Here is a 57,671-nt window from a genome sequence, read left to right as displayed (position 1 = left end):
ATCGTTAACATCTGTAGAGAAAAAGCACTTACCAACATGCGTACCTCAGGTAAGGACGATACTGTAAAAATGAAGACACCACGTACCTTCTCTTTGGAAGGCGCACTTGAATATTTGAATGATGATGAATATTGTGAAATCACACCTAAATCCATTCGCTTGCGCAAAAAGATTCTGAACAAAGGCGAACGCGAACGTGTAGAGAAGCAACGTAAAATGGCACAAGCAAACGCGTAAGATCAGCTTATTATAGTAAAGAGCCGTCGGAGGTTTAACTTTCGGCGGTTTTTTTATAACAAAAACTTCCCTTACTGATGATATAATGTAAACGTATCTTAAATTTGGGAGGAGTGCGGTATCTATGCAAGTCTGGTTTGCTGAGCATCCAATCGTCGCTTATATTGTTATTTTTATATTGCTTACATTTGTGTATAATCAGGTATTTCGTGTGAATCAAAAGTTATCGATTGGCAAAGAGATTATGCTGTACATAATGATGGCAATCGGCTCCGGCATGCTCCTCATTTTTCAACATGATAAGCTACCGATCATTCAGTGTCTGCTGGTCGCCGTCGGATTAATGCTGATGGTACGGATACGTTATATCGTAGAAGCTCGACAGAAGAGAAAGGCTGCAGCTGCAGCAAAAAGACAGTAATCGAAACTTTTACTGCTTATGCAACGTCTATTTAAGTGTAGCAATTTTAATTCCAAATGAAATGAAGAGGACTTTATTCTACTATGAGTACACGAAACAGCAGTTTACCTCCACGAGCAAGTGGTCAACAACCGAATAATAGAAAACAGCCTGTGAAGGGTGCTCCTAAGAAAAAAAAGAAGAAACCGCAAAAGAGAGGCTTTTTTGGCAGATTAGTTAGAATCCTGTTAACCTTACTCATTATTGCGATTCTTGGCGTATTGGGCTACGGGGGCTATCTGTATTGGAAGCTTGAAAATGGGGTCTTTAATGCAGGTAGTAAAGGAACGGTTGCACCAGGACATTCGGCTACAGAAAAACCACTGACGATGCTTATCCTGGGTACGGATAATAGACCAAAACATCAATCTAGATTGACAGATGTTATTATGGTTGCAGCGCTTAATCCTAAGACAAAATCAGCAACCATTGTCTCTCTTCCGCGCGATACCTTAGTTGAGCTCAATGGATACAAGCAAACGAAGATTAACGAATTCTATGCTCGCTTTAAGGGGAAAGAAGATTCTTCTGGTATTTTGGCAGAAGATGAGATGAAGACAATGATGGGGAAATATCTAGATATTGACGTAGATTATACAACGATTCTGGATTTTCAAGGCTTCCGCGATGTGGTGGACGAGCTTGGTGGATTCAAAGTCAACATTAGCGATAATATGTGTTATACAGACAGCGTCGACGGTACGAATATCAATTTGAAAAAAGGTCCGGCGGAGCTTGATGGAGATAAAGCGCTAGATTATGTGCGATACCGTAAATCTAATTGCAAGCCTAAGACTAAGGGTTCAGACGATTTTGATCGGAACAAACGTCAGAATGAGGTCCTTCATTCACTGGTGGATCAGATGCAATCGCTTGGTGGAGTATTAAAAATAGGCAAGGTACTTGACGCAGTGGATAGTAATATGAAGACTGATATCGAAAATTCGCAGATTAAAGATATGATTGCGACTTATTGGAAGATTTCCAAAGATGATATCGAATTCAAGCCCGTGACTGGAACGTGGCGAAGTCCGTATGTATATATTAATGATGAGGAGCTTGAGGCTGCCAAGAAAAGCTTGCAGGATCGATTAGCAGGAGTTTCTGCTAATTCCACTTCAGAATCCACTGAGGCGCCTTAAAATCCTTAATAACACTTCGCCCTAAAATTGAATGCAAGTTTCAGCCTGTGCTATAATATAATAAATTGAATGAATTTACGCCGCATAGGGGGCCAGTACTTATGTCCGAAGCCGTTGCTCAGCTGAACGAAACCTTGTTATCGATGCTGCAATCGGAAACTTTTGTTCTTCTCAACACAGTTGATGCGGAATCAGGAGGTCCAACGTCCACGGCCATTTCGTGGATTTATGCAGTTAGTCCTAGTACTGTGCGTCTGGCTGTAGATCATCGTTCCAGACTCGTGAACAACATGAAGGTCAACCCGTTAGTAACCGTCACTGTGTTCGGTGAGGGCACTGTCTATGCTATTAACGGCAATGCCGTTGTAAAGCAGGATCCACTTCAGGATGTACCTTTCAAGATGTGCTGCTTTGATGTTGAAATTATGGCGGTGCGTAACGCGCTTTTTTATGGAGCGCAGCTTGAATCCGCCCCAAGATATGCAAAGGTTTATGATGGACGTGCCGCTGAGAAGCTGGACGGACAAGTATTTGCTGCCATGAAAAAAGCCTAGTGAGAATATCACTGGGCTTTTTTTGTCCTCTACTGTGCATTTTTAATCGGCTTAGTATCCTCTGGCAGCTGCGGCATGATTCGACCGATGATATCAGCCAGTTCGGATGAGAATCCGGAAATTGGATGTCCTTGAGAGATGTGACGGCTCATGTCCGCTAAGCGGCTGGAGAGATCCATATCGGCAGTGACAAGTGCACGTACGCTTCTAGGGTCTTTGCGGATAGCTTCCGCTACAGAATATTTAATGCTTCCAACACGTGATCGGTCTAGAGAACCTTCTACGTCAAGACCTACAATGGCTACCTTGTTCATGACTACACAGTGTGCACCATTCACACCAGGAACTCTTTTGGCCAACTGTTCAAAATGGTCCTTAAGTGCAATTTCACTTTCGCCCTTAACACTGACGGTGTGACCAGCTTTTGAGGTGGCCTTAGGATTAGTTGCACCATCGTTGGCCAATTGCCGAACCTCATGGTTTCCCGTACCCTTTACAGCATTCGCAGATTGTTTATTCTGAGGAGAGGGTGATGTCTTTTTATTAGCGATACCGCAGCTTGTCAATAGCAGCAGTACCAGCAACAGACACATTGATTTTCTCATATGTGATTACTCCTTTCAGCCAAGATCGTTTCTGTACCTTATCTTTTCCCTTGGCGGAAAGAGTTATGTATGATCAATCAAACCAGGCGCTGTGGAGGGGATAATATGAACAAGATATTTGTGCTAGATACCAACGTGCTTTTGCACGACCCCAATTCGATTTTCTCTTTCAAGGAGCATGAGGTGGTTATTCCGGCGGTTGTGCTGGAAGAAATCGACTCCAAAAAGCGCAACGCTGACGAAATCGGTCGAAATGCCCGCACGGTTTCCCGATTGCTCGATGGACTTCGTGAGCTAGGTCATTTGCATAGTGGTGTGGAGCTGGAGCATGGAGGCAAGCTGAAGGTAGAACTTAACCATCGCAGTTTTGTGAAGGTACAGGAAATGTTTGGTGAGGTATCTAACGACAATCGGATTTTGGCTGTAGCTCTCAACTATTTAATCGAAGAGAAAGAGAAGCCTGATCCGCGTCCCGTAGTGCTTGTGAGTAAGGATGTGCTGGTTCGTATTAAAGCGGATGTGCTAGGAATTACGCCAGAGGATTACTTGTCAGATCGCACTGGAGATTTAAATGAACTTTACACTGGTTACCAATCTCTGCAGGTACATCCGGCATTGATTGATGAATATTACAGTCACCGCTCTTTAACGGTTAAACAGCTCGGGTTGTCATATCCCTTGTACCCACATGAATTTGTGATCCTCAAGGATGAGATAGGCACGGGCAAATCAGCTCTTCTCAAAGTGAATAGTGATGCGACCCGTCTGGAGCCGCTTTATCTGGGCAATGATTCAGTTTGGGGGATCAGCGCCCGAAATGCTCAGCAACGAATGGCATTGGAGCTGCTTCTCAATGATGAAATCCCGCTTGTAACCATTACGGGTAAGGCTGGTACAGGGAAGACATTATTGGCGCTTGCTGCCGGACTATTCAAAGTTGAGGATGAGCATAAATACAAAAAACTGCTTATTGCTCGTCCAGTAGTTCCTATGGGTAAAGACATTGGTTATTTACCCGGAGAGAAGGATGAGAAGCTCAGACCCTGGATGCAGCCTATTTATGATAATCTGGAGTTTCTGTTCGACACCAAAAAAGCTGGCGATATAGATAAAATCTTAATGGGCTTAGGCAGCATACAGGTAGAAGCCTTAACTTATATTCGTGGCCGTTCAATCCCTGCGCAGTTCATTATTATTGATGAAGCTCAGAACCTTTCCCGTCATGAGGTGAAGACAATCGTCTCCAGAGCGGGTGAAGGAAGCAAAGTGATTCTTATGGGGGATCCGGAGCAAATCGATCATCCATATTTGGATGCTGCGAGTAACGGACTTAGTTATATTGTTGAGAAGTTTAAGCAGCAAGGGATTAGCGGACATATTACTTTGGAAAAAGGCGAGCGTTCCCGTCTGGCCCAACTGGCAGCGGATCTTCTCTAACCTTCAATCCTCTTTTCAGCCGGGAGAAGCATAAACTCCCGGCTTTTTCCTGCCCGCCGAAAAACGGCGGAGGGAATTAACGGTTGTGGTGCTTTAGATTGAGCGCGGTCAGCGGAGGGGGAGGAATTGTTCTGTAGAAGCGTTAGCGCTCGCCTTTGTCTCCGGATTTATACCGTTTAGGAATATAATCCATAAATCTGGAGACAACAGCGATCGGAAGAATAATCCGCACACGGAGCGCCCTTCGCTCACCAAAGAATTATGCACGAATAAACTCTTCCGTCGTTTCCCCTATATAATAGAAAGAGAACGTTTTCACATTCTAAAGACAAGCAGCGGCTGGTTTGGTAAAATAGGGGTGACGAATCATGGGGAAGGTGGGGAATTGTGCTGAAACGCAAAAATTATTGGCTGCTTTTTGCAATTTTACTACTATCACTGACAAGCTTGTCACCCAGTATGGAATTGAGTACCAATAACGACCCACATCCTATGAAAAAACCACAAAGTCAGTCGACAAACCCCTCTTCAGGGGAAGAGGGAACTATAGATAGCCTGCGCATAACAGTATCGTTAAATAGTGAGGAATTCAATGAACTGGAGCTTTTAAGCAATCGTTATACTTTAGAAAGTGGAGTAAAGGTAATATTAAGAAATATTGATAGCGAGGATGCAGACGAAGTTTTGAAGCATGATCTAACCATCGGGGATAGCCCGGATATCGTTATGGCGGATGGACGAAGTATTCTCGACTGGGCTACACGTGGATATTTATTGCCGGTGGATGTGTATCAGAGCATTCCGGGAACTGCACCGTTAACTCAGTTAATCCCATGGATGCAATGGAACGGATATAATTGGGGAGTGCCGCTGGATATTGACCCTTATGTACTTGTTTATTCACCACAGCGTCTTGCGGAACTGGGATTCACTACCTTACCAAGAAGTCTGGAACAGTGGAACACGTTGCTTCAGAATGTGCTTAAAGAGCAAGGAAAATATTTGCTCGCAATGGATACACGTAATCCATATGGATTGTCCGCTGTTATGGAGAGTATGAACAGCAGCTTGCTATCGGATAACCAAGAAGTGATAAATTGGACTCAGAATGCTCGCAGTTATTTTTACCTTACCAGTCGATATAACAAAGATGTTTGGGATATGATTCAGAGCGGAAGCGTTGCTGTTGCTGCTCTACCGCTATCTGAGTGGAAAAAACATGGGAATTCGTCTTTAGTTGCTGAAGCACCACTGACCGCAAGTAACGGGAGAGGACTTGAATCTTATTACAGCCGTTCCTTTGCACTTCCAGCTCAGTCCCCAAATCCAAAGGAAGCCGTGAATTGGCTGACGTTTATCACTTCTGAGGATTCTCAAATGGATTGGCTGGAGAACACGGGAAGCTTGCCTGCGCTGGATGTCCTTTATCGTTCAGAGCATGATTTCAAATATAGGCTTCCTTTTGGAGTCGAATTATTACTGACAGAAGAAACCGCCCCGGAGGTCGAATTCCAAGGCGGCTGGAGTAAGATTGTTGAAGCAGTATCCTTACTGCTTACAGGAAAAATGGATGCGGCCGGGTACAAAGATTTCATCAAGGAAGGCTTAGAATGAGATAGAAAGTTTAACTTGGAGGACGCCTTCTTTACTATCTACTTCTGTGGCGCGGAGGAAAGAAACGATTTTTCCAGGGTAAAAGCCTAAATCAAATTCCTCCTCAAGTGTTCTTCTAGTGGTGTCAGGTAATTCGAGACCATTAAATACAACATGATCTACTTGGAATATAAGTCCGTTGATGGGTTCTTCCTGTATGATGTAGTGACCGGTTAATGAAAGGGCTAAAGCTCCACTTTTTCCTGTGGCAGTAATCGTTCCGTCATTAAAATGAAATGCGAAATCGTTAAATAGCTTATTCTGGGACTGAAGGAATTCGTTTAAATCCTCTTCCTTCAGATTCAGAACATAAGTCATCCCCTTACGTGTAAGAACTCCCTCTCGATTCTGGACAAACTGCGGTAATTTATTCATTGCGGAAGACAATGCTTTGAAGTAAGTCTTTACCTCGCGCAAACCAATATTCTCCCAATATAATGTGAATTCTTGAAGTAGAGCGCTCATATTATCAGGATCACTACTGTCTTTAATCCCACCTTCAATTTCTTTATTGAGCGCGGCTACCCTAATTTTCTGTTCCTCCAGAGCGGTTCGCAGCTGTGCAAGATCCTTCGAGCTGCGCTGTGCAGTCTGGAGGGTCTTCTTTAGATCCTTATATTGGTCCTCGTATTGTGTGAGAATGTTGCGGTCATTTCCGATAATAATTTCATAATAATCGAATAGTGCCAGGAATCTGCTAATGCTCTTCGCGGATAGAAATGCGGCCAAGAGACCGTCTCTATCCCCCATATAATAAGAACGAAGGACCGCGCCTGCACGCTCTTGTTGGTTTGCGATGGCAGATTTTTTCTGGATAGCTTGCTCTTCTAGGTAATCTACCTTTTCTTCAAGCGCTTTTTGTTCAGCTGTAATCTTGATGATCTCCCGTTCGATTTCTGCGGAAGATAAGGTCTGCTCCAGAAGTTTACGGGTTTCTTCATTATCTGGTATAGAGGAATTGAAAAAAGAACCGCTAGGATCGGCAGACAGGTACATCGTAGATTGTAACGGAAACAATGTACAGCAGAAGAGAATTAGTATGGTTGCCATCATGCGGCTTTGGGCATTGCGGGAGCGCACCACACCACCACCTTTTTTTGAAATTTAAGATAAGAATTTATCTGTTTCACTCCATAAATCATCCTTCTATTTCTCGTAGAAACGGAAACTGTCTGTAAAAGACGGCAAAACCGGTTCTTCCTGAATGGATATATGTATGTACTAATAATATGTTTAACCCTTCTAAAATAGCATACATACAAAAAATCCCCACAAAGTGAGGCTATCCTTCAATGCGTACACAGGTATTTGGGGGACCTCATATATAATATATTAACTGATAAACAAAAAAACGGAAGTGATCCTTATTAGATAAGGACCTCATCCGCTTCAAGAGAGTACTGCAATTTATAGTGGAAGACCCATTTGAAAGATCGTCCAATAGCTGAAACCGGTGAAAGTCAAAATCATGTATGCCCAGAAAAGTAGGACATAAGTTTTTTCAGTAAACTTCAAATAACCGAGAATTACGAAAAAAGCGGTTTGCAAAAAGAAAAGCAAGGCCATTTCTGTCAGACCTCCGGCGAAAGCCATCAATCCAATAGCCAATGTAAAAAAACCTAATACCCGAAACATGCGGTCCAAGAGAGAGTCCCCCTTCCAGTATGTATCTCACGAATATTCCTTCGACTTATTATACCCGTTCAGTAAAAATGTGTAAACGAATTCATTGAAAAAAATACACTAATCTTGAAAAAATGTGATTTTTATAATTGACTGAAGTGATTAGTGCTTGAAAAAAGAGAATTTATTACTTAAAGCGTATGATGTGGGCAGATAATGGAAATACAATTTAGTATCAAATAGATTCTATGAACTCTATGAGAAGCATAGAAATGGAGTAAGCAGCTTTTATCCCTATTCACTACCCGGCAGAGCTGTCGGTTATGGAGATGGTTATTTCAAGATGTTGTTAGGAGGTTTGGTTGGATGACAGCCGTTAGACAGGATGCTTGGAGTGCAGAAGATGATCTAATACTGGCAGAAGTAACCTTGCGCCACATTCGGGAGGGCAGTACACAACTTGCTGCTTTTGAAGAAGTGGGTGAGAAAATCGGCAGAACGTCGGCTGCTTGCGGATTCCGCTGGAACAGCTGTGTTCGAAAAAGCTATGAAGGTGCAATTGGAATCGCTAAAGGCCAACGTCAAAAGAGAAGTTACCTGAAAAAGCAACCGTCGGTAAGAGGAGCGCAGGTAGCGGGTCTGATTCTCGGGGATACCGATGAGGAATTCGGACGAGGCGAAGGATTAAGTGAAAACACATTATCCATTGATGCGGTTATACGTTTCCTGAGACAATGGAAAGGTACAATCCAGGAGGCAGGACGCCAGCTGAAAATGCTGGAGAGAGATTTGCGCGAGAAGGAAGATGAATTAACAGAATTAAGATCTGAGAATGAGCGGTTGTCAAAAGAGGTTAATCTTGCTCAAAGTGACTACCGGGTAGTCAATGATGATTACAAAGCTTTAATTCAGATTATGGATCGTGCGCGTAGGCTAGCTTTCTTAAACGAAGAAGAAGAAGAAATGAAGACTCGTTTTAAAATGGATGGGAATGGGAATTTAGAACGTATTGAATAAAAGATAGGCAAATTAAAACACCCGTAAGTGGTTCGCTTTATTAGCGCCATTTGCGGGCGTTTTGGTTTTGTATTGTCATTTATGGAGGACGACAACGGCGGTTCTTCTTGGTATATTAAGGCTATACTTAGAAAAATTGCGCTTGAGATCAACAGGAGGATCAGATGAAAATCGATATAATCGGTGCGGGTTCACTTGGGCTGCTTTTGGCAGGGAGGCTGGCCCAGTCCGGGAATGAAGTGAGATTGTGGTGTCGAGGGGTAGAGCAGTGCCGGAAATTAAAAGATGAGGGCTTAACTGTGAGCTATGAGGATGGGCGCGATCCGATTTCGATTTCGGGGGATCGATTTGTGACCGCACCAATAGAGGGATTTGCAGATGCCTATCTTCGTGAGCCCAGTGATTGGATCATAGTAACGGTTAAACAGGACATACTACATAATGTTTTACCTGAATTTCTATCCCCTCTTAGGGAACAACAGGTACACATCATTTGTGTTCAAAATGGCATTGGACATATGGAGATGCTCAGTAACTTGCTGCCGAAAGCTAATTTATATGCTGCCGTAACAACAGAAGCTGCGAAGCGAAAGTCTTTAACTGAGGTCATTCATGCAGGTGTGGGGGAGGTATGGATAGGGAAATGGAGCTTAAAGGATGGACAAGCCCATAGTATACATACTGATTTACAAGTGAATTATTTAATAGAAGTTCTCATTATGGCAGGATTCTCAGCCTTTTTGTCGAATGAAGTGGATACCATGATTTACCGGAAGCTCCTAATCAATGCCGTTATTAATCCGCTCACAGCGATTTGGCGTATTCCAAATGGTGAACTGCTTGCTTCAGAAGAGCGCCTGCAGTTAATGAAAGAACTTTTTAGAGAAGCTACTATGGTATATGATGCCTTCGGAATTACTTATGATCATGATGCGTGGGATAACATTCTTAAAGTGTGCAGGACAACGGCTGGCAATACTTCGTCCATGCTGGCAGATGTTCTAGCTTCAAGAAGCACAGAAATTCATTGGATCAATGGAAGTCTTGTAGAAATGGCAGAACGCACTGGAACATTGGTTCCTTTACATCGCTTGATCTGCCAATTAGTTGAGGGAATATAGGTATGATCTCGGAGGAGAGGTGAAGCTATGGGATTGCTGATGAATTCGGTCGGTACTTTAAGTTTGATTCCAATAATACCGTTTTTAATTGTTTATTTCATTGGAAGAGGGTTAAAAAAAGATAAAAAGAAAACTTTTATGCTCGCTATGGACGTGACTACATTTTTTTTATTATTATCGGTCTCCGCATTATTTAACAACTTGTTTAATAACGGTTTTGGGTTTTATCTTATACTACTTATTGTATTAATATCCACTGGATTGATTGGAGGCGCTCAGAATCGACTGAAAGGAAAAGTAGATGGGAAGCGGTTATTTCGGGCAGTTTGGAGACTTTCCTTCTTTTTTATGAGCGTCGGATATTTATTATTTATGTTTGTAGGGCTAATTAAGTACATATCACAAGCGATGTAATGTTCCACTGCTCCGGTGAAGCGGCAACGTCACAAAAGTTTAAAGTTTTAATAAAAAAAGAATTTTCTGAAAACATACCACTAGATTTTTTTGACCACTGGTTGTATAATCATAAACCATATACCACATTCTATTTAGGGGGAACTGCTAGATGAAGAAGAGTAAAAGTCTATTGCTAATGCTTGCATTAGTACTTGTTATCGGCACAGTGCTTGCTGGCTGCGGCGGAAACAACGCGAACAGCGGCAATAAAGGTAATGCTGGTAACACTGGTAACACGGGAACTGGTAATGCGGCTACAGAAGAGAAATTGGCTGCGGACCAAACACTGAGAATCAACCTAAGCTCTGAGCCTCCAACATTTGACCCAGGATTGGCTCAAGATAGCCAAGCTCACACTGTCCTGACAACAATGTACGAAGGTCTGACTCGCATGAATGCTGAATCTGGTCAAGCTGAACCAGGTGTTGCTGAAAGCTGGGATGTTTCCGCTGACGGTCTGGTATATACTTTCAAACTCCGTGATTCACAATGGAGTAATGGCGATCCTGTAACAACAGAAGACTTCGTTCGCGCTTGGAAACGCGTGCTCGATCCTGCTGCTGCATCCGCTGCACCTTACGCTTATCAATTGTACTACATCAAAAATGCTCAAAAGTTCTACAACAAGGAAATTACCGATTTCAGTCAAGTAGGTGTCAAAGCGGTTGATGAGAAAACTCTCGAAGTTACTCTTGAAGCCCCAACTCCTTACTTCCTTGGATTGCTTTCCTTCTACACTTATTACCCTGTACACAAATCCATTGAGAGTAATCCAAAATGGGCAACAAGCAAAGATACTATGATCGTTAACGGTGCTTTCACTCTTACTGAGTGGACTACAGGTCAAACACTTGTTGTAACTAAAAACGATAAATACTGGGATAAAGATTCCATTAAACTTAACAAAATCGACTTCTCCCTTGTAAACAGCGGTGCAACTGAACTGCTCAGCTACAAGAACGGTGAATACGATCGTGCCGGTGGACCAACTGGTGAAATTCCATCAGAACAAATTCCAATCGTGCAAAAAGAACTTCCTAAAGAATTCAGCCGTAAAGGTATTGCTTCCGTATACTACTACGAATTCAATATCACTGAAAAACCTTTCACAAACGCTAAAATCCGTAAAGCTCTTGCAATGTCGATTAACCGTCAAGCTTTGATTGACAATGTAGTACAAGGTGGACAATTCCCAGCATTCGGTTATGTACCTCCGGGTATCGCTGGTGCTGATGGTGAATACCGTACAGCAGTTAAAGATAGCTACTTCACTGAAGATCTAGAACAAGCTAAAACTTTGCTTGCTGAAGGTCTGAAAGAAGAAGGTATGGATAAACTGCCTACATTCTCTTTGACTTACAACACAAGTGAAGGTCACAAGAAAATCGCTTTGGCGATTGCTGATATGTGGAAAAACAATCTTGGTATCGACGTACAAACCGTTAACCAAGAGTGGGCTGTATTTATTGAAAACCGTCAAAACCTGAACTACCAAGTTGCACGTGCTGGTTGGACTGCGGATTACAATGATCCAATGACTTTCCTTGATATGTGGGTAACAGGTGGCGGTAACAATGATACTGGTTACGCTAACCCTGAGTATGATAAATTGATCAGCGAAGCTAAAGCAAGTACTGACTTGAAAGTACGTCAAGACAAGTTTGCAGCAGCTGAGAAATTGCTCATCGAGCAAGATCAAGTATTGATTCCTTTGTACTACTACACTAACAACTCCCTGACTAAAGAGTACCTCAAAGGTGTTACTCTTGACTTCAGTGGTGCAATTGACTTGACTCGTGGATACTTGCTTGAGCACTAAGATTTAGCTCATGTAATTTAAACAGAATAGTTAGTTGACTGAAGTAACACAATACTTCGGGATATATATGTGGAACTCCATATATATCCCTTTTTTTTGTATTTCCGTCTATTTGTTATTTATTGTTATTTATAACATATTTAGAAAATGGACAAAAATCCGTTTTTTTCATAAAATCAATATAATGCTCTCAAAAAATTTGTCGGAGGAGGTGTGATGGGGATGGTTCGTTATGTCGCAAATAAATTCTTCTATATGTTGGTTTCATTATTTGTACTGATTTCAGCAACTTTTTTCTTGATGAAAGCTATTCCAGGGGATCCGTTTACTTCTGAGAAAAAAGTACCGCCAGAAATTAAAGCGCGTTTGATGGAGCAATATGGTCTGGACAAGCCGCTCTCTCATCAGTATTTTAAGTATTTAGGTGATATTATCCAAGGTGATCTGGGTGTATCCATGAAACGCCTGAATCAAGATGTATCACATTTGATCGGTCAAACCTTTTCAGCGTCGCTGAAGCTGGGACTCGTCGCAATTGTTGTGGCGGTTATTGTTGGGGTTCTTCTCGGCATGTTAGCGGCACTCTATCACAGAAAGTTTCTTGACAGCGCCGCGATGGTGTTGGCAGTTCTGGGGATTGCGGTTCCGAGCTTTGTAGTCGCGTCATTATTACAGTATGTGTTCGCTTTCAAATTGGGTTGGGTACCGGTTTCAGGCTTTAAAGGACCAATCTATTATTTCCTTCCTGTAGCAGCGCTCTCGGCACAGCCAATAGCATTTATAGCGCGCTTGACACGTTCAAGTATGCTTGAAGTTTTGAATGCGGATTATATCAAAACGGCTAAGGCTAAGGGATTAAGCTGGATGGCTATTCTAAGCCGTCACGTACTTCGTAATGGTATCCTGCCGGTTGTTACTTACATGGGACCTATGACAGCTAACATCGTAACTGGTTCGGTTGTTATCGAGCAGATCTTTGGTGTTGGGGGTATTGGTAAACAGTTCGTGGAAGCGATTGGTGTCCGTGACTATACCGTTATTATGGGGATAACCATTTTCTATGGTGTACTACTCATGGTGGCCCGTTTCATTACTGATATTGCTTATGTATTGATTGACCCACGTATGAAATTAAGTGGAGGAAAGGAGGGCTAAAGAGTGGCATCTGATAATAACTTGTTAAAGAACATGAATCTAAAACCGGAAGATTTTCAAAAAGTCGGTGTAGATGAAAAAGAAGCCGAGGTTATTCAGCGGGAGAGTCTCTCTGCCTGGAAAGATTCTTGGCAACGGTTGCGTCAAAACAAAATGGCGATGACCGCGCTTGGGATTCTAGGCTTGATCGTGCTTGCAGCGATTATCGCTCCCTTATTCTCGAAATATAACTATTACTCCAATGACTTGATGAATACCAATAAGCCCCCTTCCTCCGATCACTGGTTTGGAACGGATGATCTTGGACGTGATATTTTCGTTCGTACTTGGTACGGCGCACGGATCTCCTTGATCGTTGGTCTAGCTGCGGCAGCCATCGACTTGTTTATCGGTGTTATCTATGGAGGTATTATGGGCTTCTTCGGCGGCCGTGTAGATAATATCATGAACAAATTCTCTGAAATTCTGTACTCCATTCCTTATCTGCTTGTTGTAATTTTGCTTTTGGTTGTGCTTGAACCAAGTCTTGGTACCATCATCCTGGCCTTAACCATCACGGGTTGGATTACGATGTCGTGGATTGTACGCGGTGAAATTATGCAGCTCAAGAATCGAGAGTTCGTATTGGCTTCCCGTTCCATGGGTGCAGGTTCTGCGAGACTGTTGTTCAAACACCTTCTGCCGAACGCAGTGGGTCCGATTATTGTAACGATTACACTTTCTGTACCAAATGCAATTTTTGCAGAGGCTTTCCTAAGCTTCTTGGGTCTTGGTGTACAAGCTCCTATCGCTTCACTTGGATCTATGATTAACGATTCACTCACCGGTTGGTTGTACTATCCATGGCGCTTCCTGTTCCCTGCCATTCTGATCAGTTTAACCATGCTTTCTTTCAACATTTTCGGTGATGGTCTTCGTGACGCGCTTGATCCTAAGCTGAAAAAATAGGAGGGTTATGGATGGAACCTATTTTACAAGTCAAAGATTTGCATGTTTCGTTTTTTGTTAAAGGCGGAGAAGTGCAAGCTGTCCGTGGTATGAATTTTGAAATTGGCAAAGGTGAAACGGTTGCCATCGTCGGCGAGTCCGGCAGCGGTAAGAGTGTAACTGCACAATCGATTATGCGGTTGATCCCTTCCCCACCCTCTAAAGTGAAAAAGGGAGAAATTATTTTCCAAGGACAAAATTTGCTAGACAAAAGCATGAAAGAAATGGAATCCATTCGCGGTAAAGATATTGGCATGATTTTTCAAGACCCGATGACTTCTTTGAACCCAACCATCAAAGTGGGCAAACAGATCACTGAAGTTTTGATTAAACATCAGAAAATGTCAGCGGCCGAAGCGAAAAAGCAAGGTATTGAGATGCTCAAATTAGTTGGCATCACAAATGCTGAGGCTCGCTTTAACCAATATCCCCACGAGTTTTCAGGCGGTATGCGCCAGCGTGTAATGATTGCAATCGCGCTAGCCTGCCGTCCGGCTTTACTCATAGCGGACGAGCCTACAACGGCTCTTGACGTAACCATTCAGGCGCAGATCATGGAAGTTATGAGAGAGATGCAGCAAAAACTAGGTACCTCCATCATTTTGATTACCCATGATCTTGGCGTCGTTGCCGGTATGTGTGATCGGGTAATTGTAATGTATGCAGGTGAAGTTGTGGAGACCGGAACAAGATGGGAAATCTTTAAGAATCCACAGCATCCATATACCAAAGGTCTGCTGCGCTCGATGCCGCGTCTGGACCAAAAGAAGGGTGAGCCGCTCATTCCGATCATCGGCACACCGCCAGATCTGATCAAGCCGCCGATCGGCTGTCCGTTCACCGCGCGTTGCAATGAAGCAATGCATGTTTGCGAACAAATCGATCCCGGCGCCACAGAATTCAGCGAAACGCATATGGCGCGTTGCTGGAATCTGCATTCGATGGCCAAGGAGGTGCAGTACTCTTGAGTAAGAACCTAATAGAGGTAGAAGGTCTTAAGAAATATTTTAATGTAGGTCAAGGCAAGGTTCTTAAGGCTGTTGATAATATTAACTTCTCCATCCGTGAGGGCGAGACGCTTGGAATGGTAGGGGAATCCGGTTGTGGTAAGACTACTGCTGGACGTACAATTCTTCGCTTGTATGAGCCAACTGCCGGAAGTGTGAAATATAATGGTACAGACATTTATAAATTGCCTTCTAACAAAATGAAAGCAATGCGCCGTGACATGCAGATGATTTTTCAAGATCCGTACGCATCACTTAACCCGCGTTTTACGGTTTCTGATATCATCGGCGAGGCACTGGACATTCACGGAATGGCTGGCAGTCGTGCAGAACGTAAAAAACGGATCGAAGAGCTGCTCGATATGGTTGGTCTTAACCATGATCACGCTACTCGTTATCCGCATGAATTCTCTGGTGGACAACGCCAACGTATTGGGATTGCCCGTTCGTTAGCGGTAAATCCTAAGTTCATCGTTTGTGATGAGCCGATTTCCGCGCTTGACGTATCCATTCAGGCTCAGGTCGTAAACTTGCTTAAAGAATTGCAAGATCGTCTGGGATTGACTTATCTTTTCATCGCGCATGATCTGTCTATGGTTAAACATATCAGTGATCGCGTAGCAGTTATGTATTTGGGTAAAATGGTAGAATTGGCGGAAAGTGAAGAGCTTTATGCAAATCCTATCCACCCTTATACCAAATCTCTCTTGTCAGCTATTCCAATTCCGGATCCGGAAATTGAAGTAAACAAGAAACGTATTCACTTGCATGATGAGCTTGGTAGTCCTATTTATTCTGCTAACGAAAAGAGCAATGATAGTGACTTTGAATTAGTAGAAGTATCCAAAGGACACTGGGTAAGCAAAAAATTTGCTTAAATCTATAGCGAGTATTAGACAGGCGGGAGCGTTATGCTCTCGCCTCTTGTATGTAGTGGGGATATTTAATAATCATTTTAATGGATAAGAAAATAAAACGGCTGCTCTTGCATTGCTTTTTTGCAGGTATGTAATTCTTTTGACGCGGCCCCTGACTTTGGATACAATCATATAGAGTTTACGAACTTGGATTTACATATAACTGCTCAGTAGAACTGGAGGCACTAGCAAATGAATATTGTTAAGGAACCGCTCCCGGGTGGATCTGCACTCGCGCGCGACTATATAGAAAATTTTGAAAAAGTTAGTCATTTGTATGGTGGGGATTTCCGAAGCAAAGAGAGTAGAAGCATTCGGGCAGAATGGCTGGATCGTAGTGAGGGTCTCCGTGCAGACCGGACACAAGTTGCTGCATGTCTACGGCAATATAATGAAAAGCATAATTCACATGATGCGGTGATGTCTTCCCTGGCACTTTTAGAACAGCCGGGAACGTTAGTGGTTACTGGCGGACAGCAAAGCGGATTATTTACAGGACCACTACTTGTAGTATATAAAGCAATGACAACCATTATGGCGGCAAAAGAAGCAGCAGAACAGCTCGGTCGACCTGTAATCCCATTATTCTGGATTGCAGGAGAGGATCATGACTGGGATGAAGTGAATCATACGTATGTATTAAATCGTACGCAAGAGATTACAAAGATTAAGATAGAGAAATCAGAGGAGAAACGCTCCTCGGTGAGTAATATTCGTGTAGAAGATGAAAGCTGGCAGCAAGTAGTGGATCAGCTGGATGCGCTACTTCAAGATAGTGACTTTAAACCGCAAATTATGGAATTTATTCGATCTTCTTCGTTTAGAGCAGATAGTATGACGGATGCTTTTGCCAAGCTGATGGGTTCTTTATTTGGTAAATTTGGTCTGATCCTGCTCGATTCTGCTGATCCTAACCTTCGTAAGTTAGAAGAGCCTTTCTTTACTTCGCTAATTATGCAGAATGATGCACTGGAAACAGCGTACATGAATTCTGCTTCTGATATCGTGAACGCTGGGTATGAGCTTCAAGCTGACGTTACGGCAGGCAATGCCAACCTCTTTTATATACATGAAGGTGTACGATTATTGCTTCATAAGAAAGATGGCGTTTTTGCCGATCGCAAAGGCCAGGTATCGTTCACCCGTGATGAACTACTGGAGGAAGTGAAGGTTCATCCGGAACTATTCAGTAACAACGTGCTGACACGTCCGCTTATGCAGGATTATGTGTTGCCGGTTCTAGCAACAGTGCTAGGTCAAGGTGAGATTGCTTATTGGGCTATTCCGCATCGTGCGTTTGAGACCATTGGGGGACAAATGCCCCTGATCATCCCGCGAATGTCTTTCACAGTGGTGGAAGGTACGCTTCATAAGCATATGGATAAATATCAACTAAGCTTTGAGGATGTAAGACAGGGACTAGATCGTAAAAGACATGAGTGGTTGGCTGCACAGGATGAGCTGGGGATTGAACAACGTTTCGAAGAAACTAAAGCTACTTTCTCCGCCATGTACGAACCACTGATTGAGCAGCTTGGAACCATTCAGGCAGGTCTGCTAAAACTAGGGAATAACAATAAAGATAAGATTTTAGATCAGATCACTTTTTTACAAGCGAAAGCCCAAGATGCAATGGCAAAACAGAATGAAGCTGCAATCCGTCAATGGGAGCGAATCGAGCTGTCGTTAATGCCACTGGGTAAACTGCAAGAAAGAGTGTACAATATCATGTATTACTTGAACCGCTACGGACTTCCATGGTTAGATGAGCTGATGGCTATTGAACCGGATTATAGTGGGACGCATCGAATCATTTATATGTAGAGAAGTATTGCTCCATAAAACAAAGAAGTAACGCTCACAAAACTTGGATTATGCTTACGAAGCGAGTTTTACTGCGAAGTAAAACATAGAAGTATCGCTCCATAAAACTTTTAGGAGGTTTCATTATGAGTTCATCAAAACAAAATAGTATCGTGGCTGATATGTCACTCGCACCCGAAGGTCATTTGAAAATCGACTGGGTTCGTCAACATATGCCGGTATTGAACCGTATCCGTGAGCAGTTCGAAGCTGAGCAGCCATTCAAAGGACTAAAAGTATCTATTACGCTTCATTTGGAAGCTAAAACCGCTTATCTGGCGAAGGTAGTCAAAGCAGGCGGTGCAGAAGTAACTATTACTGGATCGAATCCACTGTCTACACAGGATGATGTATGTGCGGCGCTTGTAGAGGACGGAATTACCGTATTTGCTAAATACAACCCGTCTCCTGAAGAGTTCAAAGCCCTTAATATCAAGGCGCTGGAAAGCAAACCGGATTTGATTATTGATGATGGTGGGGATTTTGCTACATTGCTGCATTCGGAGCGTCCTGATCTAATGGAGAATATTCGTGGGGGTGCTGAAGAAACAACAACCGGCATCATTCGTCTAAAAGCTCTTCAAAAGCAAGGTGTGTTGAAGTTCCCAATGGTCGCAGTAAATGATGCTTATTGCAAATATTTGTTTGATAACCGCTATGGCACAGGCCAATCCGCATGGGATGGAATTATTCGAACAACCAACCTGATTGTTGCGGGCAAAACCGTAGTTGTTGTCGGATACGGCTGGTGCGGTAAAGGTGTTGCTATGCGTGCCAAAGGTTTGGGCGCAAAAGTGGTTGTCACAGAAGTGGATGCTATTAAAGCTGTTGAAGCACATATGGACGGTTTCGAAGTTATGCCTATGCTGGAAGCTGCTAAGGTTGGTGATTTCTTCGTTACAGTAACTGGTAATCGTTATGTCATTCGCGGTGAACATTATGATGTGATGAAGGATGGAGCAATCATGTGCAATGCAGGCCATTTCGACGTTGAAGTGAATAAGCCGGAATTGTCTGAAAGATCCGTATCTCAGCGTACTGTTCGCAAAAATATCGAAGAGTACCAGCTTCGCGACGGACGTAAACTATATCTGCTTGCAGAAGGCAGACTTGTAAATCTGGGTGCTGCGGATGGACACCCTGCCGAAATTATGGATACGACCTTTGCGCTACAAGCGCTGTCGTTAAAATATGTAAATGATAATTATAAGAGCATTGGCGTAAAAGTTGAGAATGTTCCTTATGAGCTGGATGAGCAGGTAGCACGCTACAAGCTGCAAAGTCTGGGCATTAACATTGATAGTCTGACTCCAGCACAAGTGGATTATTTGGACAGCTGGAATCTGAACGATTAATTACGGAACGCACAACAATAAAGTATATTAACCAAGTGTACCTTGAACTGAAGCAACTTTTGTAAAATATAAGAGAGTATAAGTTTTACGCTATACATTATCCTTATATTTCTCGCTTAAACGCTTCGGCGTCCTTAAAAGGACGCCGAAGGCGTTTAGGCTTGAAAAGCCATGCAGCGGACAAGATTCCGATTGTATGGCTTTTTTCTGTGGCGAAATGTTTTTTGGGCAACGATCCATCTGATTTAGCAAAAAATTCCTTTCACCAGAAAAAGGTTTTTGATTTTTAATGGCGAATCTATTATGCTTAAGTGGTGAAAAGTGGGGTAAAGTGGGGATTCGGGGATTAGGGGTGGGAAAAAGGATGTTCATGGGAGAGTATCAACACAGCATTGACGACAAAGGCCGAATTATTATTCCGGCTAAACTCCGTGAATTGCTTGGAACCTCCTTTGTGACGACCCGTGGTCTAGACTCGTGTCTATTTGTTTATCCCATGGAAGAATGGGCAATCATGGAACAAAAGCTAAAAAGCCTTTCACTGATGAAATCAGATGCCCGTGCATTCAGTCGCTTTTTTTTCTCAGGCGCAACAGAATGTGTATGGGATAAGCAGGGAAGGGTAAATCTGCCGGCCAATTTAAGGCAGTATGCCAAACTGGACAAAGACTGTGTTATTCTGGGCGTTTCGAACCGGGTGGAAATCTGGAACAAAGAGCTATGGGAGCAGTACTTCGAACAGTCCGAGGAATCGTTCAACGAAATTGCCGAAAAATTGGTGGATTTCAATTTTGATCTATAAAACACAATATCGAATACTGTCCTGGAGGGATGCAGCTTGTTTCACCACATCACGGTGCTTAAAGAAGAAGCGACAGAAGGGCTGCACATCAAAAAAGACGGAATCTATGTAGATTGCACTCTCGGTGGAGCAGGCCACAGCGCACTAATTGCTTCCAAACTTAGCGGCGAAGGCCGATTAATCTGTTTGGATCAAGATGATTGGGCTCTGGAGAACGCAAAAGAAAGACTAGCTGAATACGGAGACAAGGTTGTACTCATTAAGACCAATTTCCGTGATCTGGAGAGTGTACTTAAGGATGTGCCCTTTGTACCACAAAAAGATGGCATTCCCCAAGTGGATGGGGTCCTCTTTGATCTTGGCGTATCCTCTCCCCAGTTTGATGAGGGAGAACGCGGATTTAGTTACAATCATGATGCTCCGCTGGACATGCGAATGGATCAGACGGCGCTATTAACGGCTGCTGATATTGTGAATACGTGGTCTGAGCAGGAGATTGCCCGTGTGCTTTTCCAATATGGAGAAGAGAAGTTCTCGCGGAGAATTGCTAAGAAAATTGTAGACAGAAGAGAAGAAAGTCCTGTGGAGACCACAGGAGAATTAGCTGAGCTTATCAAGGAAGGTATTCCGGCGGCTGCACGAAGAACGGGAGGACACCCCGCTAAACGTAGCTTTCAAGGTTTACGGATTGCTGTAAACGACGAGTTGGGTGCTTTTGAAGAAGGATTACATAGCGCAGTACGTTGCCTTGCACCAGAAGGTAGAGTATCCGTTATCACTTTTCATTCACTCGAGGACCGAATTTGCAAGCAAATACTAAGCAGCTATTTAAGCAGATGTACATGCCCGCCTGACTTTCCGTTTTGTGTATGTGGCGCGAAAGGCACGCTTAAGTTAATCAACCGCAAACCGCTTGTGCCTTCTGAAGAAGAGCTTGAGCTTAATACTCGAGCCCGTTCAGCTAAGCTGCGCATTGCAGAAAAATTGTAATTGACGATAAAGGAGAGTCAGAGATGGCCTATACCCGCGGCAATTTAGCAGTTCAGCCCAAAAGAAAAGAAGAGGTAAACCCCCTTTACCGCGAGAAGACAAAAGTAGTTACCAAACGAAGAGTACTTCCGCTGCAAGAGAAACTTTTGTATATGCTGACGCTAGGAGTATGCGTTTTGGTGGCTATCACCCTGATTTCACGTTACGTTCATATTTATGATTTGAACTTGCAGGCCCAGAAATTAGATAAGGATATAGCGACTGCTAAGAAGCAAATTTCCACGTTTGAGATGGAGAAGCAGAACTTGGAGCAGAAGGTTGCCCAAAAGGCAAAGGATCTTGGATACGTAGCACCGGATGAAAATGCTACAATCTTTATTCCGGCGAATCCGATATCGACAGAAGGCGATAATTAGTGAGCGATTGGCAAGATCGCAATAAAAAAATTGTGAGGTTCGCTTATGGTAAAGAGAATAAAACTTCGCACGCTGTTTATAGGAGGGTGTATTACCCTCTTTTTTCTTGTTTTGATAGCTAGAGTGTTCTGGATTCAAGTTATGGAGGGCTCAGAATGGCAAGAAAAGGCTGCTACACTTTGGGCGCACACTTCGACTATCAAAGCAGAGCGAGGAACGATTTCTGACCGTAATGGGAGTGTGCTCGCAAGTGATGTCCCTGCTTATACTGTGGTTGTAAACCCGGCAGTCATTGCTGAAAAGGGAATTGGTGATGAGGTCGTCAAGGGATTGCATGAGCTACTCGGCAAGCCAGAAGATGAGCTGCGGAAACTGGTTGAAGCGAAAGACGAGAACGGTAAATACCTCAAGAATCGTGAGGTTCGAAACGAAGGCTGGAAGATCGATCAGGAACTTGCGGATAAGGTGAAAGAATTTTATGTAGCCCTAGGTAAAGAGCATAAAATTCAAGAGACTGGGATTGGTCTTGTTAGAGAGCAGAAACGATATTACCCTAAGGGTTCGCTTGCTGCGCATATATTAGGCTATACAGATCGAGATGGCAAGGCCATTATGGGTCTGGAAAAATCCCTAGATGAACAGCTTAAGGGTGCCGATGGCAAGCTGCTTTATCAAAGTGACGGTCAAGGGGTTAAGCTGCCGGATTCAAAAGATACTTATAAACCTGTAGTAAATGGCAGTAATTTCAAACTTACAATCGACAGTACAATCCAGCAATATATACAAGCGGCCATGGAAAAGGCATATGCGCAATATAAGCCGAAAAGTATGAGTGTCATTGCTGCTGATCCGAATACGATGGAGATTTTGGGGATGGCGAATATGCCTACCTTTGATCCTAATAAATATATGGATACGGGTGCTGATGCAGCGGGTTTCTACAATCATGCTATCAAATCAACTTATGAGCCCGGTTCGACCTTCAAAATTGTAACACTTGCTGCAGCTGTAGAAGAGAAGCTTTTTGATCCCGTAGCTACATTTCTGTCAGGATCTATCAGAATTAAGGGATACAGTAAGGCATTACATGATATTAATCGTGCCGGCTGGGGGCAAATCAGTTTCCTGGAAGGTGTGAAGCGGTCTAGTAACGTTCTTTTTGTAAAACTTTATGAAATGCTCGGACAAGATAGACTTTTACAGTATATTGATGATTTTGGCTTTAATGGGAAGACAGGAATCGATTTGCCAGGGGAAGCCAGTGGGGTCGTTAACCCTAACCTTGGACGTCCTATCGAAATTGCTACACTTGCATATGGGCATGGTAAAGTGCTAGTTACCCCGCTTCAACAATTGGTTGCTGTATCTGCTATCGCCAATGGTGGGAAACTGATGACTCCATATGTGGTAAAAGAGGTTACGGACCCAAACACCGGTGACACTAAGGTTACTCAGCCTAGTGTAGTGCGTCAGGTGATTGATGAGGCAAGCGCCAAGAAAACCGGTGAATACTTGGAGCAGGTAGTTGCCGATCAAGTCAAAGGTACAGGACGCAACGCTCACATAGAAGGTTACCGTGTCGCAGGTAAGACAGGAACGGCTATCAAGGTTGAAGGTAAGGACTACGTGAAGTCCAAAGTACTGGTCTCCTTTATTGGTTATGCGCCTGTGAATGATCCAAAGATCGCTGTTATTGTTATTATTGATGAACCGAACGTTGAGGTTGGCGGCGGTAAAGCTGCAGCTCCTGTATTTAAAGAAATCGTATCTCAGTCTCTGCAATACATGGGAGTTCCAAAGTTAGCGACTGAAACTAGCGATAAGGAAAGTAAAAAAACAGTTGAATCTGAAGCGCCTGTGCTCCGGACCACACCTGATCTGATGGGCAAAACGATGAAAGAAGCAAGAGAGACACTTCTGGATCAAGGATTTGATTTTGAAGTGGTCGGTGAAGAAGCTTCTGTGGAAACCCAATATCCAGAGGCTGGAACGAAGCTTGCTCAAGGACAGCGTATATACCTATTAAGCAAGCAAGGGGACAAGCCTACCATTCCAAAATTACAAGGAGAGTCGCTGCGTGATGCGCTTGAGATTCTAACACTTCTAAAAGTGGAGATTGCGGTAGAAGGCGAAGGATATGTCTCGGAACAGATTGAAGGAACAAAGAACGGCAAAACATTGGTTACTTTGAAGCTGAAACCATTAAATGATAAGAGTGAAGAGGATCCTACAACTTCGACTGCTGATGAGGGTACGGAATCGGAGAGTGGGCCATAGGCTTGTTCTAACCCCTGTTTGTCCCGAATAGTCATGAAGATAAGAGCTCATGTCTATAGGTGAAAGCGGGGGAGAACGGAATGAAAGTTTCGAAGGTCGTAACACGGCGGAGAATGTTGTGGACGCTGCTGGGACTGGCAGTGTTATTCGGTTCGCTGGTCGTGCGTCTTGCTTATGTGCAATTATCCCAAGGCGAGAAATTAAGTGACAAGGTAGAAGATTCCTTGCGCCGCAATATTCCTTTTACAGCCAAGCGTGGTGAAATTTTGGATCGTGAAGGTATACCGCTGGCCTATAATATCAGTACGCCTACGGTTTATGCGGTGCCTGTGCAGGTGAAGGAGAAGCAAAAGACAGCGCAGCAATTGGCGCCTCTGCTTGGGATGACCGAGGAGAAGCTGATGAGCTTGCTGACTAAAAAATCAATGTCGGTGAAACTACAGCCCGGCGGCCGCAAAATTACGATGGAACTTGCCGCGAGCATCCGTGATTTGCAGTTGCCGGGCATCGTTGTCGCTGAGGATAGCAAAAGATATTATCCGTACGGCGATCTTGCCGCGCATATACTAGGCTTTACAGGTATTGATAACCAAGGAATTACCGGGGTCGAGAACATATACGATAATTTACTTAAAGGAATAGCAGGCAATATTTCGTATTTGTCTGACGCAGGTGGAAGACTCATGCCTGGATCATCGGAGAAATATTCTGCCCCTCAGGATGGACTTAATCTGCAATTGACGATTGATAAACAGATTCAATCCATTATGGAACGTGAGCTGGATCAAGCTATGGTAAAATATCAGGCGCAGGGTGCTTGGGCTATAGCGATGAATCCGAAGAATGGTGAAATTCTGGCCATGGCTAGTAGACCGGGTTATGAACCGGGTTTATATAAGGAATATGATCCGCAGATCTATAATCGGAATTTGCCCATTTGGATGACCTACGAGCCTGGTTCGACGTTCAAAATCATCACACTTGCTGCAGCACTGCAAGAAGGTAAGGTAGACCTGCAAAATGATCATTTCTATGATCCTGGGTTTATCGAAGTGGCGGGTGCGAAGCTGCGCTGTTGGAAAAAAGGCGGCCATGGCAGCCAAACCTTCCTTCAGGTGGTTGAGAACTCCTGTAACCCTGGTTTTGTTGCTCTTGGGCAACGGCTGGGCAAAGAAACCCTCTTCAAATATATTCGTGATTTTGGTTTCGGCAGCAAAACAGGAATTGATCTAAACGGAGAATCTAATGGGATTCTGTTCAAGCTTAGTCAAGTTGGTCCGGTGGAGCTTTCGACTACGGCCTTCGGCCAAGGGGTCTCGGTTACACCTATCCAGCAGATTGCTGCGGTATCCGCGGCTATCAATGGTGGCAATCTCTATAAACCACATGTAACAAAATCATGGGTTAATCCGGAAACGGGAGAGACTGTATCAGAGGTGAAGCCTGAGCTTGTGCGGCAGGTCATTTCGGAGGAGACATCCAAGAAGGTGCGGGCAGCACTTGAGAGCGTGGTTGCCAAAGGCACGGGACGGCCGGCTTTTATCGACGGCTATCGTGTAGGTGGCAAGACGGGTACTGCACAGAAGGTTATAAATGGACGTTATTCTCCGACAGAGCACATTGTTTCTTTTATTGGCTTTGCGCCGGCGGATGATCCGCAGATCGTTGTCTACACTGCAGTGGATAATCCGAAAGGGATTCAATTTGGGGGTGTAGTTGCAGCTCCAATCGTGCAAAATATTTTGGAAGACTCGCTGCACTATATGAAGGTTCCTGAGCGCAGTGATCAGCTTCCAAAAACTTATAAGTATGGTGAAACTCCGATTGTGACCGTGCCTGACCTTACAGGTGCAACCGTACAAGATATCTATGAGGATTTAAATATGAATTTTAATCTGGCGCGTTCAGGCTCTGGCAATACGGTCATCAATCAGGCTCCGAAAGCTGGGGCAAGAGTAGAACAGGGCTCAACCATCAGGATTTATATGGGAGCTTCTAGTGAATAATGATAAAGGTATAAGGGTTCAGTTTGTATCCGAAAATGTAGAGTGAGGGATTACTATGAAAGTTAATGAATTATCTGCTTGTCTTGCCACTTCGCGTCTATATGGGGACGGGGAGGTGGAGATTACTGATCTTCAGACGGATTCCCGCCGTGTAAGTCCGGGTGATCTGTTTATCTGTTTACCGGGTCACACTGTAGATGGACATAAATTTGCGCCGCAAGCCGTAGCCTCTGGAGCATCTGCTATCGTATGTGAGCATAAGCTAGAGCTTGATATCCCACAGATCGTTGTGGATGACTGCCGTTTTGCGATGTCTGTCATGTCGAATGCATTCTTTGGCTCACCTAGCAGCCGAATGAGAATGATCGGGGTTACGGGTACAAACGGGAAGACAACTACGACTTATCTTATTGAGCGAATTATGCAAGACCAGAATATGAAGACGGGTCTGATTGGGACCATTCAAATGCGCTATGACGGCAAAAGCTACCCTATGTCAGGGACCACTCCAGAATCGCTAGATCTGCAGCGCTCGCTTCATGATATGGCCTCCAAAGGTGTGGAATGTTGCGTCATGGAAGTCTCCTCCCATGCGCTTCAGCAAGGACGTGTGAAGGGTGCGGACTTCCGTACAGCAATATTTACGAACTTAACCCAGGATCATCTGGATTATCATCATACAATGGAGGAGTATCGGGCGGTTAAAGGTCTATTCTTCTCTAGACTAGGAAATGTGATCTCTCCTTGGAAAGAAGAACGCAAATATGCGGTGCTTAATGCTGATGATGAGGCGAGCCACTATTTTGCAACCCAAACTGCAGCGGAAGTGATTACATATGGCATTGATAACAACGCTAATGTCCGAGCTTCGCAAATCTCGATCACTGCAAAAGGAACTTTTTTCCATGTAGATACGTTTAAGGGTGAGACGGACATTTCGCTTCGTATGGTTGGTAAGTTCAATGTCTATAATGCACTTGCGGCGATTACGGCAGCGTTGTTGGAGGATGTGTCACTGTCAGATATCAAGACTAGTCTTGAGGCGATTGATGGGGTAGCTGGACGGGTAGAGTCAGTAGATGAGGGGCAAGAATATGCCGTTATCGTTGACTATGCACATACACCAGACGGGCTGGAAAATGTATTAAGAACGGTCTGCGAATTTGCTACAGGTAAAGTGCTTACTGTGTTTGGCTGCGGAGGAGACAGAGACCGCACGAAACGTCCTTTAATGGGTAAGATAGCTGCAAAATATAGCGACATGATATTCGTAACCTCTGACAACCCTCGGACGGAGGACCCTGGGCTAATTCTGAAGGATATAGAAGCAGGACTAGTAGAGGATGGAGTCACCTCTGACCGGTATCATATGATTGTTGATCGCCGAGAAGCAATTGGGAAGGCTATTGAAATGGCAAGCTCTGGCGATGTAGTATTGATTGCGGGGAAAGGTCATGAGACCTATCAACTGATTGGCGGAGTGGTTCACGATTTCGATGACCGCATCGTCGCTAAAGAAGTTATAAGGGGTCGAAGCTATTGATTACAAGAACACTGGGACAAATTGCTGTGATGTGCGCAGGGGAACTTCCTGCTGCCGAAGCTATGAATATACCACTTACGGGCGTCGTTACTGACTCCCGTAAGATAACTACAGGTTGCCTGTTTGTTCCTCTAACGGGAGACAAATTTGACGGTCATCATTATGCAGCTACAGCTATGGCTGCTGGTGCTGCAGGGACCTTATGGCAGCGTGATAAAGGTCCTGCGCCTGAGGGTGGCGGAGTCATAATTGTTGAAGATACGCTAGAGGCGCTTCAGAAGCTGTCCGCTGCGTATTTAAATGAGGTCGCTCCGAAGGTTGTCGCAGTTACGGGCAGTAATGGCAAAACAACGACAAAAGATATCATTATGGCCTTGCTCGAAACGCAGTACAAGGTGCACAAGACAGAAGGAAACTTCAATAATCATATTGGTCTTCCGCTCACGATTCTATCCATGGCTGAGGATACAGAGATTGCAGTGCTTGAAATGGGTATGAGCTCGCGGGGAGAAATTGCTCTGCTGGCTTCTTTGGCTGCACCAGATGTTGCAGTCATTACTAATGTAGGTGAGTCACATCTGCTGCAACTGGGATCCCGCAAAGAAATCGCCCGTGCCAAGCTGGAAATAGTTGAAGGGCTAAAGCCAGATGGACTGCTAATTTATAACGGTGATGAACCGCTGCTGACTGAGGTAATGCAAGAGTCCACTTTTGAGGCTCCGGAGGGGATGGTGTCCTTCCGTTTCGGCCTGAACGGAGATAATGATGATTATCCGACTGGGATGATGTCCCATAGTGGTGGTATGACGTTTACGTCAAGCCTTCATAAGGAACATGCTTTTACATTACCGCTGCCAGGCCAGCATAACGTTGTTAACGCGTTGGCTGCACTAGCGGTTGCTCGCCATTTTGGAATTACAGAACAAAATGTAGAGAATGGGTTAAGTAATCTTAAGTTGACGGGCATGCGGATTGAAGTGATTCGGACTTCTTCCGGGCTTACACTTTTGAATGATGCTTATAATGCCAGTCCGACTTCTATGAAGGCGGCCATTGATGTGCTTCAAACTATGAAATGCAGTGGCAAAAAAATCGCAGTACTGGGGGACATGCTGGAACTTGGGCCGGATGAGATACAGTTTCATAAAGAAATTGGCTACTACCTAGACCCCGCAGTGACTGATTTTGTATATACCTATGGTCCATTGTCAGTCCATATTGCAGAAGCTGCAAAGGAAAGATTCGGAAACGAGCGTGTGCTGGCTTTTACGGATAAGTCAGAATTAACAGCCGTCCTTATCGAGAAAAGCAGCTCCAAGGATATTGTACTATTCAAAGGATCTAGAGGGATGAGGCTTGAGGAAGTGCTTCAGAGCCTTAATAAAGAGATTAAAGAGACCTAAAAAAATGGAGGGGGTGCACCCATGGATTATCAACTATTGTTATTGACTATTGCTGTTTCCTTTATCCTTGCGGTCATTGCCGCTCCGCTCTTCATTCCGCTACTGCGCAGGATGAAATTCGGACAGCAGGTGCGAGATGACGGACCGCAATCCCATTTAAAGAAAGCGGGAACGCCGACGATGGGCGGTATCGTAATCATCGTGGCTTTTACATTGGCTTATCTGAAATTTTCCGTGGTGAATAACGATTTCTACGTACTACTAGTGGCTACGCTTGGTTTTGGACTGATCGGATTTTTGGATGATTATATCAAAATCGTATTCAAGCGTTCTTTGGGTCTTACGGCGCGTCAAAAATTGTTCGGGCAGCTGTTGGTAGGTGCTGTGATGTGCGGTCTGCTGATTTCTGCAGGACATAGCACAAGTATCAGCGTTCCGGGTACTGATTTCAGCTTTGACTGGGGCGGCTTTTTCTACTATCCATTCATTATTATTATGATGATGGCAGTAACGAATGCTGTTAACTTTACCGATGGAGTAGATGGTTTGCTGTCTGGAGTAAGTGCTATTGCTTTGGCCGCTTATGCTGTTGTAGCGATGCAGGCTACGTCAATTGCGGCTGGCGTGTGTGCAGCGGCAATGATCGGGGCCGTTCTTGGATTTCTGGTCTTTAATGCCCATCCAGCTAAGGTGTTCATGGGAGATACCGGTTCATTTGGTATTGGCGGCGCGATAGGTGCGATTGCGATTGTCACAAAGAGCGAACTGCTGTTTTTAATTATTGGCGGTGTGTTTGTGGTGGAAATGTTATCTGTCGTGATACAGGTGGTTTCTTTCAAAACCCGTGGCAAACGTGTATTCAGAATGAGCCCGATTCACCATCATTTTGAACTTGGTGGCTGGTCGGAATGGCGTGTGGTAATTTCGTTCTGGGCGGTAAGCTTGATATTAGCCGCTGTTGGACTATTTATTAGCAAGGGGTTGTAGCGAATGAAACATCCAGATATGTATCGTGGTGAAGAAGTTGTGGTTCTTGGGCTTGCAAAAAGCGGTGTCCAGGTTGCTAAAGTGCTGCATGATCGAGGCGCTGTAGTTACGGTGAACGATAAAAAGGAAAGAGATCAAAGTCCCGAAGCTTCCGAATTGGAATCTTTGGGAATTTGTGTTATAAGCGGTGGGCATCCGGATGGACTGATTCATGAAGGTGTAAGTCTGGTCATTAAGAATCCAGGCATTCCTTATTCTGCGCCTCCTGTGCAAAAGGCTCTTGAGCTTGGCATTGAAGTAGTTACAGAGGTAGAGGTTGCTTACCGTCTTTGTGCAGCGCCGATGATTGGCATCACGGGATCCAATGGCAAGACGACAACGACGACCTGGGTAGGTCAAATGCTGGACGCTGCAGGTATGAATCCGATTGTTGCAGGTAACATTGGCACGCCTCTCTGTGAGGCTGCGCAAGAAGCTACAGAGGATAACTGGATGGTGGTCGAACTCAGCAGCTTCCAGCTCAAAGGTACGGAGACTTTCCGCCCCAAAATAGGTTGTTTGTTGAATATTGCGGAGACCCACCTGGATTATCATGGGAGCATGAAGGATTATGTCGATTCCAAAGCAAAGCTGTTCGCCAATCAAGTAGATACGGATACGGCTGTGCTGAACTGGGACGATCCTTTTTGCCGGGAACTTGTTCCGTATATGAAAGCTACTATTCTTCCGTTCTCTATGTCCGAGGAGCTCACTCATGGTGTGTTTGTTAGCCCATCCTATATTACGGGTCAAGATGACGATCTGAAGCGCCGCATCATCTATCGCGAATCTGCAGACCAAGAAACAATCATTGCTGATGTAGATTCCATTAGCATTCCGGGACGGTTCAACGTGGGAAATGCACTGGCTGCATGTGGAATTGCCATTGCTGCTGGAGCTGACCCCTCTTTATTGGGTGAAGTGCTTGCTTCATTTCGCGGTGTGGAGCACCGGCTGGAGTATGTGGCTGATAAGGCTGGAGCCACTTATTATAATAACTCCAAAGCAACAAACTCCAAAGCGACGATTATGGCATTAACGTCCTTTGAGCGCCCTGTAGTGCTGATCGCTGGTGGATTAGACCGTGGTTCCGATTATTTGGAACTGCTGCCTGTCCTGAGCGGACGTGTTAAAGCGCTAGTGGCGTTAGGGGAAACTAAGGACAAGCTAACGAATGTAGCGCAGCTTGCAGGATTAAAGCAGATTATCTCCGTCGATAATGGGGAGAGTGCCGCTGCCGTGCTTGAGCAAGCTGTGCAGGAAGCTTCCGCTCTGGCGGAAGAAGGAGATATCGTTCTTTTGTCTCCTGCCTGTGCAAGTTGGGATATGTTTACATCCTATGAAGAGCGCGGGCGTATTTTTAAAGAGGCGGTGCATAACCTTTAAGTAGGGGGGTGGATAAGCCCCATCCCTACTACGGATGCAAGAGGTGTGCTCCTGATGAACAAAACTCGTCATGCTCCCGATATTTGGTTGCTGATTCCTATTCTATCTTTGCTGGTGATCGGCATGGTGATGGTATACAGCGCCGGGTCCGTTCTGGGCTTCCGCAATTATGGAGATTCGTTTTACTTTGTAAAAAGACAGCTTTTGTTTGCAGGACTAGGACTAGTCGCAATGTTCGTTACGGCGAATACCGATTACAGGGTGCTGAAAAAGCTGGCTAAGCCGGCACTTCTGATCTGCTTTTTCTTACTTGTTATTGTGCTTATCCCTGGTATTGGTGTAGTACGCGGGGGAGCGCGCAGCTGGCTAGGAATTAGCTCCTTCGGGATCCAGCCTTCCGAATTCATGAAGATGGGTATGATTCTATTCTTAGCCAATTGGCTAGGAAAAGAGGAATACGACATCACTTCCTTCACACGCGGCTTGCTCCCACCACTTGCGCTTATTGGGTCAGCTTTCGCGCTGATCATGCTCCAGCCGGATTTGGGTACAGGTACCGTCATGTTTGGTGCAGCCTTGATGATGGTCTTCACAGCAGGGGCTAGAATGAAGCATTTACTTTCACTTGGAGTAGCTGGTGCGGCAGGGTTTGTTGCTTTGATTGCAGCAGCGCCTTACCGGTTGCAGCGGATTACCGCTTTTCTTGATCCTTGGTCCGACCCCCTTGGTGCAGGCTACCAGATCATTCAGTCGTTATATGCGATTGGTCCTGGTGGGCTCGGTGGCCTTGGATTAGGAATGAGTCGGCAGAAGTACAGCTATGTACCTGAGCCACAAACAGATTTTATTTTTTCTATATTGGCCGAGGAGCTGGGGTTTATCGGTGGTTTGGCTGTGTTGATCCTATTTCTTATTCTAATCTGGCGCGGGATGAAGGTGGCGATGAGTCTGCCTGACCGTTTTGGGAGCTATCTGGCCGTTGGCATCGTCTGTATGGTGGCTGTGCAAGTCATTATTAATATTGGTGTTGTTATTGGTCTAATGCCTGTAACGGGCATCACGCTTCCTCTGATTAGCTATGGCGGATCTTCACTTACACTGATGCTAACATCCCTTGGCATTCTATTGAACTTATCCCGTTTTGCGAGGTGAAAGAGATGCGTATCGTATTAAGCGGCGGAGGCACGGGTGGACATATCTATCCTGCGGTCGCTGTTGCTAGGCAAATGGAGTTGGAAGATAGCAAATCTACCTTCCTGTATATTGGTGGAACGCGTGGCTTAGAGAGCAAGCTTGTTCCTCAAGAGAATATCCCTTTCAAATCTATCGACATCACTGGTTTTCGGCGCAAGCTATCCATAGACAATGTCAAGACCGTGATGCGTTTCTTGAAGGGTGTTAAGGCTTCCAAAGAAATGTTAAGAGAATTCAAACCAGATGTTGTGATTGGAACAGGCGGTTATGTGTGTGGTCCAGTCGTTTATGCTGCATCCCGGTTGGGCATCCCTACTTTGATCCATGAACAAAATGCCATACCAGGTCTAACCAATCGCTTTCTGAGTCGGTATGCGAGTACAGTCGCCGTTAGCTTTGAAGGAACAGAGTCCTCTTTTCCGGGCAGCAAAAATGTGATCTATACTGGCAATCCACGTGCCACAACAGTTACTACAGCAAGTCCGCAACGAGGATTCGCATCGCTGGGGATTTCGGATGGCAGTACTGTTGTTTTGGTGGTTGGTGGCAGTCAGGGAGCTAAGGCTATTAATAGAGCCATGATTGAAATGGCCCCTAAAGTGGGTAAGGGTAATGGTGTTCATTATGTGTATGTTACAGGTGAACCTTATTTCGAAGAGACTCGGGCGGAATTGCGTCAAAAGCTGGGTAGCATACCAAACTGGTTGCATGTCCTTCCTTACGTTCATAATATGCCAGAGGTGTTGGCTTGTACCTCCTTGATCGTTAATCGGGCGGGAGCCTCTTTTCTCGCTGAGATTACAGCGCTGGGTATTCCCTCTGTACTCATTCCATCTCCTAATGTGACGAATAACCATCAGGAGGCGAATGCAAGACAGTTGGAACGTGAAGGTGCTGCTGTGGTGCTGCTTGAGAAAGATTTAAACGGCACGGCACTATATGAGGCGGTTCAAAAAATCATCGGAACTGAAGCCGTGCGTGAGCAGATGTCCGTGGCCTCCAAACGACTCGGCAAAAGAGATTCTGCGGCAGTAATCACAAGCGAGCTCCGAAGACTTGCGGGTAAGAAGTCTTAAGATATCATCGTTTTCCATACGGGTTTTCCTTATTGGCAGCTCTCTGTCACACACTTGGAGGAACGAACATAGGATAATCCTATAATCGTGACAATCACCCAGGACACTTCCAAACCTGAGATGTAGTGCAGGATATTCTTGAAATATAAGAAAGTATAAGTTTCACGTTATACATTATCCTTATATTTCTCGCTTAAACGCTTATCGTCCTTCTAAAGGACGCCGAAGACGTTTATACTTGTACATTTCATATGAGCTTGTAACGGAAGTGTTTGTGGTGGGTGAGCGGTAATCTCGGAGGTGATACATTGGACAAATTGGTGATTGAGGGTGGAAGTCCCCTGTCAGGCACCATTCGTATCCATGGAGCAAAAAATGCGGCGCTGCCGATTCTAGCGGCAAGCCTGCTGGCCGAAGGAGTTCACTCACTGCATAATGTGCCGAAGCTGCTGGACATCGAGACTATGCTAGACATCCTAGATCGGCTGGGCTGCAGGTGCGTGCATCAAGAGGATACGGTGACGATAGATACGTCTGCCGTCGGGACATCTCATATCCCTGAGGATTTAATGCGGCAGATGAGATCTTCCATTTTTCTAATGGGACCGCTGTTATCCAGATTTGGAGAGGTAACGATCTATCAGCCTGGGGGCTGTGCGATCGGAGAGCGTAAAATCGATCTTCATCTACAGGGACTTAAGGCGTTAGGGGCGGAGATCGAGGAGAGCAACGGAAGAATATTCTGTCGGGGTTCTAAGCTTATAGGGAGTGATATTCATCTCGACTATCCAAGTGTAGGAGCAACGGAGAATATTATGATGGCTGCCGCAAAGGCAGAGGGAACAACAACAATATCGGGGGCAGCGAGAGAGCCGGAGATACAGGACCTACAGCAATTTCTAAATAGCATGGGTGCTCAGATTATCGGTGCAGGTACGGACACCATCACAATTCAAGGGGTGAAAAACCTATATCCCTGTACGTACGAGGTGATACCTGATCGGATTGTGGCTGGAACCGTAATGATTGCTGCGGCAGCTACACGAGGGAATGTGACTTTGACACATGCCAATGCGGGGCATCTGACTTCGCTTATTCATGTGCTCAAGCGGGCTGGTGTTCAAATCACAGTGTGCAATGATATAATTAATATCAGTTGTATGGGGCGTCCACGTGCTGTTGAGAGAATTGTGACTTCTCCTTATCCTTCTTTCCCAACCGATCTGCAATCTCAGGTCATGGTGCTGTTGTCTCTCGCTGATGGTTTCAGTGTAATCAAGGAGACGGTGTTTGAGGGACGATTCAAGCATGTTGAAGAAATGGCGCGGATGGGCGCTGATATTTCTATTGATTTGAATCGTGCGTTTATTCGCGGCGTTCAGAGATTGTATGGTGCTACTGTGGAAGCTACTGACTTGCGTGCGGGTGCGGCTCTGGTTATTGCTGGGCTTGCTGCACAAGGGACTACAGTCGTTGAGCAAGCACACCATATTGACCGCGGGTATGATGGAATAGAGAAGCTGTTTCAGAAGCTTGGCGCGCGCATAAGCCGCAAGGTACCCGTACCGGATCCACTTGATTTGGCCAATTAAAGCTCCCTGTCTCCTTCAGTTCTACCAAGGAAGGAGACAGGGCCTTATTACGGAGATATGAGAATGACAACAACCCGATTACCTCTTCTTAAAGAGGACAAGCCTAAGAAAAAAATGAGCCGGAAGATTACGGCGATCCTGCTGCTACTGTTCACTGCGCTTCTTGCTGTGATTTTTTTCAGATCGTCTATTAGTCACATTACAGTGATAGATTTTCAGGGAAGCAAGTATTCTACTAGTGAGGAATTACTCTCGCAAAGTGGAATTCATATAGGTGGACAATTCTTTGCCGTTTCTACGAAGTCTGTGGAACAATCTTTGCTGGAGCTTAAGACGGTTAAGGCTGTGGCCGTAAAGAAGGATTTCCCCGGGGTAATCACAGTGAAGATTGAAGAGTTCCCTGCGGTGGCCTATGAACTGGAACAGGGCGGCATCTTGAAGGCGATTCTGTCGAGTGGAGCAGCGGTGACTGTTAATGAGACTGGTATTGCTGTAGAGAAACCTATATTAACCAACTGGGATCCAGCTGATCCTAATAAGGCTATCCTATGCCAAACGCTTGGAAGCATTTCTAATGAATTGACAAGTGATATCTCTGAGATTGTTCCCTCGCCAACCTTGTCATTTCCGGATCGTATCAAGCTCTATACTAGATCCCGTTTCGAGGTGATCACTTCCATCTCTTTATTGAAGAGCAAAGTGTCATACTTGAATCAGGTAATAGAGACAAAGGAGCCTGGACTTATCACGATGCTTGAAGCCGACTCGTATGTTCCTTTTCAGGTCGAAAGTGAGGAGCAAAAGGGCGATGAGCAAAAAGATGTGCAAGAGTAGAGTAGAGGTAAATAGTCCCTACTAATAGAGTTCAAAAAATGCTACAATCGGAGTTACGGGCAAGAAGCTATATCCCTCTTTTTTCTTCGATTTTTTTGAAATATAATCTTTTATATGGTTAGTAATAACCAAATAGGTATATATTTCTTGTGATAATTATCATTCTTATAAAAAATTATGAGTAACTAATCACATTTAGGGATGTTGGAATATTATTCCGTTCAAAAAATTTGTAGAAAAAAGAGGGAAAGGGTTAGGTATGTTGAATATGTACAGAGAAGTTTCCCGGGACCGGGATAAGATTATGCAAATTATTTCGATTATAACAGGAGGTGCCATAGGACTTGAGCAACAATGACATCATTGTTAGTTTGGACATCGGTACATCCAAAGTTCGGGCAATAATTGGGGAAGTTACCAATGGAACCTTTAATATTATTGGCGTTGGATCTGCTGATTCGGAAGGAATACGTAAAGGCGCGATTGTAGATATCGACCAAACTGTGCAATCGATCAAAAGTGCTATAGATCATGCAGAGCAAATGGTGGGTATTCAAATATCAGAAGTTTATGTAGGCATTTCCGGTAATCATATTGGCCTGCAATCCAGCCACGGTGTCGTGGCCGTTCAGAATGAGGATCGTGAAATCGGTGAGGATGATATCGATCGCGTTATTAAAGCTGCGGAAGTCATCGCTATGCCTCCGGAGCGAGAAGTGATTGATGTTGTTCCTAAACAATTTATCGTCGATGGTCTCGAAGGTATTCAGGACCCGCGCGGGATGATTGGTGTTCGTCTAGAAGTGGACGCAACCATCATTACGGGTGCTAAGACGCCAATACATAATCTACTACGATGTGTTGAGAAATCAGGGCTGAAAGTGAAGGATCTTGTGCTGATGTCTCTTGGTGCTGGTGGATTGGCGCTGTCCAAAGACGAGAAATCGATGGGATCTGTTCTGGTTGATATCGGGGCCGGGTCGACAACGATAGCCATATACGAAGAAAGTTCCCTTTGTGCAACCTCTACGATTCCGATCGGCGGAGAATTTGTAACTAATGACATTGCATACGGACTACGTACACTTACTGATCAAGCGGAGAAAGTAAAGCTAAAGTATGGTTGCGCATGGATTGACGATGCAGCCTCTGACGTTGTCTTCAAGGTGCTGCGCATTGGCAGTAATGTAGAGAAGGAATTTAACCAAGAGGATTTAGCGGCAATTATCGAACCACGGGTGCAAGAAATCTTCCATCTGATTAAACAGGAAGTGAAACGGCTTGGTTACAGTGAACTACCTGGAGGTTATATATTAACGGGTGGAACTGTTTCGATGCCTGGCGTATTAAAGGCGGCTCAGACTGAACTGGCTGCATCTGTACGCATCGCTGTACCGGATTATATCGGTGTACGGGACCCTGGGTTTACCGGAGGTGTTGGTATCCTGCATAATGTTGTCCGTAGCTTCCGTGGAAGAAGCAGTGGTGGAAGCAGCAACAAAAAGACGGTCAACCGGAGTAAGCAGAACGCCACTCCAAATCAGGAAACGGTTCAGAAGACCGGGTTTGTCGAGCGTCTAAAGAACATGTTCAGCGAGTTTATATAAGTGTAAGTCCAGATATACTTGGACCGGCCATCCAAGCACATTGAGGGGGAGATGGAACAATATGTTAGAATTTGATTTTGAAATGGAGAGCTTGGCGCAAATAAAAGTCATCGGCGTAGGCGGCGGAGGTAGTAATGCTGTCAACCGGATGATTGAAAATGGCGTTCAGGGTGTAGAATTTATTACGGTTAATACAGACGCCCAAGCGTTGCATATGGCCAAATCGGAGCACAAGCTGCAAATCGGGGACAAGCTGACCCGCGGGTTGGGTGCAGGAGCTAATCCTGAAGTCGGTAAGAAAGCAGCGGAAGAATCCCGTGACTTGATCTCTAATACCCTTAAGGGCGCAGATATGGTGTTTGTTACTGCAGGGATGGGTGGCGGTACAGGAACAGGTGCAGCACCAGTTATAGCTGAGATTGCTAGAGAATGTGGAGCCTTGACTGTGGGGGTAGTTACTCGCCCGTTCACTTTTGAAGGAAGAAAACGTTATAACCAGGCAATGCTTGGAATCGAAGCTTTGAAAGAAAAAGTCGACACGCTAATCGTCATTCCAAATGACCGTTTGCTTGAGATCGTTGATAAGAAAACACCGATGTTGGAAGCTTTCCGTGAAGCAGATAATGTTCTCCGGCAGGCTGTTCAAGGTATCTCTGACCTAATTAAGGTTCCTGGTCTGATTAACCTTGACTTTGCGGATGTAAAGACGATCATGACAGAGCGCGGTTCAGCGCTTATGGGTATTGGTATTGCAAATGGTGAGAACCGTGCGTCTGAAGCAGCACGTAAAGCCATCATGAGCCCACTCTTGGAAACGTCTATTGAAGGCGCCCGCGGCGTAATCATGAACATTACGGGAGGATCCAACCTCTCTCTATATGAAGTTAATGAAGCGGCTGAGATCGTTACATCTGCCTCTGATCCTGAAGTGAATATGATCTTTGGTGCGATTATTGATGAAGGCCTGAAGGATGATATCAAAGTAACAGTAATTGCTACTGGCTTTGAACATAAACCATTGCCTGAAACTCCAGGACGTCGTCCGGTCTCGACGAATAACGAGCCTGCGGCAGCACCGGATAAGAGTTCAGCTAATTTACGTCCTTTCGGCAATCAGAGTTCTTCTGACCAGCTCGATATTCCGACGTTCCTGCGTAATCGTACTCGGGGCAACAACGACTAATTAAATAGAATCAAGATTATACGAGAACACCGTATCGCTTAGCTGATTAGCTATAGCGGTACGGTGTTTTTTTGCGTAAATGTAATAAGGATCAAGCAAGACTATGAACGGCACTGTGTAGCTCCAAGGGGGTGATGGTTGACTAAGTAGTTACAGTAGGTGGTAACTGGTAGTCGGAGAGCGGAAAGCGGCAACCATTAACCATCGGATAATCCTGCAAAAATACAGTATTTAATAATAAGTAGATGGTTGAAGCGTTGATTCCTGCGAATCTGCAGTAATTCCTGCGCCAAATAAAGATTTCTAGCCAAAAGTGAGGATAATCCTGTATATTTGCAGTTTTTGGACTTCATGAAGCGGAGTTTTGCACAAAAAGTTGTATATTTGCAGGATTCCTCTATTCCATTAAATGATCCAGCGAATGATGGAGCGAATGACGCAGTGAATAAAAGATATAAGAAATTCCATAAAGAAGGAATAAATCCCCACGCGCTATAACTCGACAAAAAAACCGTAAGAATGCCCCCCAAGTTTAGACAGACTTTGAATGCGAGACTTTCTATACTAATCATATCGTCCAAAAACAGAGCCTGATCCAATTTGGCTAGAGGATAGATTCCGCCATTAAGCAGGTGAATGAACTGGTTGTTTATATTGACTTGATATTCGCCGCCAATCTAGTGATCGACGGAATTCTTTTGTGGCTGACAGGCTGGATGGTTAAGCTGAGAATCTCATGGTGGCGTTTAATCCTCTCAGCTCTCGTTGGCGCACTGTATGTAGTGATGATGTTTGTACCGGAGCTGTCTTTCATGTATACCTTCCTTATCAAGTTTGGATTGTCGGTGGTTATGTTATGGATTGCCTTTGGTTTTGGGAGTCTGCAAAGCTACCTTCGCACTATGGGAGCTTTCTATATTATCAATTTTGCAGCCGCAGGTGGAATTGTTGGTATTCACTATTTGCTGCAGAGCTCCAGCGACATTTGGAATGGTATTATGTTCACTGCTTCAGGAGGGCATGCCTACGGCTTAAAGATCGGCTTTTGGTTTGTCATTGCAGTATTCCCCCTGGTGTTAATCTGCTTCAAGGCAGTGCATTCTTCACGAATCAGAAGGGAGCAGCTTGAAACCTATATCGGTGAGGTGGTTGTTGAAATTGATGGTGTAAGTGTTTCCTGTCCTGGCCTGCTAGACACAGGTAATCGTCTCTGTGATCCTTTGACCCGCATACCGGTGATGGTGATGGAATCGACGCTCTGGGAGGGGCATCTGCCTGCTGCATGGAAAGGGAGACTCACTCAGGATGGTGCGGACAGACTTTTGCTAGAAACGGACGGGCAGTCGTTTGCTTGGCAGGATAGGATGCGACTAGTACCTTACAGGGGGATTAACCGAGGGGCATCATTTATGCTCGCACTGAAGCCAGACCTTGTGACGATAAAGCTCGGTGAAGATATCTTTTATAGTAAAAGAGTCTTAATTGGGCTGGATGGCGGGACACTCTCAGGAGATGGAGCCTATCGGGCGGTCATACATCCGGATTTAACTCAAAAAGAGAGCGCCACTGATGCAGCACTACCTTCCTAATCTTTAAAGCTAGCTGAACCAAACTTCTGATGGCTGAAAGCGGGAATTAAAAGCTTCATACGCTAACCGTGTACTTCTTGGAGGAGGAACAATAATGGTCAAATGGAAAATTGCTCTGCAGCTGCAATATTACCGCATGCTGTTTCTACTGGGGCTGAAGAGTCAGGAAATCTATTATATCGGCGGGAGCGAGGCTCTACCTCCACCGCTGACACGGGAAGAAGAAGAGTATCTGCTTCAGCGGCTATCTAGCGGCGATGCTGCTGTTCGTGCGATGCTGATTGAGCGTAACCTGCGCCTCGTAGTGTATATTGCTCGTAAATTTGAGAATACCGGAATCAATATTGAAGACCTGGTTTCGATAGGGGCTATCGGATTAATTAAGGCGGTTAACACTTTTGATCCCGAGAAAAAAATAAAACTAGCAACATATGCATCACGTTGCATAGAGAATGAAATTTTGATGTATCTGCGGCGTAATAGCAAGACACGGAGTGAGGTTTCTTTTGATGAGCCTCTTAATATCGATTGGGATGGTAATGAGTTGCTGCTCTCAGATGTTTTAGGGACGGAAAATGATACCATCTATCGGAACATTGAAGAACAGGTCGACCGCAAGCTGCTGCAAAAGGCGCTGGAAAAGCTGAGCGAACGGGAAAGACTCATTATGGAGCTGCGTTTCGGACTGCGTGGGGGCGAAGAAAAGACACAAAAAGATGTGGCGGATCTGCTCGGCATTTCCCAATCTTACATCTCTCGTCTGGAGAAACGAATTATTAAGCGGCTGCGTAAGGAGTTTAACAAGATGGTGTAAGGTGAAATTAGCAAGGAATAAAATGGCCAACCCGGGAGATAATGTACAGTAATGTTTCTCCTTGGGAGGTAAATCATCATGACCCGAAATAAAGTCGAGATTTGCGGTGTGGATACTGCTAAGCTGCCTGTTCTAACGAATGTGGAAATGCGGCAACTGTTCACTTCGCTGCAGCAGCAGGGCGAGCGATCCGCCAGAGAGAAATTGGTAAATGGTAATCTTAGGCTCGTTCTAAGTGTTATCCAGAGGTTCAATAATAGGGGAGAATTTGTTGACGATTTGTTCCAGGTGGGCTGCATCGGTCTGATGAAAGCCATCGATAATTTCGATTTATCACAAAACGTTAAGTTCTCCACATATGCGGTTCCGATGATTATTGGTGAGATCCGCCGTTACTTGCGTGATAACAATCCGATTCGAGTATCGCGTTCACTCAGAGACATTGCTTATAAGGCGCTGCAGGTACGCGATAGTCTGACCAATCAGAATTCGCGGGAACCGACGATATTCGAAATCTCTGAAGCACTTGGCGTACCGAAGGAAGATGTAGTCTTTGCCCTTGATGCTATTCAGGATCCAGTGTCCTTATTCGAACCGATCTATCATGACGGTGGCGATCCTATTTATGTAATGGACCAGATTAGCGATGATAAGAATAAGGATGTGTCGTGGATCGAAGAAATCGCCTTACGTGAAGCGATGCGTAAGTTAGGTCAAAGGGAGAAACGAATTTTATCCATGCGGTTTTTCGAAGGGAAAACACAGATGGAGGTCGCAGATGAGATTGGTATCTCACAGGCACAGGTCTCACGTCTAGAGAAATCTGCGATTCAGCAAATGCAAAAGCATGTGAAGTCTTAAATCGTCTGAAATGAGGAGATATCCAGAATCCGTGATAAGGATTTTGGGTTATCTCCTCTTTTTACTGTTTCAGGAATTATATTGAGCCCCCGCAAAGTACCTTGGTAAGCATCTAAGCATAGCCTCACTTTGTGGGGATATTTCATGCATGTGGCCAAGCTTTCATAACATATATTGGACTATAGGTCTGATTGTACAGGGGTGGTGAGATGAACGAGGATTATTTAGGATCAGCCAAAAAAATGAAAATCTCTGATTTTCAGACTAAGGACGTTATTAACATTGTGGACGGCAAGCGGCTGGGCCAAATCAGTGACTTAGAGCTTGATTTACGCCGAGGTGTCATTGATGCAATCGTAATTCCCGGATACACTCGGTTTATGGGGTTGTTCGGAGGCGGAACCGATCTGATTATTCCATGGCGAAATATTGTCAAAATCGGGTCTGATGTAGTGCTTGTGAAGATTGAAGAATCAAGAATACCTCAAGGGCAGGACGAGCGGGAAACGATGTATTTGGAACGAGGGGACCGAGGCGAACGGCGCACTTATTAATTAGGTGCGTTTTTTGTTTTTTATAAAATGATTCGAAATGGCATGACTTAAAAGTTAGTAAATTTGATGTTCTAGCTTAAGCGGCATTTTGTAGGGGTATTTACATGTGGTACACTAAGGCGGAGGTGAGGATATGGAACCGTTTGTGCAGGGGAAGGAAACACTTATGCTGCTCCATCTGGAGCCTTGGCGTGTGAAGCATAAAGAAATTACAGCAGGTTTTACGGGTAGACAGGGAGGGGCTAGCAAAAAGCCTTATGACAGCCTGAATTGTGCATTTCATGTTGGGGATGTTCCGGAAGATGTCTTAACGAATCGTAGGGCGCTTGCGGAAGCTCTTGATTTCAAGCCGGAAGCTTGGACCTGTGGAGAACAAACCCACGGAGCAGAAATAGCAGTGGTAAGGGAAGCCGATCGTGGGCGGGGTCAAAAGGATAGAACCTCGGCATTTCAGGCAACTGATGGTTTGCTTACGGATGTACCGGGAGTTTTGCTGACTTCTTTTTATGCGGATTGTGTACCCCTTTATTTTTATGATCCTGTGCACCAAGTCGTCGGTCTTGCCCATGCTGGCTGGAAGGGAACTGTGGCCCAGATTGCAGCCGCTATGGTGAGTAAAATGGAGACCATTTACGGAAGCCATGCGCAGGACATTATTGCAGCGATCGGACCATCCATTGGTGACTGCTGTTATGAGGTGGACGATTATGTGATGGAGCATGTTCATAGACTGGAAGGTGATCTGAGTAAGCCAACAGAAACAGCCAATACTGTGGAGCTGTACAGAACATCTGACACAGATGAGAACAAATACATGCTAAACTTGAAAGAAATGAATCGACGCATTATGATTAAAGCAGGAATATTGCCGACTCATATCGAATGTACATCTTGGTGTACAAGCTGTAATCAAGATTTGTTCTTTTCTTATCGTAAAGAAGATGGGGTTACAGGCAGGATGACGAGCTGGATCGGAATAAAGGAGAGTTGAAAGTTGGCTTTAACACTGCAGGAGAGAATTGCTGAGGTAGAGGAACGTGTAGCACGTGCCTGCGCGGCAAGCGGCCGGGATCGAAATGACGTCAAGGTAATTGCAGTGACGAAATATGTTTCTCTGGAAATGGTGTCCTCCGTATTGGAGGCAGGCCTGGAGCATATTGCCGAGAGTCGCTGGCAGGATGCTGAGCACAAATGGAAGGTTTTAGGGGACCAAGGGACATGGCATTTTATCGGGCATTTGCAGACCAATAAGGTTAAAGACGTTATTGGCAAGTTTCAATATATACACTCTTTGGACCGGATATCTCTGGCGCAAGAATTACACAAAAAGGCGATTGCCGCAGATCAAGAAGTGAATGTCTTTCTTCAAGTAAACATCTCTGGAGAAGATACGAAATTTGGTCTGTCGCCTGAGGCGGTACCTGGATTTTTGCGTGAAATTGCTAGTCTAGACCGTGTAAAAGTAATTGGACTAATGACGATGGCACCTTTAGAAGGTGATCCGGAGCTTACCCGCCCTGTATTTCGCGGACTTCGTGAGCTGCGCGATGAGCTCAATCAACTTGCTTTGACACCTGAACCGATTACGGAGCTATCAATGGGAATGTCGAATGATTTTGAAGTGGCGATACAGGAAGGAGCCACCTGGGTACGCCTAGGTACGGTGTTAGTAGGCCATTAGGAGGGATCGTGATGAGCGTTATGAACCGATTTATGAGTTTTTTGGGCTTGCAGGAGGAAGAAGAAGTTGTGGAGCGGGAGCAAATCCACGAAGAGGATGAGTATGAGCCAGCCCCTGTCGAAACCCGCAAAAATCAAAGGGGCAACGTTGTCAGTATCCATTCGCAGAAGAATGTAAAAGTTGTACTTTATGAGCCACGTTCGTACGATGAGGCTCAGGAAATTGCGGACCATCTCCGTTCTCACCGGACGGTAGTGATCAATCTTCAGCGTGTCCGTAATGATCAGGCAATGAGAATTATTGATTTTTTAAGTGGAACCGTTTATGCCCTTGGGGGAGGAATCTCTAAAATTGGGGGCAATATATTTATGTGCACGCCAGATACCGTTGAAATTCAAGGTGCCATTACGGAAATCCTAGGTGACGATCCAGACTATAACAGAATGAGGTGAATGAGCTTTGCCCCAAATTGATTACATTATTGATATGCTGTTTAATATTTATTTTTACATGATTATTTTCTACGTACTGATGTCGTGGTTACCAAACGTTCGTGAGAACTTTATCGGAGAACTGCTGAGCAAGCTTGTTGAGCCGTATTTGACACCATTTCGTCGGTTTATTCCGCCACTCTTTGGTACGCTTGATATTTCCCCGATCATTGCACTATTCGTCTTGGAATTTGCGGCAGGTGGACTCAAATCCATTTTGCACTTAATTTTTTAGGCAGAAGTGATGAAGACAGAAGTTTACGGGCATTTTCATCCCGATGAAAGACAATTTGTGGACAAGGCTTGGGAATGGGTTACCCATGCTGGAGAATATCATGAGACGAAACTGACCGAATTTCTAGATCCGCGCCAAGGATTTATTCTGCAAAGTCTGGTCAATCGACATCCAGATGTTATCGTTAGATGGGAAGGCGGCCACCCTGAGGCAGAGCGGAAGCGAGCACTCATTGCGCCTGATTATCGTGATCTGGATCATGAGGACATGGAGCTGAGCGTTCTTGCGATAACCTCTGGTGAGCAAAAGTTTCTGGCGTTAGAGCATGGGGACTACATGGGCTCTATTCTGGGTCTTGGAGTAAAACGTGGAAAAATCGGTGATATTCATGTTCTGGACGATGGTTGTCATGTGGTAGTAGCTGCAGATATTGCAGATTATTTAGACATGAATTTAACTGGAGTACACCGAATACAGGTGAGCACGGAGGTATTGCCACTTTCTGCCTTGCGTAATAGTGAGGTGAAGCTGGAAATGATGGATTTGACTGTAGCGTCCCTACGATTGGATGGCATAGCCGCAGATGTAACACGGCTTAGCCGAAGCAAAATTCTTGCTCCCATCAAGGCTGGGCGCGTTCGGGTAAATTGGAAAGTGGAAGAAGACCCTTCCTGCGGACTTAAAGATGGTGACATGGTATCTATTCAAGGATTTGGTCGATTCAAGGTTCTAGAGGTTGGTAGTTTGACGAAAAAGGGCCGATACCGTGTTCAGGTTGGTAAATTTGTGTGAATCCCTTGCAGGAATCCGGCTTTACTTGTCGAAATTGATTATTTCGAGGGAATCAAACATTTTTAAAGCAGGACGCCGATATTTTATAAAAGAGGCGAACCATGAATGGCAGTTGGAACGTCGATACATCCTCTGCCTTTACTTGAAGTACAGTCTTTCTTCTTTGTCTGCTGCGCAGGTATGGTTCAGAGACTTAGAAGGTCCGAAATTTCTAGGAGGTGCACAGCATGCCATTAACACCGCTCGATATACATAACAAGGAGTTCTCTCGGAGACTTCGCGGTTATGATGAGGACGAGGTCAACGAATTTCTGGATCAAGTAATTAAGGATTACGAAAGTGTCATCCGTGAGAACAAAGAGCTGCAGAATCAGCTTCTGTCCATTCAAGAGCGTTTAGATCATTTTGTGAATATTGAAGAGAGTTTATCGAAAACGATCTTAGTCGCTCAGGAAGCGGCGGATGATGTGAAGAACAACTCCAAGAAGGAATCGCAGCTCATTATCAAGGAAGCGGAAAAGAACGCGGATCGGATTATTAACGAAGCGTTATCCAAATCCCGTAAGGTTGCTATTGAGACTGAAGAATTGCGTAAGCAAGCTTCGATCTATCGCACTCGTTTCCGCACATTGGTGGAAGCACAGCTCGAGCTGTTGTCACAGGATGACTGGAATGCCTTGGAGAGTCGTGAGGCAAGCGAGAACGTAACCTTTAAGGATGATGTTCTACATCGTATCTAATGCATTATGATGAATGAATGCTGCTTGAATTTATAGGGGGGAATTCCCTCTAATTTATAATTTCATGCTATAATCGGCTAAATAGAGGGAGTTATTCCCTCTATTTTTATTTTCCGCTAAAATCGATCATAATAAAGTATTCCGCCTGCACAGGTATACTCCTAATTGCGGATTTGGCTAGCGGTTGTTGACATTTAGACTTAAAAAGTCTATAAATAGAACATATCTGTATAATGTTTATATGTATTCGATGACGGGACAAGTACGACAAGGTAACGTTCTCCAGAGAGTCGGCGATTGCTGAGAGCCGATTGTTCGAACCCTGCCGGAAGATCTTCCCCTAGAAGTTAAGCTGAAGCGTTGATCGTGCGTAAGCTTAGCCGTCCGCCGGACGTTACACCGGACCTGTGCATGAGATTTACGCGCAGGACTGAGATTGTGCTGAATACACTCCCCTTAAGGATGTGCTCATGCGCAGAATTAGGGTGGTATCGCGAGCGTTGTCTCGCCCCTTTGGGGGTGGGATGACGCTTATTTTGTTGTTCCGGGGTGTCCATCCCCCTAAATCCCCCTTTCTAAGGGGGACCCCAAAGGGCTGCCGCCCTCTGGACACCCGCAATGTAAAGCCTCGTGCAAACGGGTACGGTGGTGGAAGCGAACGGACTCATGTGGCTGAAGGAGCGGCCCTTCTTAGGCTCCCCTGGCGGGTTCGCCTGCGGGGCCTTCACTGCTAGAGCAGACCGGCGTTTCACTCGCCGGTCCCAGTGGCACCCCGAGCCAGTGCTGCCCTGCGGGATCGCGGCTCGGGTACCGAAGGCAAGAGCTGAATGCGGCCAGCTGAACCAGACTGCCCAAGGATCGAAAAGAGCTTTAAAGACTAAACCATGAAAGGATTGACCATCACATGCAAAAAGTAGATGTCAAAGAAAAAGCACGGGCAAGAGATGTCCGCATATTGAAGAAATGGAGCGACGAAAATACGTTCCGTAAATCCATGGAGAATCGTGAAGGACGTCCGAACTATGTATTTTACGAAGGTCCTCCAACAGCGAATGGTGCACCGCATATCGGGCACGTGCTGGGCCGTGTAATCAAGGATTTCATCGGTCGTTACCAAACGATGAAAGGTTACCGCGTGGTACGTAAAGCGGGCTGGGATACACACGGTTTGCCAGTAGAACTAGGCGTACAAAAGAAGCTTGGCATCTCCGGAAAACAAGAGATCGAGGAATATGGCGTAGAAAAATTCATTCAGGAATGTAAAGACAGCGTCTTCGGTTATGAGAAGCAATGGCGCGAGTTTACAGAGGGTATCGGATACTGGACGGATCTAGATAATCCTTACGTAACTTTGGATAACACGTATATCGAGAGCGTGTGGAACATCTTGGCTACTGTGCATGACAAAGGGTTGCTCTACCGCGGACATCGGGTTAGTCCTTACTGCCCAAGCTGTCAGACTACCCTAAGCTCCCATGAAGTAGCCCAAGGCTACAAGACCGTCAAGGATCTCAGTGCGACTGCAAAGTTCAAACTGGATGACAGTGGAGACTACGTACTAGCTTGGACGACTACACCTTGGACGCTGCCAGCACATATGGCGTTAGCCATGAACCCTGACATGGATTATGTACGTGTACAACAAGAAGACGGTATCTACATTGTTGCCAAAAATTTGGTAGAGGAAGTAATGAAAGGCGAGCACACAGTCCTTTCTACACATAAAGGTTCCGAGTTTATCGGCAAAACCTACGCTCCTCCATTCGGATACATCAAGGCAGAGAAAAGCAATGTCATTGTAGGTGCTTCCTTCGTTACAGATTCCAGTGGTACAGGGATCGTACACATGGCACCGGCGCATGGTGAAGATGACTACAAGACTTGCCGCGAGAACGGCATCAGCTTCGTGAACGTGGTTGATAATTCCGGTAAGTATACGGATGTAGTGTCTGATTTTGCTGGACGCTTCGTGAAAGATTGCGATTTGGATATCGTTAAAGCTTTGTCTGAAAAAGGACTGCTTTACGGTAAAGAAAAATACGAGCACAGCTATCCGTTCTGCTGGCGTTGTGATACACCACTCTTGTACTACGCAACAGACAGCTGGTTCATCAACACTACAGCGATCAAAGATCAGCTGATTGCTAACAACAACAGTGTAGATTGGTATCCTGATCATGTACGTGAAGGCCGTTTCGGGAAGTTCCTGGATGAACTGGTAGACTGGAATATCAGCCGTAATCGTTACTGGGGCACGCCGCTTAATGTTTGGGTATGTCAAGAAACGGGCAAAGAGTTCGCTCCACACAGCATTGAAGAACTGAGAGCGATGGCGATTGGCGATGTACCTGAGGATATCGAGCTGCATAAGCCTTTTGTAGATAAGATCAAGCTACGCAGTCCTTTCAGCGAAGGGGCAGAGATGGTTCGCACACCAGAAGTTATCGATGTTTGGTTCGATAGTGGTTCGATGCCATTTGCGCAAAGTCATTATCCATTTGAGAACGAGGATAAGCTGAATGATCAATATCCAGCGGATATGATCTGTGAAGGGATCGACCAGACACGTGGATGGTTCTACAGCTTACTAGCTGTATCTACCTTGTTTAAAGGTAAAGCTCCATATAAAGCTGTTATTGCTCACGGTCATATCCTTGATGAGAATGGTCAAAAAATGTCCAAATCAAAAGGCAATGTTATTGATCCTTGGGATATCATGAACGATTACGGCACGGATGCTTTCCGTTGGGCGATTCTATCCGATAGTGCACCGTGGAATAACAAACGTTTCTCTCGTGGCCTTGTAGGGGAAACCAAATCCAAAGTTGTAGATACACTGGTGAATACGCATGCGTTCTTGACGCTTTATGCAGGCATCGATGGTTATGATCCTGCCGATCATCCTTTTAAAGTATCGGAACATAAGCTGGACCGCTGGATTTTGTCCCGTCTGAACAGCTTGATTCTTTTGGTAGACAAAGGACTTGCAGTAAATGACTTCGTGAATACATCCAAAGGCATTGAGAACTTTATAGATGAGCTGAGCAACTGGTATATCCGTCGTTCCCGTGACCGTTTCTGGGGTAGTGGTCTAGGTGAAGATAAGCTGGATGCTTACCGTACACTGACCCATGTGCTTTTGAAGACAGCGTCTTTGATGGCTCCATTTACACCGATGTTGTCTGAAGATATCTTCACGAACCTTGGCGGCGGAGAAAGTGTGCATTTAGCAGATTATCCGGTTGCTGATGAGAGCTTGATCGATAAAGAGCTGGAAGAGGATATGGAAAGTGCGAGACAAATCGTTGAGCTGGCGCGTAACGTGCGTAACGAAACAGGCATTAAGAATCGTCAACCGCTGTCTGAGCTGATCGTTTCGATGAACCGTGACTTCCATTTGGCTGAGTATGAAGAGATCATCAAAGACGAGATCAACATCAAGAACATCGTGCTAGAGACTAGCGATAGTGGATTTGTTGACTTCACACTCAAGCTGAATCTTAAAGTTGCCGGTAAAAAATACGGTAAAAACGTCGGCTTCCTGCAAGGCTTCCTAAAAGCTTTGGACAGTGACTCTACCCGCAAAGCGGTGCAAGATGGCTCAATCGCGATTGCGACGCCAGAGGGAGAAGAACTGGTGATCACTTCTGAAGAGCTACTCGTTGAAAAAGAAGCTAAAGCAGGTTTCGCCGCAGCTTCCGGATATGGAATTACGGTTGCGCTCAATACCGAAATCACACCTGAGCTTGAACAAGAAGGCTGGGTTCGTGAGATCATTCGTGCGGTTCAAGATTACCGTAAACGTTTGGATCTGCCGATCGAGAAACGGATCGCACTCACGCTGAGTGTAGACGATGAGCTTAAAGCAGCAGTTACAGCCTTTGAGAATGTATTGCGAGACAATGTACTTGTGACTACGGTTGATTTTGGCGGAGAACACGCTTTTGAAACGGTAGATGTCGGTGGTAAATCCATCGGTATCCATATTGAAGTGTAAATCTGCATTACCTGTCCCAAAACAGCATATACTAGCGGCACAAGTGTAAACAGAGAACTTCTGTTTATGCGGGAAATATAGTCTTTATATTTCGCCCGCGAAAATAACGAGCCTCGTGCTCAAGGAGATGTATTCTCTTTGACCGGGCTCGTTTACTTTGTGGCGAATATAGACGTATGAGAGGAGCTGTGGCTGTGGAGGATCAGAAGAACAGAATCTCCGTCAAGACATCCGGCAACAAGAACAGCCCAGATAAGGGAGCGGAGAAAAAGGTTATTCCTGAGGAAAACCCTGAGCGTTTAACAGCAGATCATCGCAATCCAGAAGACATTCCACTGGAAGAAAAAATGAATACAATGTATCGATTAACCTTTGAATGGGCCCATATCTTAGAGAAATCACGAATTTATCAGTATACGGAGCTGTTATATTCACCTTGGACTCTAATTTGGAAAAATATTTTATATGGAGCGGCTCGTGGAGTAGGGATCGCGCTTGGCTTTACTTTTTTTGCGGCAACGATCATCTATGTTCTTCAGGTTCTTGGAGCCTTGAATCTACCGATCATCGGAGATTATATTGCGGATATTGTACGAATTGTACAACGTCAGCTGGAATTCAAATAGCTTGTTAAGGCGAAGCCGTTTTTATTTGGTTTGTTGAAGGGATTAGGGTTCGGTCAATCTTCTTTGGTGGATTTATCCAACCTTGGGCTTCTATGTTTCTCCCCAGTCCGTACCTTTCCTTTTTTATTCTTTGGAGAGGGCAGCGCTGCTTTTTTTCCTCGTGTATGATGCGTAAGCCTCTCATTAATAATAAATATCGTCGGTCATCTTCATGACTAAGTTGTTGTACATTTTTAAAATAGTCGTGATTCACTTACGTTACACTCCTTGTATGTCGATTTCAGCATCGTTAGATCAGTTTACCAGCTGAATCTGAACATTTTCTTAACAAAATGAAGTAGAGCTGAAAAAAATAAAAAAACAGCGGGCCATTCCACGATGAAACTGGAACCGCACGCTGTTCATTTTTTTGTGGGGACGATGCTTTTACTCCTCGCCTTCGAGCGGATCAAGCATGTAACTTCCCTCGCCACTATCCTTGTAACGCTCGTAGCTACGTCCCGGTACTACAACTACATTGTTGCCTGTAATATCGGTGGCGATAAAGTTCTCCCAAGGCTCTACGCAGCCTTCAAGCTCATCGGCTTCAATCTCCATATCATTATAGGAGTCAATGTTGCTGCCCTCCGCCATGGCGGGGGAATCGGAGTTGCCATAGCTTTCTACAATCTGCCAGGCATCCTCACCGTCAAAGCCGTTTTGATCCTCTCGTTCATCGAGACTCGTACGCCCAAATGGAGGAGACAAAAATTCTTCTTCAATGGGCCGAGTAAAAGGTGCATTTTGACGTGGGGCATGCTCTTTACAATAAAGCGTGGAGGGAATAGCGGATAGACGCTCAAAAGGGATCGGTTTACCGCTAGCTTTACATATCCCATAGGTGCCTTCATCCATAGCGTTGAGAGCAGCTTCAATATCATCCAGCTCATGCTCGTCCCGCTCTAGCAGTGAAATATCCATGGAGCGGTTATACAAATCGGTGGCTGCATCGCCAGGATGGTTGTCATTCTCGGAAAGTTCTCCGGTGCCATCCCGCATGGATTCCTGTAAGCCGTAATTTTCATTATTCTGAAGCCTGTGCTGAATAGTATCACGGTCTTTTTCTAATCGGGCGCGTAGCTCTGAGAGCTGCTGTACTGTCAGGTGCGTCATGATGAGTAAGCTCCTTTCTGTACTTTTTTAAGAATCCTTCCGACAAACCGATTTGCACCGGATGGTTCTTTGTTAGGTTGACCTGAGAGGCGTTATTTTAGCGATGGAAAATAGTCCCCAAGATTAAGCGCCCGAGAGGTGTCACGCAATAGACGATCTTCTAAGGGCTGTGCTACAATATACAAGTCTTATAACAGTATTCGTACCGCATTTGGCGGGAAAAATAAGAACGGAGTGACAACTTCTGTGGTGTACTATTTGATTGCTCTTATTGTATTTTTGGTGGATCAGGGAACGAAGTATCTCATTGCCACACGTCTTGAACTTGGAGAACAGATTCCGGTGATCGGGAATTTCTTCCTAATTACCTCACATCGTAATCGCGGGGCTGCTTTTGGGATTCTACAAGGTCAGCAATGGTTCTTCTTTTTAGTTACGGTTGTAGTGGTTGCAGGTATCGTTTGGTACTTGAACAAAACTAGACATTCGCGGAAGATGCTATCGGTCGCCCTTGGACTTGTTCTGGGTGGAGCGATAGGTAACTTCCTAGACCGGATGATCAGTGGTGAGGTTGTCGATTTCCTTCTGTTTAATTTTGGAAGCTATAGCTTCCCGATTTTTAACGTTGCGGATTCATGTATCGTCATTGGGGTTGGGTTGATTCTTTTGGACTCCTTCCGCGATCTTAAGAATGGTGAAGAAATCACGGAAATCAAAGAAGTAAAAGAAGCAAAGGAAGTAAAAGAAGGGAATGAATGATTTGAGTAAAGACGTCAATCACCAAGCGGCATCTACGAGCGAAGAAGAGAGGGACGTCACGGAGTGGACCGTTTCAGCAGAGAACGCGCGGGAGCGAATCGATAAATATATAACGGAATCTTGGGAAGAGGATATTTCTCGTTCTCAGGTGCAGCTGTGGATCAGTGGTGGCCATGTTACGGTTAATGGGGCACCGGTTAAAGCTAACTATAAGCTCTCAGAAGGCGATAAAGTTTCCATTGTCGTACCAGAAGCGGAAGTTACAGACTTGATCCCAGAGAATATTCCACTTGAAGTTGTATACGAAGACAGCGATGTCATTGTTATAAATAAGCCGCGTGGTATGGTTGTACATCCGGCTGCCGGGCACCCGTCAGGCACCTTGGTAAATGCACTGATGTATCACTGCAAGGATCTGTCCGGTATTAATGGTGAGATTCGTCCAGGTATTGTACACCGTATTGATAAGGATACCTCTGGTCTTATTATGGTGGCTAAAAATGATGCCAGTCACGCGTCGCTCGCAGCACAGCTTAAAGAGCACAGTGTAACACGCCGCTATATAGCAGTTGTACACGGCAATTTGTCGCATGACAAAGGAACGGTTGACGCTCCGATCGGTAGAGATCCACATGATCGCAAGCTATACACTGTAACGGAAAAGAACAGCAAGAAATCTGTGACCCATTTTACAGTGATGGAACGTTTCGGTGACTGTACACTACTGGAGCTGCAGCTGGAGACTGGCCGCACGCATCAGATCAGAGTGCATATGAAATTCATTGGTCATCCGCTTGTGGGTGATCCGATTTATGGGCGCAGTAAAGGAACAGCTATGAATGGACAGGCGTTACATGCGGCGGTGCTTGGATTTATTCATCCTACGACAGGTGAATATAAAGAATTCAGCAGACCTATTCCGGAAGACATGGAAGATGTTCTGTTCACATTGCGCAGCAGATAAGTACAAATGAAGTGATAATTAGTCTATGGTATTGAACTCTGCTTTCCATCATATTTAATAACATAAGGATAAAGAGAAGGTTATGCCTTATTCTTTATCCTTATTTTTTATCACAGAAACGGATCTCTAGAAACATAAGCCATCCAAGGGACGGCGAAGCCGTTTCTTCTAAAATTAGAATAGATAGCCAGGAGATGAGATGAAAGTATGAGTATTGAACAATACCAAGACAGCTTCATTCAGACTAATTTTGCAGACCGTATCGGCGGTGCGAACTACGGCAAGGACACTTCGATTTATAAATTCGAGAAAATCAAACGTGCTAAAGCATCCGCAAAACAGGATTTTCCTGATATTGAATTGATCGATATGGGCGTAGGCGAGCCAGATGAGATGGCTGATGCAGGTATCGTGGCTAAGCTTGCTGAAGAAGCAGCTAAGGAAGAGAACCGTGGTTATGCGGACAATGGAATTGCTGAGTTTAAGACAGCTGCTGCTGATTATTTGCGGGACGTATTCCGTGTTGAAGGCATTGATCCCGTTACGGAGGTAGTTCACTCGATCGGTTCTAAGCCTGCACTGGCGATGTTGCCTTCTTGCTTCATTAACCCAGGAGATATTACGATCATGACGGTGCCGGGTTATCCAGTGCTGGGTACACACACTAAATACTTGGGTGGACAAGTGTTTACAGTAGAGCTGAAGAAGGAGAATAACTTCCTTCCAGATCTGAACGAAATTCCAGAAGAAGTTGCTCATAAAGCCAAGCTTCTTTACTTGAACTATCCAAACAATCCGACGGGCGCTAGTGCGACTCCTGAGTTTTTTGCTGAGGTAGTTGCATGGGCTAAAAAATATGATGTAGTCGTTATCCACGATGCACCATATGCTGCCTTGACCTATGACGGTTTGAAGCCGCTTAGCTTCTTGTCAGTTCCGGGTGCTAAGGATGTTGGCGTAGAGCTGCATTCCTTGTCCAAGTCCTACAATATGACAGGCTGGAGAATCGGTTTTGTGGCCGGTAATCCGCTAGTAGTTAAAGCCTTCAGTGATGTGAAGGATAATAATGATTCCGGTCAATTTATCGCGATTCAAAAAGCTGCGGCTTACGGTCTTGCTCATCCAGAGATTACTGAAGCGATTGCTGCCAAGTATTCTCGTCGTCACAACCTGTTGGTAGATGCACTGAACAGCCTGGGCTTCCAAGCTGAGAAACCAAAGGGCTCCTTCTTCCTTTATGTTGCAGCACCTAAGGGTGTCAAAGGTGGTCGCCGTTTCGAATCCGGTGAGGATTTCTCGCAATTCCTGATCCGTGAGAAGCTAATCTCCACCGTGCCTTGGGATGATGCAGGTCCGTTTGTACGTTTCTCTGTTACCTTTATTGCTAAAGGGGAAGAGGAAGAAAGACGTGTCATCTCTGAAATCCAAAGACGCTTAAGCGATGTGGAGTTTGAATTTTAAACATTAGTTAGACATTGAAGCCGCCTAGGGGAAACCTTGGGTGGTTTTTCTTTATGTGATGGCTAGTCTACTGTGGATTAGACTAGTGTAGAATAGAGCTACTGTAAGATAGGGAATTCTTCCCTCTAATTTTGTATTTTAGCTTCAATCCGCTAGAATATAGGGAATTCCCCCCTCTATATCAGCATATTTAATTGTATTCAAGGAAATCCTTCAATTTATAGGGAGGAATTCCGCATAACCTGATCATAATGATTATTGTGGCCTAATTATAGGGAGGTTTTCCGGTTTTCCCCATAATACCGCCTTCCTTTTGTTGTTAATAGAAGCAGTCTTGGAAAGTGTTGTAGTTTAGGCAGATAATGTTGACATGCAGGGTTTGTTCTGTCATAATTCTCATTAAATGAATAGCGCCTTTAATTCAGTCCTGTGAGGCTGGCAAGGTAACGTGAATCGAGGTTCGCGACTCTTAGAAAGGTATCCGTGTGTATACACCGGACTGTCTTTTTATGCGCGCGGCCACCATCTTCTTCATCTGCGGATTTCACTCCTTGCCTGTTATAGGCAAGGAGTTTTTTGATTTCCAGGAACTTGAACAGGCGAAACAAGTGGAGGGTGACAAGATTATGGTTACTGAGAAAAATGTAATTATGGACGAAACGGCGATCCGCCGGGCATTATCGCGTATTGCTCATGAGATTTTGGAGAAGAACAAAGGGATTGAGAATTGTCTGCTGGTCGGTATCCGGACACGAGGCGTATACCTAGCACAGCGCATCGCTGAGCGGATCAAGGAAATTGAAGGCGTCGAGATTCCTTACGGCGAACTCGACATCACGCATTATCGGGATGACCGTGAAGTAGGAGGCAGTGAAGCAGTAGTGAAGAGTAATGTCATTATTACTTCCGGCAGTGATGGCATCCATGATAAGAAGGTCATTTTGTTCGACGATGTGCTTTACACCGGACGCACCATCCGCGCAGCGATGGACGCTTTGATGGATTGCGGACGCCCACGAATGATTCAACTGGCAGTACTGGCTGACCGTGGACACCGCGAGCTGCCGATCCGACCAGACTACATCGGTAAGAATGTACCTACCTCAAAGCATGAGCAGATTGAAGTGGCGCTGAAGGAATACGACGGCAAAGACGAGGTCTACATTATTTCAAACCGGGAGGAACGATAACATCATGACACTTACCAAGGTAAAGGAACGTAGTCTGCTGGGAATAAAAGAGCTTGACCGGTCGGAAATCACTGGGCTGCTGGACAGAACAGCATACTGGGACAATCAAAGTGAGAAGTTAACTCCCATTTTGAACTCGCATTTTATTTCTAACATGTTCTTTGAGAACAGCACACGCACTCGTTTCTCCTTTGAAATGGCAGAGAAACGACTGGGTGCACAAGTACTGAATTTTACGGCTGCAGCTTCTAGTGTAGAAAAAGGGGAGTCGATCTACGATACAGTACGCACACTGGAATCGATGGGGATCGATGCCGGAGTTGTGCGTTTGAAGCCTGCAGGTGTGCTGCAGCAGTTAGCTGAGAAGGTGTCCATACCGCTTATTAATGCGGGTGACGGCAACAATGAACATCCAACACAAGCGCTGCTTGATCTTTACACCATGACCAAAACGTTTGGAGATTTAAAGGGTCTCACGGTTTCTATTATCGGGGACATCATGCATAGCCGGGTAGCACGCTCCAATCTGTGGGGACTTACAAAGCTAGGGGCTAAAGTGCAATTCTGTGCACCGGAGAATATGAAGGCTCCTGAGCTTATGGAATACGCACCTTATGTAACGATAGAAGAAGCTCTTAAAGCAGATGTAGTCATGATGCTTCGTGTGCAGCTGGAACGTCATTCTTCTGGCATCGTACTTTCCGCGGAAGATTACCGCAGACATTATGGTTTAACGGAAGAACGCGCAGCTAAGCTCGCAAAAGATACAATCATTATGCACCCAGCTCCGGTTAACCGGAATGTCGAGATTGATGATGCAGTTGTAGAGAGCAGTCAATCAAGGATTTTCCCGCAAATGTCTAATGGGGTTCCGGTTCGGATGGCAGTTCTCGAAAGAGCTTTATTATAAAGTTTAAAGAATGATGATGAATAAGGACTAATAAATATACACAAACATGAATTTTTATTATATAATAACGAGAGGGCCCGCAGCCGGGATCTGTGGGTAAAGGTAGAATCAT

The 57,671-nt window shown here is 45.0% G+C and carries 53 protein-coding genes and 1 other annotated feature (2 of these 54 only partly in view); of the genes, 49 read left to right on the top strand and 4 right to left on the bottom strand.

Translation table 11 applies throughout. The annotated features are described in order from the left end of the window. The 4 genes from typA to MHI27_RS23650 all read left to right on the top strand — a co-directional run. Positions 1-237, top strand: partial view of a translational GTPase TypA gene (gene typA, locus MHI27_RS23665; RefSeq protein ID WP_042190900.1) — the final stretch only. Its footprint begins 1,605 nt before the window's first position; the window shows 237 of its 1,842 coding nt (coding positions 1,606-1,842); its start codon lies beyond the left edge, outside the window; its stop codon occupies positions 235-237. A gap of 124 nt (positions 238-361) precedes the next feature. Then, on the top strand, positions 362-658 hold the full coding sequence (locus tag MHI27_RS23660; protein ID WP_042190898.1) for a YlaH-like family protein: 297 nt from the start codon (positions 362-364) through the stop codon (positions 656-658). Between the two features lie 83 nt (positions 659-741). Next, the gene (locus MHI27_RS23655; protein ID WP_405174827.1) at positions 742-1,839 is read left to right on the top strand and encodes an LCP family protein; all 1,098 of its coding nucleotides are present in this window, start codon (positions 742-744) and stop codon (positions 1,837-1,839) included. Positions 1,840-1,940: 101 nt separating this feature from the next. Then, the gene (locus MHI27_RS23650; protein WP_042190894.1) at positions 1,941-2,393 is read left to right on the top strand and encodes a pyridoxamine 5'-phosphate oxidase family protein; all 453 of its coding nucleotides are present in this window, start codon (positions 1,941-1,943) and stop codon (positions 2,391-2,393) included. 29 nt (positions 2,394-2,422) lie between these two features. On the opposite strand, the gene MHI27_RS23645 is transcribed toward MHI27_RS23650, so the two are convergent. Beyond that, on the bottom strand, positions 2,423-2,998 hold the full coding sequence (locus MHI27_RS23645) for a YhcN/YlaJ family sporulation lipoprotein (protein WP_042190892.1): 576 nt from the start codon (positions 2,996-2,998) through the stop codon (positions 2,423-2,425). Positions 2,999-3,103: 105 nt separating this feature from the next. Here MHI27_RS23645 and MHI27_RS23640 point away from each other — a divergent pair, with 105 nt between their 5' ends. Both MHI27_RS23640 and MHI27_RS23635 read left to right on the top strand, forming a co-directional pair. Continuing rightward, a complete protein-coding gene (locus tag MHI27_RS23640) occupies positions 3,104-4,435 on the top strand; it encodes a PhoH family protein (RefSeq protein ID WP_042190890.1) in 1,332 nt (443 codons plus the stop codon). A 387-nt stretch (positions 4,436-4,822) separates the two neighbouring features. Next, positions 4,823-6,049: an extracellular solute-binding protein gene (locus MHI27_RS23635; RefSeq protein WP_042190887.1), complete on the top strand. Its 1,227-nt coding sequence runs from the start codon at positions 4,823-4,825 to the stop codon at positions 6,047-6,049. Here MHI27_RS23635 and MHI27_RS23630 read toward each other — a convergent pair. After that, on the bottom strand, positions 6,041-7,168 hold the full coding sequence (locus tag MHI27_RS23630) for a hypothetical protein (RefSeq protein WP_262495767.1): 1,128 nt from the start codon (positions 7,166-7,168) through the stop codon (positions 6,041-6,043). The genes MHI27_RS23635 and MHI27_RS23630 overlap by 9 nt on opposite strands. A 327-nt stretch (positions 7,169-7,495) precedes the next feature. Next, positions 7,496-7,732, bottom strand: coding sequence for a DUF2626 family protein (locus MHI27_RS23625; RefSeq protein ID WP_042130273.1), 237 nt, complete (start codon positions 7,730-7,732; stop codon positions 7,496-7,498). Between the two features lie 345 nt (positions 7,733-8,077). On the opposite strand from MHI27_RS23625, the gene MHI27_RS23620 reads away from it, so the two are divergent. The 37 genes from MHI27_RS23620 to MHI27_RS23440 all read left to right on the top strand — a co-directional run bounded on the left by MHI27_RS23620 (position 8,078) and on the right by MHI27_RS23440 (position 51,123). Beyond that, a complete protein-coding gene (locus MHI27_RS23620) occupies positions 8,078-8,728 on the top strand; it encodes an RsfA family transcriptional regulator (RefSeq protein ID WP_042130271.1) in 651 nt (216 codons plus the stop codon). 164 nt (positions 8,729-8,892) lie between these two features. Then, a complete protein-coding gene (locus tag MHI27_RS23615; RefSeq protein WP_405174826.1) occupies positions 8,893-9,849 on the top strand; it encodes a ketopantoate reductase family protein in 957 nt (318 codons plus the stop codon). Positions 9,850-9,876: 27 nt separating this feature from the next. Next, positions 9,877-10,263: a DUF3397 domain-containing protein gene (locus MHI27_RS23610; protein WP_042190883.1), complete on the top strand. Its 387-nt coding sequence runs from the start codon at positions 9,877-9,879 to the stop codon at positions 10,261-10,263. Positions 10,264-10,414: 151 nt separating this feature from the next. After that, on the top strand, positions 10,415-12,124 hold the full coding sequence (locus MHI27_RS23605) for a peptide ABC transporter substrate-binding protein (RefSeq protein WP_042190881.1): 1,710 nt from the start codon (positions 10,415-10,417) through the stop codon (positions 12,122-12,124). Positions 12,125-12,346: 222 nt separating this feature from the next. Continuing rightward, positions 12,347-13,279 carry an ABC transporter permease gene (locus MHI27_RS23600; protein WP_042190878.1) on the top strand — a complete coding sequence of 311 codons (933 nt, stop codon included), beginning with the start codon at positions 12,347-12,349 and terminating at the stop codon, positions 13,277-13,279. Positions 13,280-13,312: 33 nt separating this feature from the next. Beyond that, on the top strand, positions 13,313-14,227 hold the full coding sequence (locus MHI27_RS23595) for an ABC transporter permease (protein ID WP_042194363.1): 915 nt from the start codon (positions 13,313-13,315) through the stop codon (positions 14,225-14,227). 11 nt (positions 14,228-14,238) lie between these two features. Further along, positions 14,239-15,234, top strand: a complete 996-nt coding sequence (locus tag MHI27_RS23590; protein WP_042190876.1) for an ABC transporter ATP-binding protein — start codon at positions 14,239-14,241, stop codon at positions 15,232-15,234. Then, complete coding sequence (locus MHI27_RS23585; RefSeq protein WP_042190873.1) at positions 15,231-16,151, top strand: ABC transporter ATP-binding protein; 921 nt, start codon at positions 15,231-15,233, stop codon at positions 16,149-16,151. Before MHI27_RS23590 ends, MHI27_RS23585 begins: the two co-directional genes overlap by 4 nt. Before the next feature lie 231 nt (positions 16,152-16,382). Continuing rightward, the gene (bshC, locus tag MHI27_RS23580; protein ID WP_379424545.1) at positions 16,383-18,014 is read left to right on the top strand and encodes a bacillithiol biosynthesis cysteine-adding enzyme BshC; all 1,632 of its coding nucleotides are present in this window, start codon (positions 16,383-16,385) and stop codon (positions 18,012-18,014) included. A gap of 122 nt (positions 18,015-18,136) precedes the next feature. Then, positions 18,137-19,408, top strand: a complete 1,272-nt coding sequence (locus MHI27_RS23575) for an adenosylhomocysteinase (RefSeq protein ID WP_188114736.1) — start codon at positions 18,137-18,139, stop codon at positions 19,406-19,408. 364 nt (positions 19,409-19,772) lie between these two features. After that, positions 19,773-20,210 carry a division/cell wall cluster transcriptional repressor MraZ gene (gene mraZ, locus MHI27_RS23570; RefSeq protein WP_036683674.1) on the top strand — a complete coding sequence of 146 codons (438 nt, stop codon included), beginning with the start codon at positions 19,773-19,775 and terminating at the stop codon, positions 20,208-20,210. 36 nt (positions 20,211-20,246) lie between these two features. Continuing rightward, positions 20,247-21,200, top strand: a complete 954-nt coding sequence (rsmH, locus tag MHI27_RS23565; RefSeq protein WP_042190866.1) for a 16S rRNA (cytosine(1402)-N(4))-methyltransferase RsmH — start codon at positions 20,247-20,249, stop codon at positions 21,198-21,200. A 23-nt stretch (positions 21,201-21,223) separates the two neighbouring features. Continuing rightward, the gene (locus MHI27_RS23560) at positions 21,224-21,616 is read left to right on the top strand and encodes a septum formation initiator family protein (RefSeq protein ID WP_076284765.1); all 393 of its coding nucleotides are present in this window, start codon (positions 21,224-21,226) and stop codon (positions 21,614-21,616) included. A gap of 45 nt (positions 21,617-21,661) precedes the next feature. Then, the gene (locus tag MHI27_RS23555) at positions 21,662-23,893 is read left to right on the top strand and encodes a penicillin-binding transpeptidase domain-containing protein (protein WP_405174825.1); all 2,232 of its coding nucleotides are present in this window, start codon (positions 21,662-21,664) and stop codon (positions 23,891-23,893) included. 80 nt (positions 23,894-23,973) lie between these two features. Further along, positions 23,974-25,899: a stage V sporulation protein D gene (locus MHI27_RS23550; protein ID WP_042190860.1), complete on the top strand. Its 1,926-nt coding sequence runs from the start codon at positions 23,974-23,976 to the stop codon at positions 25,897-25,899. Positions 25,900-25,954: 55 nt separating this feature from the next. Further along, entirely contained in the window at positions 25,955-27,442 is a 1,488-nt protein-coding gene (locus tag MHI27_RS23545; RefSeq protein ID WP_339243128.1) for a UDP-N-acetylmuramoyl-L-alanyl-D-glutamate--2,6-diaminopimelate ligase, read from the top strand. Continuing rightward, positions 27,442-28,845: a UDP-N-acetylmuramoyl-tripeptide--D-alanyl-D-alanine ligase gene (gene murF, locus MHI27_RS23540; protein WP_341060295.1), complete on the top strand. Its 1,404-nt coding sequence runs from the start codon at positions 27,442-27,444 to the stop codon at positions 28,843-28,845. Before MHI27_RS23545 ends, murF begins: the two co-directional genes overlap by 1 nt. A gap of 21 nt (positions 28,846-28,866) precedes the next feature. Next, positions 28,867-29,832 (top strand): phospho-N-acetylmuramoyl-pentapeptide-transferase, encoded by a 966-nt coding sequence (gene mraY, locus MHI27_RS23535; RefSeq protein ID WP_042190854.1) that lies wholly within the window; start codon positions 28,867-28,869, stop codon positions 29,830-29,832. Between the two features lie 3 nt (positions 29,833-29,835). Next, complete coding sequence (gene murD / locus MHI27_RS23530; RefSeq protein ID WP_149647593.1) at positions 29,836-31,257, top strand: UDP-N-acetylmuramoyl-L-alanine--D-glutamate ligase; 1,422 nt, start codon at positions 29,836-29,838, stop codon at positions 31,255-31,257. Positions 31,258-31,311: 54 nt separating this feature from the next. Beyond that, positions 31,312-32,409, top strand: coding sequence for a stage V sporulation protein E (spoVE, locus tag MHI27_RS23525; RefSeq protein WP_042130238.1), 1,098 nt, complete (start codon positions 31,312-31,314; stop codon positions 32,407-32,409). A gap of 5 nt (positions 32,410-32,414) precedes the next feature. Continuing rightward, positions 32,415-33,527, top strand: coding sequence for an undecaprenyldiphospho-muramoylpentapeptide beta-N-acetylglucosaminyltransferase (gene murG / locus MHI27_RS23520; protein ID WP_042190850.1), 1,113 nt, complete (start codon positions 32,415-32,417; stop codon positions 33,525-33,527). A 308-nt stretch (positions 33,528-33,835) separates the two neighbouring features. Further along, complete coding sequence (gene murA, locus MHI27_RS23515; RefSeq protein ID WP_042190848.1) at positions 33,836-35,119, top strand: UDP-N-acetylglucosamine 1-carboxyvinyltransferase; 1,284 nt, start codon at positions 33,836-33,838, stop codon at positions 35,117-35,119. A gap of 63 nt (positions 35,120-35,182) precedes the next feature. Continuing rightward, on the top strand, positions 35,183-35,953 hold the full coding sequence (locus tag MHI27_RS23510) for a cell division protein FtsQ/DivIB (RefSeq protein WP_042190846.1): 771 nt from the start codon (positions 35,183-35,185) through the stop codon (positions 35,951-35,953). A gap of 344 nt (positions 35,954-36,297) precedes the next feature. Continuing rightward, entirely contained in the window at positions 36,298-37,560 is a 1,263-nt protein-coding gene (gene ftsA / locus MHI27_RS23505) for a cell division protein FtsA (protein WP_042190844.1), read from the top strand. Positions 37,561-37,621: 61 nt separating this feature from the next. Continuing rightward, on the top strand, positions 37,622-38,743 hold the full coding sequence (gene ftsZ, locus MHI27_RS23500; RefSeq protein ID WP_076284759.1) for a cell division protein FtsZ: 1,122 nt from the start codon (positions 37,622-37,624) through the stop codon (positions 38,741-38,743). 641 nt (positions 38,744-39,384) lie between these two features. After that, on the top strand, positions 39,385-40,332 hold the full coding sequence (gene spoIIGA, locus MHI27_RS23495) for a sigma-E processing peptidase SpoIIGA (RefSeq protein WP_042194361.1): 948 nt from the start codon (positions 39,385-39,387) through the stop codon (positions 40,330-40,332). A 91-nt stretch (positions 40,333-40,423) separates the two neighbouring features. Beyond that, positions 40,424-41,146, top strand: a complete 723-nt coding sequence (gene sigE, locus MHI27_RS23490; RefSeq protein ID WP_028530613.1) for an RNA polymerase sporulation sigma factor SigE — start codon at positions 40,424-40,426, stop codon at positions 41,144-41,146. A 78-nt stretch (positions 41,147-41,224) separates the two neighbouring features. After that, positions 41,225-42,007 (top strand): RNA polymerase sporulation sigma factor SigG, encoded by a 783-nt coding sequence (gene sigG / locus MHI27_RS23485; RefSeq protein ID WP_036683631.1) that lies wholly within the window; start codon positions 41,225-41,227, stop codon positions 42,005-42,007. A 209-nt stretch (positions 42,008-42,216) separates the two neighbouring features. Then, positions 42,217-42,561: a YlmC/YmxH family sporulation protein gene (locus tag MHI27_RS23480; RefSeq protein ID WP_339243119.1), complete on the top strand. Its 345-nt coding sequence runs from the start codon at positions 42,217-42,219 to the stop codon at positions 42,559-42,561. A gap of 133 nt (positions 42,562-42,694) precedes the next feature. Next, on the top strand, positions 42,695-43,552 hold the full coding sequence (pgeF, locus tag MHI27_RS23475; protein WP_405174824.1) for a peptidoglycan editing factor PgeF: 858 nt from the start codon (positions 42,695-42,697) through the stop codon (positions 43,550-43,552). 3 nt (positions 43,553-43,555) lie between these two features. Continuing rightward, positions 43,556-44,242 carry a YggS family pyridoxal phosphate-dependent enzyme gene (locus tag MHI27_RS23470; RefSeq protein WP_042190837.1) on the top strand — a complete coding sequence of 229 codons (687 nt, stop codon included), beginning with the start codon at positions 43,556-43,558 and terminating at the stop codon, positions 44,240-44,242. 11 nt (positions 44,243-44,253) lie between these two features. Beyond that, a complete protein-coding gene (locus MHI27_RS23465) occupies positions 44,254-44,694 on the top strand; it encodes a cell division protein SepF (RefSeq protein WP_042190833.1) in 441 nt (146 codons plus the stop codon). 34 nt (positions 44,695-44,728) lie between these two features. After that, entirely contained in the window at positions 44,729-44,968 is a 240-nt protein-coding gene (locus MHI27_RS23460) for a YggT family protein (protein ID WP_042194359.1), read from the top strand. Positions 44,969-44,977: 9 nt separating this feature from the next. Continuing rightward, a complete protein-coding gene (locus MHI27_RS23455; protein ID WP_042190831.1) occupies positions 44,978-45,760 on the top strand; it encodes an RNA-binding protein in 783 nt (260 codons plus the stop codon). 227 nt (positions 45,761-45,987) lie between these two features. Next, entirely contained in the window at positions 45,988-46,500 is a 513-nt protein-coding gene (locus MHI27_RS23450) for a DivIVA domain-containing protein (RefSeq protein ID WP_042130215.1), read from the top strand. A gap of 241 nt (positions 46,501-46,741) precedes the next feature. After that, positions 46,742-47,016: a binding site (T-box leader), on the top strand. A gap of 388 nt (positions 47,017-47,404) precedes the next feature. Next, positions 47,405-50,497 carry an isoleucine--tRNA ligase gene (gene ileS, locus MHI27_RS23445; RefSeq protein WP_341059800.1) on the top strand — a complete coding sequence of 1,031 codons (3,093 nt, stop codon included), beginning with the start codon at positions 47,405-47,407 and terminating at the stop codon, positions 50,495-50,497. 335 nt (positions 50,498-50,832) lie between these two features. Beyond that, the gene (locus MHI27_RS23440) at positions 50,833-51,123 is read left to right on the top strand and encodes a DUF5665 domain-containing protein (protein ID WP_371915735.1); all 291 of its coding nucleotides are present in this window, start codon (positions 50,833-50,835) and stop codon (positions 51,121-51,123) included. Between the two features lie 426 nt (positions 51,124-51,549). Here the strand turns inward: MHI27_RS23440 and MHI27_RS23435 are convergent, their stop codons facing one another. Beyond that, positions 51,550-52,275 (bottom strand): TraR/DksA C4-type zinc finger protein, encoded by a 726-nt coding sequence (locus MHI27_RS23435; RefSeq protein ID WP_042190825.1) that lies wholly within the window; start codon positions 52,273-52,275, stop codon positions 51,550-51,552. Between the two features lie 246 nt (positions 52,276-52,521). Between MHI27_RS23435 and lspA the strand changes: the two genes are divergently transcribed. The 6 genes from lspA to MHI27_RS23405 form a co-directional block, all read left to right on the top strand. Then, positions 52,522-53,034, top strand: coding sequence for a signal peptidase II (gene lspA, locus MHI27_RS23430; protein WP_042190823.1), 513 nt, complete (start codon positions 52,522-52,524; stop codon positions 53,032-53,034). Beyond that, positions 53,027-53,998, top strand: a complete 972-nt coding sequence (locus MHI27_RS23425) for an RluA family pseudouridine synthase (RefSeq protein WP_042190820.1) — start codon at positions 53,027-53,029, stop codon at positions 53,996-53,998. Before lspA ends, MHI27_RS23425 begins: the two co-directional genes overlap by 8 nt. Before the next feature lie 207 nt (positions 53,999-54,205). After that, on the top strand, positions 54,206-55,459 hold the full coding sequence (locus MHI27_RS23420; RefSeq protein ID WP_405174823.1) for an LL-diaminopimelate aminotransferase: 1,254 nt from the start codon (positions 54,206-54,208) through the stop codon (positions 55,457-55,459). Positions 55,460-56,085: 626 nt separating this feature from the next. After that, positions 56,086-56,649 (top strand): bifunctional pyr operon transcriptional regulator/uracil phosphoribosyltransferase PyrR, encoded by a 564-nt coding sequence (gene pyrR / locus MHI27_RS23415; protein ID WP_042130202.1) that lies wholly within the window; start codon positions 56,086-56,088, stop codon positions 56,647-56,649. A 4-nt stretch (positions 56,650-56,653) separates the two neighbouring features. Continuing rightward, entirely contained in the window at positions 56,654-57,559 is a 906-nt protein-coding gene (locus MHI27_RS23410) for an aspartate carbamoyltransferase catalytic subunit (protein WP_042190812.1), read from the top strand. Positions 57,560-57,669: 110 nt separating this feature from the next. Then, positions 57,670-57,671: a 2-nt sliver of a dihydroorotase gene (locus MHI27_RS23405; RefSeq protein ID WP_405174822.1), read on the top strand. Its footprint extends 1,282 nt past the window's final position; just 2 of its 1,284 coding nucleotides fall inside the window; its start codon straddles the right edge of the window (only 2 of its three bases are visible, at positions 57,670-57,671); its stop codon lies beyond the right edge, outside the window.

It is taken from the genome of Paenibacillus sp. FSL H8-0261 (assembly GCF_045040645.1).
Taxonomy (GTDB): domain Bacteria; phylum Bacillota; class Bacilli; order Paenibacillales; family Paenibacillaceae; genus Paenibacillus_AQ.
Note: the sequence above shows the minus strand (reverse complement) of the source record. Positions and strands in the feature narration are given on the sequence as shown.

What these genes read in the sequence shown, in the direction of transcription:
- MHI27_RS23555 (WP_405174825.1), top strand. Translation starts at nt 21,662, where the DNA reads ATGGTAAAGAGAATAAAACTTCGCACGCTGTTTATAGGAGGGTGTATT.
- murD (WP_149647593.1), top strand. Translation starts at nt 29,836, where the DNA reads ATGAAACATCCAGATATGTATCGTGGTGAAGAAGTTGTGGTTCTTGGG.
- mraY (WP_042190854.1), top strand. Translation starts at nt 28,867, where the DNA reads ATGGATTATCAACTATTGTTATTGACTATTGCTGTTTCCTTTATCCTT.
- MHI27_RS23420 (WP_405174823.1), top strand. Translation starts at nt 54,206, where the DNA reads ATGAGTATTGAACAATACCAAGACAGCTTCATTCAGACTAATTTTGCA.
- ftsZ (WP_076284759.1), top strand. Translation starts at nt 37,622, where the DNA reads ATGTTAGAATTTGATTTTGAAATGGAGAGCTTGGCGCAAATAAAAGTC.
- MHI27_RS23660 (WP_042190898.1), top strand. Translation starts at nt 362, where the DNA reads ATGCAAGTCTGGTTTGCTGAGCATCCAATCGTCGCTTATATTGTTATT.
- MHI27_RS23435 (WP_042190825.1), bottom strand. Translation starts at nt 52,275, where the DNA reads ATGACGCACCTGACAGTACAGCAGCTCTCAGAGCTACGCGCCCGATTA.
- MHI27_RS23410 (WP_042190812.1), top strand. Translation starts at nt 56,654, where the DNA reads ATGACACTTACCAAGGTAAAGGAACGTAGTCTGCTGGGAATAAAAGAG.
- pyrR (WP_042130202.1), top strand. Translation starts at nt 56,086, where the DNA reads ATGGTTACTGAGAAAAATGTAATTATGGACGAAACGGCGATCCGCCGG.
- ileS (WP_341059800.1), top strand. Translation starts at nt 47,405, where the DNA reads ATGCAAAAAGTAGATGTCAAAGAAAAAGCACGGGCAAGAGATGTCCGC.
- MHI27_RS23655 (WP_405174827.1), top strand. Translation starts at nt 742, where the DNA reads ATGAGTACACGAAACAGCAGTTTACCTCCACGAGCAAGTGGTCAACAA.
- pgeF (WP_405174824.1), top strand. Translation starts at nt 42,695, where the DNA reads ATGGAACCGTTTGTGCAGGGGAAGGAAACACTTATGCTGCTCCATCTG.
- sigG (WP_036683631.1), top strand. Translation starts at nt 41,225, where the DNA reads ATGACCCGAAATAAAGTCGAGATTTGCGGTGTGGATACTGCTAAGCTG.
- spoVE (WP_042130238.1), top strand. Translation starts at nt 31,312, where the DNA reads ATGAACAAAACTCGTCATGCTCCCGATATTTGGTTGCTGATTCCTATT.
- murG (WP_042190850.1), top strand. Translation starts at nt 32,415, where the DNA reads ATGCGTATCGTATTAAGCGGCGGAGGCACGGGTGGACATATCTATCCT.
- MHI27_RS23600 (WP_042190878.1), top strand. Translation starts at nt 12,347, where the DNA reads ATGGTTCGTTATGTCGCAAATAAATTCTTCTATATGTTGGTTTCATTA.
- MHI27_RS23425 (WP_042190820.1), top strand. Translation starts at nt 53,027, where the DNA reads ATGAATGATTTGAGTAAAGACGTCAATCACCAAGCGGCATCTACGAGC.
- MHI27_RS23590 (WP_042190876.1), top strand. Translation starts at nt 14,239, where the DNA reads ATGGAACCTATTTTACAAGTCAAAGATTTGCATGTTTCGTTTTTTGTT.
- MHI27_RS23620 (WP_042130271.1), top strand. Translation starts at nt 8,078, where the DNA reads ATGACAGCCGTTAGACAGGATGCTTGGAGTGCAGAAGATGATCTAATA.
- MHI27_RS23480 (WP_339243119.1), top strand. Translation starts at nt 42,217, where the DNA reads ATGAACGAGGATTATTTAGGATCAGCCAAAAAAATGAAAATCTCTGAT.
- MHI27_RS23450 (WP_042130215.1), top strand. Translation starts at nt 45,988, where the DNA reads ATGCCATTAACACCGCTCGATATACATAACAAGGAGTTCTCTCGGAGA.
- MHI27_RS23595 (WP_042194363.1), top strand. Translation starts at nt 13,313, where the DNA reads ATGAATCTAAAACCGGAAGATTTTCAAAAAGTCGGTGTAGATGAAAAA.
- mraZ (WP_036683674.1), top strand. Translation starts at nt 19,773, where the DNA reads ATGTTCATGGGAGAGTATCAACACAGCATTGACGACAAAGGCCGAATT.
- MHI27_RS23610 (WP_042190883.1), top strand. Translation starts at nt 9,877, where the DNA reads ATGGGATTGCTGATGAATTCGGTCGGTACTTTAAGTTTGATTCCAATA.
- MHI27_RS23510 (WP_042190846.1), top strand. Translation starts at nt 35,183, where the DNA reads ATGACAACAACCCGATTACCTCTTCTTAAAGAGGACAAGCCTAAGAAA.
- MHI27_RS23605 (WP_042190881.1), top strand. Translation starts at nt 10,415, where the DNA reads ATGAAGAAGAGTAAAAGTCTATTGCTAATGCTTGCATTAGTACTTGTT.
- MHI27_RS23615 (WP_405174826.1), top strand. Translation starts at nt 8,893, where the DNA reads ATGAAAATCGATATAATCGGTGCGGGTTCACTTGGGCTGCTTTTGGCA.
- MHI27_RS23650 (WP_042190894.1), top strand. Translation starts at nt 1,941, where the DNA reads ATGTCCGAAGCCGTTGCTCAGCTGAACGAAACCTTGTTATCGATGCTG.
- MHI27_RS23460 (WP_042194359.1), top strand. Translation starts at nt 44,729, where the DNA reads ATGCTGTTTAATATTTATTTTTACATGATTATTTTCTACGTACTGATG.
- MHI27_RS23645 (WP_042190892.1), bottom strand. Translation starts at nt 2,998, where the DNA reads ATGAGAAAATCAATGTGTCTGTTGCTGGTACTGCTGCTATTGACAAGC.
- MHI27_RS23455 (WP_042190831.1), top strand. Translation starts at nt 44,978, where the DNA reads ATGAAGACAGAAGTTTACGGGCATTTTCATCCCGATGAAAGACAATTT.
- MHI27_RS23545 (WP_339243128.1), top strand. Translation starts at nt 25,955, where the DNA reads ATGAAAGTTAATGAATTATCTGCTTGTCTTGCCACTTCGCGTCTATAT.
- MHI27_RS23465 (WP_042190833.1), top strand. Translation starts at nt 44,254, where the DNA reads ATGAGCGTTATGAACCGATTTATGAGTTTTTTGGGCTTGCAGGAGGAA.
- bshC (WP_379424545.1), top strand. Translation starts at nt 16,383, where the DNA reads ATGAATATTGTTAAGGAACCGCTCCCGGGTGGATCTGCACTCGCGCGC.
- MHI27_RS23640 (WP_042190890.1), top strand. Translation starts at nt 3,104, where the DNA reads ATGAACAAGATATTTGTGCTAGATACCAACGTGCTTTTGCACGACCCC.
- MHI27_RS23560 (WP_076284765.1), top strand. Translation starts at nt 21,224, where the DNA reads ATGGCCTATACCCGCGGCAATTTAGCAGTTCAGCCCAAAAGAAAAGAA.
- MHI27_RS23550 (WP_042190860.1), top strand. Translation starts at nt 23,974, where the DNA reads ATGAAAGTTTCGAAGGTCGTAACACGGCGGAGAATGTTGTGGACGCTG.